This is a genomic window from Mycobacterium sp. (assembly GCF_052144515.1).
GTDB lineage: Bacteria > Actinomycetota > Actinomycetes > Mycobacteriales > Mycobacteriaceae > Mycobacterium.
The window spans coordinates 1-48,760 of record NZ_JBKQQD010000550.1; the positions used below are offsets into that span (position 1 = coordinate 1).

At 66.3% G+C, this 48,760-nt stretch carries 41 protein-coding genes, 1 other RNA gene and 4 pseudogenes; 18 read left to right on the top strand and 28 right to left on the bottom strand.

Annotated elements, in window-relative coordinates:
* Positions 1-1,014: sensor domain-containing diguanylate cyclase (locus tag ACLP9N_RS36975; protein ID WP_442412041.1), on the top strand; the 1,014-nt coding region annotated here is incomplete at its 5' end.
* Positions 1,015-1,191: 177 nt separating this feature from the next.
* Here ACLP9N_RS36975 and ACLP9N_RS36980 read toward each other — a convergent pair.
* Positions 1,192-1,422: pseudogene (locus tag ACLP9N_RS36980) on the bottom strand (LLM class F420-dependent oxidoreductase); the annotation flags it as partial.
* 512 nt (positions 1,423-1,934) lie between these two features.
* On the opposite strand from ACLP9N_RS36980, the gene ACLP9N_RS36985 reads away from it, so the two are divergent.
* The gene (locus tag ACLP9N_RS36985) at positions 1,935-3,383 is read left to right on the top strand and encodes a multicopper oxidase family protein (protein WP_442412042.1); all 1,449 of its coding nucleotides are present in this window, start codon (positions 1,935-1,937) and stop codon (positions 3,381-3,383) included.
* A 32-nt stretch (positions 3,384-3,415) separates the two neighbouring features.
* Here ACLP9N_RS36985 and ACLP9N_RS36990 read toward each other — a convergent pair whose 3' ends face one another.
* From ACLP9N_RS36990 to ACLP9N_RS37015, 6 genes are all read right to left on the bottom strand, one after another.
* A complete protein-coding gene (locus ACLP9N_RS36990; protein WP_442412043.1) occupies positions 3,416-4,276 on the bottom strand; it encodes a TIGR03619 family F420-dependent LLM class oxidoreductase in 861 nt (286 codons plus the stop codon).
* Positions 4,273-4,917 (bottom strand): PaaI family thioesterase, encoded by a 645-nt coding sequence (locus tag ACLP9N_RS36995; protein WP_442412044.1) that lies wholly within the window; start codon positions 4,915-4,917, stop codon positions 4,273-4,275. Before ACLP9N_RS36995 ends, ACLP9N_RS36990 begins: the two co-directional genes overlap by 4 nt.
* Positions 4,914-7,934, bottom strand: a complete 3,021-nt coding sequence (locus ACLP9N_RS37000; RefSeq protein WP_442412045.1) for a bifunctional [glutamine synthetase] adenylyltransferase/[glutamine synthetase]-adenylyl-L-tyrosine phosphorylase — start codon at positions 7,932-7,934, stop codon at positions 4,914-4,916. Before ACLP9N_RS37000 ends, ACLP9N_RS36995 begins: the two co-directional genes overlap by 4 nt.
* A gap of 49 nt (positions 7,935-7,983) precedes the next feature.
* Positions 7,984-9,324, bottom strand: a complete 1,341-nt coding sequence (locus tag ACLP9N_RS37005) for a glutamine synthetase family protein (protein WP_442412046.1) — start codon at positions 9,322-9,324, stop codon at positions 7,984-7,986.
* Between the two features lie 79 nt (positions 9,325-9,403).
* Positions 9,404-10,957, bottom strand: a complete 1,554-nt coding sequence (locus ACLP9N_RS37010) for an alpha/beta hydrolase (RefSeq protein WP_442412047.1) — start codon at positions 10,955-10,957, stop codon at positions 9,404-9,406.
* A gap of 72 nt (positions 10,958-11,029) precedes the next feature.
* The gene (locus ACLP9N_RS37015; RefSeq protein ID WP_442412048.1) at positions 11,030-12,601 is read right to left on the bottom strand and encodes an alpha/beta hydrolase; all 1,572 of its coding nucleotides are present in this window, start codon (positions 12,599-12,601) and stop codon (positions 11,030-11,032) included.
* A 376-nt stretch (positions 12,602-12,977) separates the two neighbouring features.
* Here ACLP9N_RS37015 and panB point away from each other — a divergent pair, with 376 nt between their 5' ends.
* A complete protein-coding gene (gene panB / locus ACLP9N_RS37020; RefSeq protein ID WP_442412049.1) occupies positions 12,978-13,823 on the top strand; it encodes a 3-methyl-2-oxobutanoate hydroxymethyltransferase in 846 nt (281 codons plus the stop codon).
* Positions 13,824-13,826: 3 nt separating this feature from the next.
* Here panB and ACLP9N_RS37025 read toward each other — a convergent pair whose 3' ends face one another.
* On the bottom strand, positions 13,827-14,138 hold the full coding sequence (locus ACLP9N_RS37025) for a heme-binding protein (protein ID WP_442412079.1): 312 nt from the start codon (positions 14,136-14,138) through the stop codon (positions 13,827-13,829).
* Positions 14,139-14,417: 279 nt separating this feature from the next.
* Between ACLP9N_RS37025 and ACLP9N_RS37030 the strand changes: the two genes are divergently transcribed.
* Positions 14,418-15,971, top strand: a complete 1,554-nt coding sequence (locus ACLP9N_RS37030) for a CYTH and CHAD domain-containing protein (protein WP_442412050.1) — start codon at positions 14,418-14,420, stop codon at positions 15,969-15,971.
* Between the two features lie 78 nt (positions 15,972-16,049).
* Here the strand turns inward: ACLP9N_RS37030 and rnpB are convergent.
* From rnpB to ACLP9N_RS37060, 6 genes and pseudogenes are all read right to left on the bottom strand, one after another.
* Positions 16,050-16,448: RNase P RNA component class A (gene rnpB / locus ACLP9N_RS37035), an RNA gene on the bottom strand.
* 72 nt (positions 16,449-16,520) lie between these two features.
* Positions 16,521-17,786, bottom strand: a complete 1,266-nt coding sequence (locus ACLP9N_RS37040) for a hypothetical protein (protein WP_442412051.1) — start codon at positions 17,784-17,786, stop codon at positions 16,521-16,523.
* The gene (locus ACLP9N_RS37045) at positions 17,783-20,533 is read right to left on the bottom strand and encodes a lanthionine synthetase LanC family protein (protein WP_442412080.1); all 2,751 of its coding nucleotides are present in this window, start codon (positions 20,531-20,533) and stop codon (positions 17,783-17,785) included. Before ACLP9N_RS37045 ends, ACLP9N_RS37040 begins: the two co-directional genes overlap by 4 nt.
* Positions 20,534-20,553: 20 nt before the next feature.
* A complete protein-coding gene (locus tag ACLP9N_RS37050) occupies positions 20,554-20,877 on the bottom strand; it encodes a hypothetical protein (protein ID WP_442412052.1) in 324 nt (107 codons plus the stop codon).
* Positions 20,878-21,017: 140 nt separating this feature from the next.
* Positions 21,018-22,244 (bottom strand): annotated as a pseudogene (locus ACLP9N_RS37055) (IS30 family transposase).
* Between the two features lie 116 nt (positions 22,245-22,360).
* Positions 22,361-23,476, bottom strand: a complete 1,116-nt coding sequence (locus tag ACLP9N_RS37060; protein ID WP_442412053.1) for a Zn-dependent alcohol dehydrogenase — start codon at positions 23,474-23,476, stop codon at positions 22,361-22,363.
* Positions 23,477-23,530: 54 nt separating this feature from the next.
* Here ACLP9N_RS37060 and ACLP9N_RS37065 point away from each other — a divergent pair, with 54 nt between their 5' ends.
* A complete protein-coding gene (locus ACLP9N_RS37065; RefSeq protein ID WP_442412054.1) occupies positions 23,531-25,030 on the top strand; it encodes an aldehyde dehydrogenase family protein in 1,500 nt (499 codons plus the stop codon).
* Here the strand turns inward: ACLP9N_RS37065 and ACLP9N_RS37070 are convergent.
* On the bottom strand, positions 24,987-25,361 hold the full coding sequence (locus ACLP9N_RS37070; protein ID WP_442412055.1) for a WhiB family transcriptional regulator: 375 nt from the start codon (positions 25,359-25,361) through the stop codon (positions 24,987-24,989). The genes ACLP9N_RS37065 and ACLP9N_RS37070 overlap by 44 nt on opposite strands.
* Positions 25,362-25,516: 155 nt before the next feature.
* Here ACLP9N_RS37070 and ACLP9N_RS37075 point away from each other — a divergent pair, with 155 nt between their 5' ends.
* From ACLP9N_RS37075 to ACLP9N_RS37105, 7 genes are read left to right on the top strand one after another with little or no spacing between them, the layout of a single operon-like run.
* Positions 25,517-26,170, top strand: coding sequence for a response regulator (locus ACLP9N_RS37075; protein WP_442412056.1), 654 nt, complete (start codon positions 25,517-25,519; stop codon positions 26,168-26,170).
* Position 26,171: 1 nt separating this feature from the next.
* Positions 26,172-27,359 carry a sensor histidine kinase gene (locus ACLP9N_RS37080; protein WP_442412057.1) on the top strand — a complete coding sequence of 396 codons (1,188 nt, stop codon included), beginning with the start codon at positions 26,172-26,174 and terminating at the stop codon, positions 27,357-27,359.
* A 60-nt stretch (positions 27,360-27,419) separates the two neighbouring features.
* Entirely contained in the window at positions 27,420-27,683 is a 264-nt protein-coding gene (locus tag ACLP9N_RS37085; RefSeq protein ID WP_442412058.1) for an antitoxin, read from the top strand.
* A complete protein-coding gene (locus ACLP9N_RS37090; RefSeq protein ID WP_442412059.1) occupies positions 27,680-28,075 on the top strand; it encodes a type II toxin-antitoxin system VapC family toxin in 396 nt (131 codons plus the stop codon). Before ACLP9N_RS37085 ends, ACLP9N_RS37090 begins: the two co-directional genes overlap by 4 nt.
* Positions 28,076-28,133: 58 nt before the next feature.
* The gene (locus ACLP9N_RS37095) at positions 28,134-29,327 is read left to right on the top strand and encodes an amidohydrolase family protein (RefSeq protein ID WP_442412060.1); all 1,194 of its coding nucleotides are present in this window, start codon (positions 28,134-28,136) and stop codon (positions 29,325-29,327) included.
* A 10-nt stretch (positions 29,328-29,337) separates the two neighbouring features.
* A complete protein-coding gene (locus ACLP9N_RS37100) occupies positions 29,338-31,062 on the top strand; it encodes an N-acyl-D-amino-acid deacylase family protein (protein WP_442412061.1) in 1,725 nt (574 codons plus the stop codon).
* Positions 31,055-32,287 (top strand): cytochrome P450, encoded by a 1,233-nt coding sequence (locus ACLP9N_RS37105; protein WP_442412062.1) that lies wholly within the window; start codon positions 31,055-31,057, stop codon positions 32,285-32,287. The genes ACLP9N_RS37100 and ACLP9N_RS37105 overlap by 8 nt, the downstream gene beginning before the upstream one ends.
* Here the strand turns inward: ACLP9N_RS37105 and ACLP9N_RS37110 are convergent.
* Genes ACLP9N_RS37110 through cobC form a run of 5 tightly spaced genes read right to left on the bottom strand, consistent with a single transcriptional unit; the run spans position 32,268 to position 36,887 of the window.
* On the bottom strand, positions 32,268-32,864 hold the full coding sequence (locus ACLP9N_RS37110; RefSeq protein ID WP_442412063.1) for a TetR-like C-terminal domain-containing protein: 597 nt from the start codon (positions 32,862-32,864) through the stop codon (positions 32,268-32,270). The genes ACLP9N_RS37105 and ACLP9N_RS37110 overlap by 20 nt on opposite strands.
* An 18-nt stretch (positions 32,865-32,882) precedes the next feature.
* On the bottom strand, positions 32,883-33,992 hold the full coding sequence (locus ACLP9N_RS37115; RefSeq protein WP_442412064.1) for a bifunctional RNase H/acid phosphatase: 1,110 nt from the start codon (positions 33,990-33,992) through the stop codon (positions 32,883-32,885).
* Positions 33,992-34,726, bottom strand: coding sequence for a zinc ribbon domain-containing protein (locus tag ACLP9N_RS37120; protein WP_442412065.1), 735 nt, complete (start codon positions 34,724-34,726; stop codon positions 33,992-33,994). Before ACLP9N_RS37120 ends, ACLP9N_RS37115 begins: the two co-directional genes overlap by 1 nt.
* Positions 34,726-35,850, bottom strand: a complete 1,125-nt coding sequence (locus ACLP9N_RS37125; RefSeq protein WP_442412066.1) for a Nif3-like dinuclear metal center hexameric protein — start codon at positions 35,848-35,850, stop codon at positions 34,726-34,728. The genes ACLP9N_RS37120 and ACLP9N_RS37125 overlap by 1 nt, the downstream gene beginning before the upstream one ends.
* Positions 35,847-36,887 carry an Rv2231c family pyridoxal phosphate-dependent protein CobC gene (gene cobC / locus ACLP9N_RS37130; RefSeq protein ID WP_442412067.1) on the bottom strand — a complete coding sequence of 347 codons (1,041 nt, stop codon included), beginning with the start codon at positions 36,885-36,887 and terminating at the stop codon, positions 35,847-35,849. The genes ACLP9N_RS37125 and cobC overlap by 4 nt, the downstream gene beginning before the upstream one ends.
* 73 nt (positions 36,888-36,960) lie before the next feature.
* On the opposite strand from cobC, the gene ACLP9N_RS37135 reads away from it, so the two are divergent.
* From ACLP9N_RS37135 to ACLP9N_RS37145, 3 genes are read left to right on the top strand one after another with little or no spacing between them, the layout of a single operon-like run.
* A complete protein-coding gene (locus tag ACLP9N_RS37135; protein WP_442412068.1) occupies positions 36,961-37,641 on the top strand; it encodes an HAD-IA family hydrolase in 681 nt (226 codons plus the stop codon).
* Positions 37,642-37,643: 2 nt separating this feature from the next.
* Complete coding sequence (locus tag ACLP9N_RS37140; protein ID WP_442412069.1) at positions 37,644-38,135, top strand: low molecular weight protein-tyrosine-phosphatase; 492 nt, start codon at positions 37,644-37,646, stop codon at positions 38,133-38,135.
* Positions 38,136-38,146: 11 nt separating this feature from the next.
* The gene (locus ACLP9N_RS37145) at positions 38,147-38,965 is read left to right on the top strand and encodes an SURF1 family cytochrome oxidase biogenesis protein (RefSeq protein WP_442412081.1); all 819 of its coding nucleotides are present in this window, start codon (positions 38,147-38,149) and stop codon (positions 38,963-38,965) included.
* Between the two features lie 116 nt (positions 38,966-39,081).
* Here the strand turns inward: ACLP9N_RS37145 and ACLP9N_RS37150 are convergent, their stop codons facing one another.
* Positions 39,082-40,047: a cobalamin biosynthesis protein gene (locus ACLP9N_RS37150; protein WP_442412070.1), complete on the bottom strand. Its 966-nt coding sequence runs from the start codon at positions 40,045-40,047 to the stop codon at positions 39,082-39,084.
* A 53-nt stretch (positions 40,048-40,100) separates the two neighbouring features.
* On the opposite strand from ACLP9N_RS37150, the gene ACLP9N_RS37155 reads away from it, so the two are divergent.
* Positions 40,101-40,925: an oxygenase MpaB family protein gene (locus ACLP9N_RS37155; protein ID WP_442412071.1), complete on the top strand. Its 825-nt coding sequence runs from the start codon at positions 40,101-40,103 to the stop codon at positions 40,923-40,925.
* Between the two features lie 53 nt (positions 40,926-40,978).
* Here ACLP9N_RS37155 and ACLP9N_RS37160 read toward each other — a convergent pair.
* The 4 genes and pseudogenes from ACLP9N_RS37160 to ACLP9N_RS37175 form a co-directional block, all read right to left on the bottom strand.
* Positions 40,979-41,221, bottom strand: a pseudogene (locus ACLP9N_RS37160) (zinc ribbon domain-containing protein); the annotation flags it as partial.
* Between the two features lie 94 nt (positions 41,222-41,315).
* Positions 41,316-42,434 (bottom strand): epoxide hydrolase family protein, encoded by a 1,119-nt coding sequence (locus ACLP9N_RS37165; protein WP_442412072.1) that lies wholly within the window; start codon positions 42,432-42,434, stop codon positions 41,316-41,318.
* A 203-nt stretch (positions 42,435-42,637) separates the two neighbouring features.
* Positions 42,638-43,828 (bottom strand): AI-2E family transporter, encoded by a 1,191-nt coding sequence (locus ACLP9N_RS37170; RefSeq protein ID WP_442412073.1) that lies wholly within the window; start codon positions 43,826-43,828, stop codon positions 42,638-42,640.
* A gap of 218 nt (positions 43,829-44,046) precedes the next feature.
* A complete protein-coding gene (locus ACLP9N_RS37175) occupies positions 44,047-44,343 on the bottom strand; it encodes a GlsB/YeaQ/YmgE family stress response membrane protein (protein ID WP_442412074.1) in 297 nt (98 codons plus the stop codon).
* 459 nt (positions 44,344-44,802) lie between these two features.
* On the opposite strand from ACLP9N_RS37175, the gene mbp1 reads away from it, so the two are divergent.
* Positions 44,803-45,042 carry a microaggregate-binding protein 1 gene (gene mbp1 / locus ACLP9N_RS37180; RefSeq protein WP_442412075.1) on the top strand — a complete coding sequence of 80 codons (240 nt, stop codon included), beginning with the start codon at positions 44,803-44,805 and terminating at the stop codon, positions 45,040-45,042.
* Between the two features lie 365 nt (positions 45,043-45,407).
* Here the strand turns inward: mbp1 and ACLP9N_RS37185 are convergent, their stop codons facing one another.
* The 3 genes from ACLP9N_RS37185 to ACLP9N_RS37195 form a co-directional block, all read right to left on the bottom strand.
* Entirely contained in the window at positions 45,408-46,457 is a 1,050-nt protein-coding gene (locus ACLP9N_RS37185) for a YhjD/YihY/BrkB family envelope integrity protein (protein ID WP_442412076.1), read from the bottom strand.
* Positions 46,458-46,545: 88 nt separating this feature from the next.
* Positions 46,546-46,833, bottom strand: a complete 288-nt coding sequence (locus ACLP9N_RS37190) for a GlsB/YeaQ/YmgE family stress response membrane protein (RefSeq protein WP_442412077.1) — start codon at positions 46,831-46,833, stop codon at positions 46,546-46,548.
* 206 nt (positions 46,834-47,039) lie between these two features.
* Positions 47,040-48,296 carry a phosphatidylserine decarboxylase family protein gene (locus ACLP9N_RS37195; protein ID WP_442412078.1) on the bottom strand — a complete coding sequence of 419 codons (1,257 nt, stop codon included), beginning with the start codon at positions 48,294-48,296 and terminating at the stop codon, positions 47,040-47,042.
* Between the two features lie 283 nt (positions 48,297-48,579).
* Here ACLP9N_RS37195 and ACLP9N_RS37200 point away from each other — a divergent pair.
* Positions 48,580-48,760 (top strand): annotated as a pseudogene (locus ACLP9N_RS37200) (biotin carboxylase); the annotation flags it as partial.

Genomic DNA, 48,760 nt, shown 5'->3' on the forward strand with positions numbered 1-48,760 from the left:
CCGACTAATGCTGAGGGACTCACGTCGGCTTCCGGTGACCTGCTGGAGCTCAGCCAGACAGACGGCGCAGCTGCATATGCGGACGGGCGATACCGGTCAATTGGCGCAGCGCCATCCGAGGATGCCGTGCGAAGACTCGCGGGCGAAATCCGCGCCGGCCGGTCGCCGGGCGCGGCCTGGGCCACCGACCGCTTGCAGCAATCGACAGCTGACTCTCTCGGTGCAGCGGGCTGCTTGTTCGTCGCGCTCGGCGCGCCGGACGACTTCGTGATCTGGTTCCGGCGAGACCGTCCGCAGCAGCTCCGCTGGCTGGGGGATCCGCACGCTCACTCCACCGGATTGATCAATCCGAGGAAGTCGTTCGATACCTGGCTGGAGCAAGTCAGCGGCTCAAGCGCGCCCTGGACATACACCGACGTCCAGGCGGCGCAACTGCTGGCATATGACGTCGAATCGGCCCAGCTGGCCCGAGCCCAGGCCAAACTTGCGCACCTCGGCCTGCACGACCCGCTGACTGAGCTACCAAATCGCCGCCATCTGAGCAACGTAATGGCCGCCATGCTGGCAGGAGCAACACCCACTGATCCGGTGGCCGCCATCTTCATTGATCTCGACCGCTTCAAGGAAGTCAACGACGAGTACGGGCACGAAGCAGGCGACTGCGTGCTACGCGAGGTTGCACGGCGCATTGCCGAGGTAACCCGCATCCGGCATGACGTCGTGGGGCAGGGCGATGCCTGGGACCCGCCCGCGGCCAGGCTCGGCGGTGACGAGTTCGTCGTGCTGCTGCCCGGGACAGCTGCCGAGGGCGCCGCACTGGTGGCTGACCGGATCCGTCAGTCGCTGCTCGAGCCGATTGCAATCAGCCCAGACCTCCAGCTGACCATAAGCGCGGCAATAGGAGTGGCGCAGGCGACAGAGCCCGAAGAACCGCACCATTTGCTGAAACGGGCCGACGCTGCCATGTATGAAGACAAGCGGAGGCGCGCACAGCCCCCCACTGAATTCGGATGACCAACTAGCTCCTCAACGTGCCGTCAGGGCTTCGAGAGACTTAGTGTTGTCTTTCATTTCGCATCCCGTCGTCATGCACCTTTACCAAATGGGCTCGGGCCCTACTCGCGCGAAACTTAAGCCAGGGCGAGCCTCCGCCGGCGTGTCTTCGCCCTTGGTTAAGTGTCGGGACTTCGCTTAGCCGTCGAGCCTGAGGTCGTTGCGGAAGCGCTGCATGCCGTCGATCTTGTCGGCCAATATGGCGTCCGGTCCGGCGTAGAACATCCACGGCACGCTGATGATCCCGGTGATCCCGGCATCGGCGGCGCGCTGACAATCGGCGGCAGTAAAGGCGTCGGTCAGCGGTGTCAGGACGGTGAAATCGTCTAGCGCGAAAACATTTTCGATCCGCAGTTTCCGCAGCCGCCCTGTTCCTCACCGCTCACCCCCGGACCAACGTCTGCGAAGTCCGCGCCAGCTCAGTCTCGTTTGCTTACGCCAGCCGCTTGGCCCATTCGCCCGCAGGCCGCCTTCAGGAAGTCGAATCATGCACACACCCACCAACTCGGCATGACGATCTTTTCGCAGGTCAAACCACTCGGTGCAACACCGCAATGCCCGCAAAAGCGCTGGACGGAATTCGCGCTCGACTACGACGTGTAAAGGCGTCGAGTCCGTTAGATCAGCGACCGACAACCCGCTTGGCGTCCGCCAGGCGGGTTGTCGCTTTCGTCCGCAGTCCGTAGTGTGGCCGCCGTGACGTCGACCGGTGGTGCGCCGGTTTTCCTGCTGATGCCGATGGCATCTCATCTGCTGCGCCGCCGAGTGCGGTAAGTATGTCCGACCGCATCAATGCACCCGGCCGTCAGTCGTCACGGCCATACCGAGACCAATACCGTCTTGATCGACGGGATTTGCTCAAATGGGGCGGGCTGGCGGCAATGGCCGCCGCCGGGGGCATCGGCGTCGAAGCAACCGCGGGCTGCTCGCAGCCCGCAACGGTTCCGCCGCCGTCCCCGCCCAACGGCAAGCCTGACTACACGCTGCGGATCGGCACTGCCACAGTCGAATTAGCCCCAGACCACATCGAGTCCACCACCGTCTACAACGGTCAGTTCCCCGGCCCACTGGTACGGTTGACAGAGGGCCAACGGACCTGGGTGGACATCTACAACGACACCGACACCCCCGAACAATTGCACTGGCACGGCCAACACGTCGGCGTCGACGTCGACGGTTCCGCCGAAGAGGGCACGCCCTACATTCCGGCACACGGCATGCGGCGCATCACTTTTGTGCCCGGACCGGCCGGCTTCCGCTTCTATCACACCCACGTCGTTGCACGAGGCGATCTGTCCCGCGGCCAGTACAGCGGCCAGGTTGGCCCGGTCTATATCGAACCCAAACAAAACCCCGGCGCCTACGACCAAGAAATCTTCTTGACGCTCAAAGAATTTCAGCCCACCTTCAGTCGCGGTGGCGACATGGCCAGCGATTTTCTCGCTGGCGCGCAGGACCCCGACCTCAAGGCGAAAGGCGACTCGGCGATGACGGCCTCACTTGGGCGCGGCGACCCGCGTGGCTACGAGGTCAGCTACGGGGCGTTTGCCGTCAACGGGCGGATGCTGGGCCACGGCGATCCCATCCGGGTGCAGACGGGTCAGCGCGTGCTGCTGCACGTCCTCAACGGCAGCGCCACAGAATCGCGCAGTTTGGCGCTGCCTGGGCACATGTTTACCGTCATCGCGCTGGACGGCAACCCGGTGTCCAACCCGGCGCCCGTGCCGGTGCTGTGGCTCGGTGCCGCGGAACGAATTTCGGCGCTAGTCACCATGACCAACCCAGGAGTGTGGGTGCTGGGCGATCTCTCCGATGACGACCGTGGCCACGGAATGGGCGTGGTCGTGGAATATGCCGGGCGCGGCGGGGACCCGCAATGGACGGCGCCGCCGCCGTTCACATGGGATTACCGGCTGTTCGCACCACCCAATCCCACAGCCGCTGCGCCACCCGATCACACCATCGAGATGTTGATCGAGAAACGCAACGCCGCCGACGGCGGTTTCAACGTCTGGACGATCAACGGCACACCGTTTTCCATGGACACCGACAAACCTGTACTCGACCTGCAACGCGATAGGCGCTACCGGCTGCGTTTCCGCAATGCCAGCGACGACCTGCACCCGATGCATATGCACCGGCACACCTTCGAAATCACCCAAATCGCCGGCACACCGACCGCGGGCGTGCGCAAGGACGTCGCGATGCTCGGCGGCTACCAGAGCATCGACATCGACTTCGTCGCCGATCAACCCGGCCTCTCGCTGCTGCATTGCCACCAGCAGATTCACATGGACTTCGGACTGATGTTGCTGCTCAACACCACGTGAACGCCCGAGAATCGGCGATCGTGTCGCGGCGTCTAGACGTCGAGCGCGAGGTCCTTGCGGAAGCGCTGCATGCCGTCGATCTTGTCGTCTAGGGAGGCCTCGGGCCCGGCGTAGAACATCCACGGCATGGTGATGATGCCGGTGATACCGGCATCTGCGGCGCGTTGATAATCGGCGATGGTGAAGGCGTCGGTCAGTGGCGTTAGGATTGTGAAATCCTCCATAGAAAGCCCGTTTTCGGCCCGCATCTCCAGCAGCCGGCCCACCGCCTCGATGGCGCGATCGGTCTTGATCAGGTCACCGATCCAGCCGTCGTGCCGGGCGGCCCGCCGCAACGCAAAGTCGCTGAGCCCGCCGACATAGATCGGTATGTGCGGCGGGGTCGGCTGCATCTCCAGGCGCGGCGCCGTGTAGAACTGGCCGTCGAATTCCGTCCAGCCCGGCTCCCACAGCGCTCTCATCAGGTCGAGCAACTCGTCGGTGCGTTTGCCGCGGGCGGCGAACTGCTCACCCATCAATGCGAATTCCTCTTTGCACCAGCCGACGCCGACGCCGAGCTCCACCCGCCCGGACGCCAAAACTGCCGCGGTGCCAATGGCTTTGGCCGCCGAGTAAGGGTTGCGCATCGCGGGAATGTAGACGGTGTTGACGAATCGGACGCGGGTCGTGACCTGCGCAAGGGCGCCGACGAGAACCCACGGATCGGGCCAGTCGGTGAACGGCTGCCACCGTCGCTGCCCGTCCTTGGTGTACGGGTAGGGGGTGTCCAGGGTCTCCAGGTTGACGACGTGGTCCGGGATCCCGATGCCGTCGTAGCCAAGTTCGTCGGCGGCCTTGGCGATCTCGATGATCTCGCGGGTGTTCAAAAAGGCACTGCTGATATAGAACTTCATTCGGCCTCCCGTGCCCACGACGGCTGGATGAAGACACCTTCGGCCTCCACGGTGATCCCCGCGGCATCCGAAATAAAGCCGCGCGCATAGGTTTTGACACCCTCGGTGCGGTCGACGAAGGCCTCGGCGCGAAGCGGTCCCAACGGAGTGCCGCGCAGATACTTCACCGTGATGGTGCCGGTAAAACGCGGCCTGGTCATCCCCTCGCTCGCGGCCTCCCCGAGGATATGGTCGAGAACCAGGGCGCTGACCCCGCCGTGCACCAGGGTGGGCGGACCCTCGTAGGCCGACCCGAGGACGAACTCGCTCCAGCACCGTCCGTCGTCCTCGTGGTGGACGACCATCGGCGGGGCGATGGGGTTGCACAGGCCAATCGCCGCGTTAGCCAACGGAACCGGATGGCCGTCGATGACATAGCTCATGCCGGTGGGCCGGGTCTTTTCGCGCAACGACCGGGTCACCGCCTCGATCGCCGCCCGGGCGTCTTCGACGACATCGTCGTCGGCCTGGGTCCAGATGGTGGCGTGGATGAGATCCCGAACGGCCTCGGTCAGCGGCGCGTACAGGGCCTTCACCCGATCAAGCTCGGCGGCGCTCAACACCTCGAAAGTGGCCCCAAACCCGGCCGCGTCTTGACTCAACTTCCGAACACCTTGCGCACCACAGCTTTTGCGCGCCGCGTCACGCGCAGATAGTTGTCCAAAAATTCGCTGCCGTCGTCGTTTGGCCAGCCCGCGGCAACCGCCACCGCATTGAGCTGACGTCCGGGTCCCGGCAGCTGGTCGGTGGGCTTACCGCGAACCAGGACAAGCGCGTTGCGGGCCCGGGTGGCCGTCAACCACGCCTCTCGCAGCAGGTCGACCTCCTCGGCGACAACCAGGCCGGCCGCGGCGATCGCGTCCAGGGATTCCAGCGTCGACGTGTTGTGCAGGGCCGGGATTTCGTGCGCATGGCGCAGCTGCATCAGCTGCACGGTCCATTCGATGTCGGCCAGTCCCCCGCGGCCCAGCTTGGTGTGCGTGTTCGGGTCTGCGCCGCGCGGCAGCCGCTCGGATTCGACGCGGGCTTTCATGCGGCGAATCCCCTGCACCGCCTCGGCGGACACGCCGTCGGGCGGATAACGCGTCGCGTCGGCCCTCAGCAGGAACCGCTGGCCCAGCTCCGCGTCGCCGGCGACCGCGTGCGCGCGCAGCAGCGCCTGAATCTCCCACGGCTGCGCCCACTGCGCGTAATAGGCGGTGTAGGCGGCCAGCGTGCGGACCAGCGGCCCGGCCCGGCCCTCGGGCCGCAGATTGGCGTCGACCTCCAGCGGCGGGTCGACGCTGGGGGTCCCCAGCAGCGACCGAACCTGCTCGGCGATCGACGTCGACCACCGGATCGCCAGCGAATCCTCGACGCCGGGGACCGGCTCGCAGACGAAGATGACGTCGGCGTCCGAGCCGTAGCCCAGCTCGGCGCCGCCCAGTCGGCCCATCCCGATCACGGCGATGGCTGCCGGTGCCCGACCATCTTCGGGCAGGTTTGCCCGGATCAGCGCGTCCAAAGCGGCCTGCAGCACGGCCACCCACACCGACGTGAGCGCCTGACACACCTCGGTGACCTCGAGCAAGCCCAGCAGGTCCGCCGATCCGACCCGGGCCAGCTCACGACGGCGCAGGCTACGTGCCGCGGCGATCGCCCGCACCGGGTCGGAATGGCGGCTTGCCGAGGTGATCAGCGCGCGGGCCACCCCGGCGGGCTCGGTCTCGAGCAGCTTCGGGCCGGCCGGCCCGTCGCTGTACCGCTGAATGACGTCGGGTGCGCGCATCAACAGATCCGGCACATAGGCAGATGTCCCCAGCACGTGCATGAGCCGCTTGGCCACCGCCGGCTTGTCCCGCAGGGTGGCCAGGTACCAGGTTTGGGTCGCCACCGCCTCACTGAGTCGCCGGTAGGCCAACAACCCGCTGTCGGGGTCGGGGGCATACGACATCCAGTCCAGCAACTTGGGCAGCAGCACCGCCTGCACTCGTCCGCGCCGTCCACTCTGGTTGACCAGCGCCGACATGTGCTTCAACGCGGTCTGCGGGCCCTCGTAGCCCAGCGCGGCCAGCTGCCGCTCCGCTGCCTCCGACGTCATGCCGTGCACGATTTCCAGCCCGGCCGGCCCGACCGACTCCAACAGCGGCTGATAGAAGAGCTTGGCGTGCAGCCGAGACACCCGGTGGTTTTGGTGTTTGAGTTGCTCGCGCAGCACGCCCGCCGCGTCGTGCCGGCCGTCTGGGCGGATATGGGCCGCGCGCGCCAGCCACCGCACGGCCTCGTCATCGGATTCCTCGGGCAGCAGATGGGTGCGCTTGAGCCGCTGCAGCTGCAGCCGGTGCTCGAGCAGCCGGAGGAACTCGTAGGAGGCGGTCATGTTGGCGGCATCCTCACGCCCGACGTAGCCGCCCTCGCTCAGCGCGGCCAGCGCATCCACCGTGGAAGCCACGCGCAGCGACTCGTCGCGGCGGCCGTGCACCAACTGCAGCAGCTGCACCGCGAACTCGACGTCGCGCAGTCCGCCGCTGCCGAGTTTGAGCTCGCGGCCGCGGACATCGGCGGGCACCAGCTGCTCCACCCGCCGCCGCATGGCCTGCACCTCGGTCACGAAATCCTCACGCTCGCAGGCGATCCAGACCATGGGCGTCACCGCGGCCAGGTAGCGCTCGCCGAGCTCGGCGTCGCCCACCGCCGCTCGGGCTTTCATCAGCGCCTGGAACTCCCAGGTCTTGGCCCAGCGCTGGTAGTAGGCGACATGCGACTCGACCGTACGCACCAGCTCACCGCTGCGGCCCTCCGGCCGCAGCCCGGCATCCACCTGGAAGAACGCGTCCGAGGCAATCCGCATCATCTCGCTGGCCACCCGGGCCGACAGCGCATCGGCCTGTTCGGCGACGAAAATGACGTCGACGTCGCTGACGTAGTTCAATTCGCGGGCACCGCATTTGCCCATCGCGATGACCGCCAGCCGCGGTGGTTTGCGGTCAGCACCGCACACGGTTGCCTCGGCCACCCGCAGCGCGGCCGCCAGCGCGGCATCCGCGGTGTCGGCGAGCTGGGCGCCGACCACGGTGAACGGCAGCACCGGCTCGTCCTCGACCGTCGGGGCCAGGTCGAGTCCGGCCAGCACCAGCAGCTGGTCGCGATACACGCTGCGCAATCGGGATACGGCCGAGCCCAACACCACCGACGTCTCGTCCAGAGACTCGTCCTCAAAATTCAGGCACGCGTTGAACGTCGCGCGCAACTGGTCGCGGGTGGGCAATGTGACTTTGCCCCGCAACAGCTTCCAGGACTGCGGATGGGCGACCAGGTGATCGCCCAGGGCGAGCGACGAGCCCAGCACGGCGAACAGCCGCCCGCGCAGGCCGCGATCGGTGAGCAGAGCGGCGCTGAGCTCGTCCCATCCAGTGTCGGGGTTCTCGTACAGCCGGACCAGCGCACGCAGCGCGGCGTCGGCGTCCGGCGCGCGCGACAGCGCCCACAACAGGTCGACGTGGGCCCGGTCCTCTTCCTGGTTGTCACGGTCGTACCAACCAAGCTGTGCCAGACGCTCGCTCGCGGGAGGATCGACCAGCCCGAGCCGGCCCACGCTGGGCAGCTTGGGGCGCTGCGTCGCGGGTTTGCTCACGACCACGACGGTAGCGCAAGCCGCACCCCGGTCGAACCGACCGGCGGCTGTTTGCCTAAAGCGACAGGTACGTCTTCAGCTCGTACGGCGTGACATGGCTGCGGTAGTTCGACCACTCCGTGCGCTTGTTGCGCAAGAAGAAGTCAAACACGTGCTCCCCCAACGCTTCCGCGACGAGCTCGGAGGCCTCCATGGCGTGCAGTGCGCTGTCGAGGCTGGTCGGCAGCTCCCGGTAGCCCATCGTGCGGCGTTCCTCGGGCGTGAGATCCCACACGTTGTCCTCGGCCTGCGGCCCCAGCACGTAGCCCTTCTCCACCCCGCGCAATCCGGCGGCCAGCAGCACGGCGAACGCCAGGTAGGGGTTGCAGGCCGAATCCGGGCTGCGCACCTCGACCCGTCGCGACGACGTCTTGTGCGGCGTGTACATCGGGACCCGGACCAAAGCGGAGCGGTTGGCCGCCCCCCACGATGCGGCGGTGGGGGCCTCGCCGCCGACCACCAGCCGCTTGTAGGAGTTGACCCATTGATTGGTGACCGCGCTGATCTCGGAGGCATGCTCCAGGATCCCGGCGATGAACGACTTGCCCACGTCCGACAGTTGCAGCGGATCGTCGTCGCTGTGGAAGGCGTTGACGTCCCCCTCAAACAGGCTCATGTGGGTGTGCATCGCCGATCCGGGGTGTTGCGCGAACGGCTTGGGCATGAACGACGCCCGCGCGCCGTTCTCGATCGCGACCTCTTTGATGACGTAGCGGAACGTCATCACGTTGTCGGCCATCGATAGCGCGTCGGCGAAGCGCAGGTCGATCTCCTGCTGGCCGGGTGCGCCTTCGTGGTGGCTGAACTCCACCGAGATGCCCATGAATTCCAGGGCGTCGATCGCCTGCCGGCGAAAGTTCGAAGCGGAGTCGTGCACCGCCTGGTCGAAATAGCCGGCGTTGTCGACCGGGATGGGCGACGTCCCATCCTCGGAACCGGGCTTGAGCAGAAAGAATTCGATCTCCGGGTGAACATAGCAGGAGAAACCAAGGTCGTTGGCCTTCTGCAGCTGACGGCGCAGCACGTGCCGCGGGTCCGCCCACGACGGCGAGCCGTCCGGCATGGTGATATCACAGAACATCCGCGCCGAATGGTGGTGGCCCGACGCGGTCGCCCAGGGCAGCACCTGGAAGGTCGACGGGTCCGGGTGCGCGACTGTATCGGATTCCGAGACCCGCGCAAAGCCCTCGATCGAGGAGCCGTCGAACCCGATTCCCTCCTCGAAGGCGCCCTCCAGCTCGGCGGGCGCGATCGCGACCGACTTGAGGTAACCGAGCACGTCGGTGAACCAGAGCCGGACGAAGCGAATGTCCCGTTCCTCTAACGTGCGGAGGACAAATTCCTTCTGTCGATCCATAACCCGAACAGTAGGCAATGCCTGTTAATTCTGTGTTACCGATGCCAGCCCAGAAGCATTGCCGGGCGTTAGCGCTGGCTTACTGCGCACACCGCAACAACGGCGGCGGCACCGTCAGGTCGACGAAGTAGGCGATCACAGCGTTGTCCACGCACTGATTGCCGTCGAAGACCACGGTGTGCTGGGTGCCGTCGTAGGTGATCAGCGGCGCGCCCAGCTGGTGGGCGAGGTTCACCCCGGCCTGATACGGCGTGGCCGGGTCGCGCGTCGTGGAGACGACGACGACCTTGCCCGACGGGACCGCCGGTGCGGGGTGCGGCGCCATCGTCGCCGGCACCGGCCACATGCCGCAGATGTCGCGCGGCGCATTCCCGGTGAACTGCCCGTAGGACAGGAACGGCGCCGCCTGGCGAATCTGTTGATCGCCGGCCACCCAGCTCGCCGAATCCGTGGGCGCGGGCGCGTCGACGCACCGGACGGCGTTGAACGCGTCCTGGTCGTTGGTGTAGTGCCCGTTCTTGTCGCGGCCGTCGTAGTCGTCGGCGAGCATCAGCAGGTCGCCGGCGTCGGTGCCCTTTTGCAGCCCGAGCAGGCCACTGGTCAGGTACTTCCAGTGCTGCGGGGTGTAGAGCGCGTTGATGGTCCCGGTGGTGGCGTCGGCGTAGCCAAGCCCCCTCGGATCCGACGTCTTACCCGGCTTGGTGGCCAGCGGATCGACCAGGGCGTGGTAGCGGTTGACCCATTGGGCCGGGTCGGTGCCCAGCGGGCAGGCTGTCGAGCGGGCGCAGTCCGCCGCGTAGGCATTGAAGGCGGTCTGGAATCCCGCCATCTGGTCGATGTTCTCCTGGATCGGTCCCTCGGTCGGGTCGATGGCGCCGTCGAGCACCATCGCCCGCACGCGGTCGCTGAAGCCCTCGAGGTAAGCGGTGCCGATCGCGGGGCCGTAGCTGTAGCCGAGGTAGTTGATCTGATCGTCGCCGAGCGCTTGTCGAACCATGTCCATGTCGCGCGCGACGGACGTGGTGCCGGCGTTGGCCAGGAAGCCTTTACTCATCTTGTCAACGCACTCCTGGGCCAGGTTCTGGTAGATCTGCTCGATATGCGTTACACCGGCCGGGCTGTAGTCGACCATCGGTTCGCGCCGGTAGGCGTCGAACTCGGCGTCGGTGCGGCACCGCAGCGCAGGTGTCGAGTGGCCGACCCCTCTCGGGTCGAAGCCCACCAGATCGAAATGTCGGCTGATATCGGTGTTTTGCAGGTCTCCTGCCATCCCGGCGACCATCTCCACCGCCGACGCCCCCGGGCCGCCCGGATTGACCAGCAACGATCCGATTCGCTGGCCCGTCGCCGGAATGCGGATCACCGCCAGCTTGGCTTGCGCCCCACCGGGATTGGCGTAGTCGACCGGAACCGACACCGTGGTGCACTTGGCGGTGGGGATGTCACTGGTGTCGTCAACGAACTGACTGCAGCTGCCCCAGTTCTGCTGGGTCGCCGCGGCGGGCTGCGGCGCCTGGGTCTGTCCGGCACCGGGTTCCGGTGTGGCACCGGCCATTGCCGGTTGTCCCCCGAGCAGCAGCCCAAACGAAAGCAGCGTCGAGCTCAACGATCTCAGGCGCGACATGGCTGCCATCGTTGCATCTTCGGATAGGCGCGGGCAGCGCGAAAAGGTCACGCCTTGATCTCGTATCGGTGGCGAGGGGTGTCAGCACTTCGCGCCGCTCGGCGGTGTGGTACCGCCGATCAGGTAGTCCGTCGCGTAGTCGTCGATGCAGCTGTCGCCCTGGAAGACCACCGTGTGCTGGGTTCCGTCGAAGGTAAGCAGCGAGCCGCGGAGCTGGTTCGCCAGATCGACCCCGGCCTTGTACGGCGTCGCCGGATCGTGGGTGGTGGACACGACCACGGTCGGCGCCAATCCGGGCGCCGAGACGGTGTGCGGCTTGCTGGTCGGTGGCACCGGCCAGAACGCGCAGGTGCCCAGCGGCGCGTTGCCGGTGAACTGCCCCCAGCTCATGAACGGTGCGATCTCCCGAGAGCGGCGGTCTTCGTCGACGACCTTGGCCCGGTCCGTAATAGCTGGCTGGTCAACACAATTGATCGCCACCCGCGCGTCGGTGGCATTGCTGTAATGGCCGTGCGAGTCGCGACGCATATACATGTCGGCCAGCGCGAGAAGCGTGTCGCCGTGGTGGTCGACGAGCTCGGACAGGCCGTCGGTCAGGTGGTGCCACAGCGTCGGTGAGTACAGCGCCATGATGGTGCCCACGATCGCGTCGCTGTAGCCCAATCCGCGTTTGTCGTTGGTGGGCACCGGCTTGCCGAGCATCGGGTTGTTCGGGTCTACCAGCGGGTCGACCAGGCTGTGGTAGACGTCGTTGGCTTTGTTCGGGTCGGTGCCCAACGGGCAGGTCGGTTTCTTGGCGCAGTCGGCGGCGTAGTCGTTGAACGCGTCCTGAAATCCCTTGGCCTGCCGCAAGTCGGCCTCGATCGGATCGGCATTGGGGTCGACGGCGCCGTCGAGGATCATCGCCCGCACGTGCTGTGGGTAGGCCTCGGCGTAGGCGGAGCCGATTCGGGTGCCGTACGAGTAGCCGAGATAGGTCAGCTTGTCCTCGCCCAACGCAGCGCGGATGGCATCCAGATCCCTGGCGACGGCAACGGTCCCGATATTGCGCAGGAAGTTCTTGCCCATCTTGGCGACACAGCGGGCGACGAACTGCTTGGTTTCGTCCTCGATGTGCGCCACACCCGCCGGGCTGTAGTCGACATTCGGCTCGGTCCGCAGTCGGTCGTTGTCGGCATCGGAGTTGCACCAGACCGCGGGCCGCGACGCGCCCACCCCGCGCGGGTCGAACCCGACCAGATCGAACCGTTCCCGGACCCGCTTCGGCAACGTCTGAACCACGCCCAGGGCGGCCTCGATACCGGACTCACCGGGTCCTCCCGGGTTGATGACCAGCGAACCGATTTTGTCGCCCGTCGCGGGAAAGCGAATCATCGCCAGCGCCGCCACCGGTGTCGCCCCGCCGCCGGTGTGGCCGTAGTCGACCGGCACGGCGAGCTTGCCGCACAATGCGCCGCCGGGGATTTTCACCGAGCCGCTGCTGGAACGGCATGGTGTCCATTGCACCGGCTGGCCCAGCTTCGGCCCGGCCATGAGCGCGCGCCCGCCGACCACCCGGACGCAGCCCGCCAGCACCAGCGCCACCGCAGCGATCGCCGTCCAGATCAGCAACGTGTGCGCGATCTTGTCGCGGCGAGGCAGGCCCATGCCCACCTATGCTGCCAGAGGCAACCTGAGATTCTGATGAGCGGCTGCCACGACCGCTACCTGGCAGCGGCGAGCAGTTCTTCCAGCGACAACGCGTCGCGCAGCCGCTCGAACGTTAGCCGCCCAGCATCGTCGATGTGTCCAATCCCATAATCGAGCAGACGTGCGGGAGCTGTCGGGAGTTTCCAGGTAGAGGAAGCTGGCCCACTGAGTTCACTGAGCCCGCTGCGCTCGCTGAGCCGCTGCATCCGACGATGGTAAGTGTCACACCGGCGCGACGGTGCTTTTGCACGCCCGAGATGGCAGACTGTCAAGGTCAGACGAACCCGGGGACCCCGAAGGGGCCACGAGGATCGACCCGAACACACCATTGGGGACATTGATGTCTGAGCAGAATGTCTATGGGGCCGGCAGCTCCGCGCCGTCCGCGCCACGGACCAAGATCCGCACCCACCACCTGCAGAAGATGAAGGCCGAAGGCCACAAGTGGGCGATGCTCACGGCCTACGACTATTCGACCGCCCGGGTTTTCGACGACGCCGGCATCCCGGTGCTGCTGGTGGGCGATTCGGCGGCCAATGTCGTCTACGGCTACGACACCACCGTGCCGGTCTCGATCGATGAGCTGATCCCGCTGGTTCGCGGGGTGGTGCGAGGCGCCCCGCACGCCCTGGTGGTCGCGGACCTGCCGTTCGGCAGCTACGAGGCGGGACCAGCCGCCGCGTTGGCCGCCGCCACCCGGTTCATGAAGGAGGGTGGCGCGCACGCCGTCAAGCTCGAGGGCGGTGAGCGGGTTGCCGAGCAGATCGCCTGCCTGACCGCGGCGGGCATCCCGGTGATGGCGCACATCGGCTTTACGCCGCAAAGCGTGAACACCCTCGGCGGCTTCCGGGTGCAGGGTCGCGGCGACACCGCTGAACAGACCGTCCACGACGCGATCGCCGTCGCCGAAGCCGGAGCGTTTTCCGTCGTGATGGAGATGGTGCCGGCCGAATTGGCCACCCAGATCACCGGCAAGCTCACGATCCCGACCGTCGGGATCGGGGCCGGCCCCAACTGTGACGGCCAGGTGCTGGTCTGGCAGGACATGGCCGGCCTGAGCGATGGCAAGGCTGCCCGTTTTGTCAAGCGATTCGCCGACATCGGGAGCGAATTACGCCGTGCCGCAATGCAATACGCAGAAGAAGTGGCCAGCGGGGTTTTCCCGGCCGACGAGCACTGCTTCTGATAATCAGTCGTTTTCGCCGCTTTCGCCTATTTGGCACCGACTGCGAAAATCGGTCATCGGCTGGCGGATGCCCATCAGATCAGCGTGAACCTGCGGGTTGGCATCCATGTACTGCTGAAGCTTGGCACGCATTTCGCTGCGCGGTGTGCCCTTCAAGCTGGTGAAGTAGTCGTTGACGTCCGGGTGGGCGAACATATATGCCGAGGTCGCCGCCGCGACGCCGGCAGCCACTCCGGCCAGGTCGGCCGCTGTGCAGTTGGGCGGCGGCGCCGGTTCCGGATCCGCTCCGGCCAGGCCCGCGGCACCGAAAAGCATTGCGCCAGTTATCACACCCGCGGCAGCGACCGTACGCCCGAAAGACATCATGAACAGCTCCTTACACCAGGTACCCGAAAAGCCGTAACCGCAGCGGTTGCCCGCACCGCAAACATAGGCCGTCATCGTGCGACGCATGGACCAAACGCGGCGATAGGACGCCTCGCCCACGCCCGTCGTGGGTTAGCGCGTAACCCAGATATGGCACGCTAGGGTGCCTACCCACGACCATCGACAACCATCTTCGATGGCGCCGACACGCCCTCACCGGAGGCGAGAATGCCTGGAAACGCGCCCAAAACCTCACGTCATCTGGAGGTGGAGCGCAAGTTCGACGTCGGCGAGTCGACCGTGTCGCCGTCGTTCGAGGGCATCGCCGCGGTGGCCCGCGTCGAGAAGTCACCGATCCAGTCGCTGGACGCGATGTACTTCGACACGCCGGCCCACGACCTGGCACGTAACAAGATCACCCTGCGACGCCGCACCGGTGGCACCGACGCCGGGTGGCACCTGAAGTTGCCGGCCGGACCCGATGCGCGCACCGAGGTCCGCGCGCCGCTGGACGCGTCGGACGAGGCCACCGTGCCAAGCCAGTTGCTGGATGTGGTGCTGGCGATTGTTCGCGACCGTCCGCTGGAGCCGGTCGCGCGGATCACCACCCAACGGGAAAACCAGGTGCTTTACGGCGTCGACGGCGCCGCGCTGGCCGAGTTCAGCAACGACCACGTCACCGCGTGGTCGGCGGGCGCTCCCGGGGACGGCGATTCGGGCCCGGCCGAACAACAGTGGCGCGAATGGGAACTGGAGCTGGTCGCCGACGCCGCCGACAAAGGGACCGCCGACACCGAGCTGTTGAACCGGCTGAGCAATCGACTCCTTGATGCCGATGCGGCACCCGCCGGCCACGGTTCCAAGCTCGCGCGGGTGCTCGGCGAGACGTCACAGTCCAACGGAACGCCGCCGCCCGCGGACCCTCTGCACCGCGCGGTGGCCGAGCAGATCGACCAGCTGCTGGTCTGGGATCGCGCCGTGCGCGCCGACGCCCCCGATGCCGTGCACCAGATGCGGGTGACCACCCGCAAGATCCGCAGCCTGCTGCGGGACTCCCAGGACTCATTCGGATCAAGCGATAGCGAGTGGATCCAAGACGAACTGCGCGAGCTCGCCGCTGTCCTGGGTGTGGCGCGCGATGCCGAAGTGCTCGGCGAACGCTACCAGCGCCAACTGGACCTGATGGCGCCGGAGCTGGTGCGTGGACCGGTACGGGAACGTCTGGTCAGGGGCGCTGCGCGCAGGTACCAGACCGGGCTGCGGCGGTCGCTGATCGCGATGCGCTCGCAGCGATACTTCCGTCTGCTCGACACCCTCGACGCGTTGGTGGCCGAAATTCCAGTCCCCCCTTCCGGTGAGCAACCGGCGGCGGTGACCATTGACACGGCCTATAAACGGGTCCGCAAGGCCGCAAAAGCCGCCGCGGAAGTTGACCAGGAAGGCGCCCCGGCAGAAGAGGGCGGCGAGCACGACAGCGACGAGGCGCTACACCGCGTCCGCAAGCGCGCCAAGCGATTGCGTTACACGGCGGCGGCTACCGGCGCGGACAAGGTGGCCGAGCAGGCCAAGATCATTCAGACGTTGCTCGGTGATCACCAGGACAGCGTCGTCAGCCGCGAACACCTGATAAAGCAGACCGAAGCCGCGCACGTTGCCGGCGAGGACACCTTCACTTACGGTCTGTTGTTCCAGCGCGAGGCCGACTTGGCCGAAAGCTGCCGCCAGCAGCTGGACACCGCGCTGCGCAACCTCGCCAAGGCGGTGCGCAAGACACGGCACTGAGTGCGCGAGCGTGCGCAGAATGCCGGCCCGCGTGGCGCGTCGTCGTACAGACGCGCACACTCGCGCTCAGGCTGGAGGCGGACGAGCTGGCCTGTAAGCCGGATTCTGTTCCCCGCCGCCGCGGCGTAAGCAACGGCGGCGCGGCGGCGACCATCCATCTGGACACACCGTTGCCGGGTGCCTCGAGCGGTCTACCCGCAGGCTCGGGCGAGCAGCCCTCGAACGCCTGCGCGGCCGCACCTTCGGTGCGGCCTTCTTGACCTTGCTTCGGGTGGGGTTTGCCAAGCCATTCCGGTCACCCGGGATGCTGGTGCGCTCTTACCGCACCGTTTCACCCTTACCACCGCGAGGGTGGCGGTCTGTTTTCTGTGGCACTTTCCCGCGAGTCACCTCGGATTGCTGTTAGCAATCACCCTGCTCTGTGAAGTCCGGACTTTCCTCGACTCGGGCACGAGCCGCGGCCGCCCGGCCAACTCGTCCGCGTCGAATCACGGTACTCGTTGCTTAATGCTGAGGCCAGCGCCGTCACCCGCGGATCGCCCGCCCACACTATTGCGGGACAGGCGTGCCCTGCACTTCGGTGCGGACATCGATGACGACCGGGACGCCGTTGCGGGTCACCGTCAGAGTGCTGGGGAGGTCGGAGACATTCTCGCGCGAGGTATAGACGACGACCACGCTTTGTCCGAATTCCGGGGCCACCGCGTCCGCGATTCCCAGCCCTGACACTCCGTCGATCTGTAGCAAGGCAATCCCGTTCTCGTCGAGCGCGCGTTGACAGTCTGTCGCCGTTGCTGGGGGTGACGGAGGCGCACCGCCCAGCGAGATGTTGAGCAGCGCCAATACATTTGACATCTGACAGAAGGTGCTGGTGATGTCTGAGCCGCAGTAGTGCAGTCCGAGTGCCACCCCGTTCATGTCGCATACGACGGAGCCGGAGTCGCCTGGAATGGCGTATCGCTCGCACAGGACCTGGTCCCTGAAATAAGCCAGGGCCGAGCCCCCATCCGCCGTCGGGTAGGAGAGCTTGCTCATATAATTCAAGTCCTTGATCTTGCCCGTCGAAGCGCCGCTGCTCCTGCCGACAATCCGGACCTGGTCGCCGACGTTGGCAGGGAATGCGGTCGGCGGAGTAGTGGGTGCGCCGATGCCGGGTATCGCGGCGGTGACCAGGCCCGGATCGGTGATCAGCGCGACAGCAGCATCGACTTGATTGTTAAACCCAGGTGTGAAGTCCAGAGATACGAAAGCCGCCAGCGTCGCAATCGCTTGACTGGCCGATCCGCCATCCCCCGGTCCGGGCTGAATGACCGTCGAGCCGATGGCGGCGTTTCCCGAGTCAGCGATGACGTGGCTGTTGCTCAGCAGCAGCAGGCGGCCGGTGGCATCGCGGACCAGGCAGCCCAGCGTGCCGTTGCCTTCGCCGCCCAGCAGGCCGATGCTGTATCCCGGCGGGCATGGACGCACAGGTCCGATGTTGGACTGCGGATATTGTGTGCCGATTTCCTCGACGTCGATGTCGACCACCGCGCCCGTTGCGGGCAGGGTGATCTGAGCCGGAATCCGTTGACCGGGCGGAATGTCGCCGTCGGGCAGCTTCCGTTCCACGTACAACTTGAGCGCCGACGTGCCGGTAGCTTGGCCGCCAACGACTTTCGCAGACGCGCCCCACCCGGTGACCGCTTGGCCGAACATCCAGCTCTGCGCTTGTTCCACCAGATCGGCGGTCGGCGGGTCGACGCTTTCCGGAACCGTCGCACCTGGAGGTACCGCCAGCGTGTTGAGCGCCTGCAGTGCGTCATGAATGTCCGTCATTGCGCAGCGACCTCCGGGATGGCGGTCGCCAGAGTCCGGGAACAACCGCATAACGTAGCCAGCCACTCAGTCGAGATGAGTGGTGGCCGTCGGGCTGCGGCCATCATGGCCAGTGCCACTGCCGGCCCTAGGACGTTGCCGTCTAGCAGATCCGCGGTGGAGTGCATATCCTCGTCGGCTGGGACCGCCCACCGCAGTGCGCCTTGCCCACGGATAGTCAAAAGCCGCAACATACGCAGCGACTCCGTGAGGCGGGCCTCGAGCAAAGCATTGCCCGCCCCGCGCGCAATCACCGCGCGCAGCGCGTCTATGAGACCCGAAAGACCGTGGCACAAAGTAGGTCCGAGCGTGGCTGATGGCCGAGGGTTCCATCGCGCCACCAGAGAGTCAAGCAGATCTGCGAGCTCAGGACAGACATCGACGGCCTGCACAAGCGCCCAGACCAGCCCGGCAGTCCCGTGGCACCACCCCGTCTGCGCAGCGGGCGCCGCGTCCGGTGATGGACGAAGAGAAGCCCGGTCCTCACCCAGACCCGATCGGCAGACCGATTCGAAAGTCCGAGCCGCCAGCGTGCGGGCCGCGGCCTGTTCGCACGAAACTTGGCCGCCGACACTGCTTAACGCCTGCGACCAAGTGATCAGCGCCAATGCGATGCCGGTGGATCCGTGCGCCGCTCCGTAAAACGGGTGACGCGTGGGCTCATAATGTGGCGACGACGGCCAGCACACGACGCCGCCGCGCGCGTCGGCTGCGCTGAGCAGCCGCTGACCGAGCGGCTCTACGAGGTGAATCGGCCACTGGTCACCGAGCACGGCCGCGAGCGCGCATCCGGCCCACAGCACTCCCGCTGACCCGGAGAACAGGTCGAAGTGGTCCCGCTCGACACCGCGGCTCGCCGCACGGAGGCGGTTTTCGGCCGCAGCGATCAGTGCTGAATCACCCTCGCGCACGCCCGCCAGCGCGAGGGCGACGGCGATACCGGCATTGCCGGTGAACAACCCGTGCGCATTCGGATCGATGCGATGCGACGCGAGCCAGCGCGCGGCATTGCGGGCCGGCGCGGAAAACCTTTCAGTCCCCAGTGTTTCATCGATCGTGGCGAGCCCGATGATGGCGCCCGCGGCCCCATATGCGAGTGACTCCGCGAAACGCGGCAAGTCAGGCTGAAAGCCTTCCCACGCATGATGCTCCCCGTCGACGGCGACCTGTGCTTGGGCAACGGTGTCTGCAGCCTGGGCACTGTCGCGGCGAACCTTGTTCAACTGCCGCGCGCTCAGAGGTCGCCGTGACGGCGGCCCACTGTCGGTGACATCGGCGGCGAGGCGGTCAAGACGAAGGCCTGCTTCTGCAGCCGATATTCGCTGCTCAGGATCGCAAGTCAACGCCGCGACCAGCTCGACGGTCTGGTGCCGCTGGGTCATGCGGAGCTCTCCGAGCATGCGCCCTCTGAAGTTTGCGGACGGTATCTGCTGGACGTCACCGGGAGAAAGGCAGCGAAACAGCGTGACTCCTAGACCGAAGAGGTCGACTGCGGGTCTGGCGAGTGAATTGCCTTCTGGTGGAATATATCTAGGCGTTCCGGACGGCGTGTTAAGGGTCGAATTGATCGGCGCACTGATGTCGAAGTCAATAAGTGCGACGCCGTCTTGGTCCACCAAGATGTTCTCTGGCTTGATGTCACGGTGGACATAACCCGCAGCGTGCAAGCCATCGATCTGGCGCGCCAATACTGGCAGGGCCGCCAGTCTTGCCGGCATCGGGATCGCTTTTAACACAGTTCCTGACCGGAATTGTTCAACGAGCGCAACGGTGTTGGGACCGCCTTCGAATCCGAGGGGCGCAGGTGGCCAGGCAAGCCCACGCCGCACCATGCGGGTGAGCACTTCGAACTCGCGACGCAGTCGTGTGGCGGTATCTACACCGTCGCCATAGGAAAGGGCCCCCGGATTTGCCCGTTTGACGATGACCGGATCTACCGTTTCGACATCGATCGCGAGGCAAACCGATAACCCGGGTTTGGTCACGTAGCGCGCGACTGGCAGGTACCGCCTGCCGGCGATCACGATCTCGTCGTAGTCGGAGACAGCGGGCGGCGGTCGTACCGGCACCGGTGGTACGGGCGCCCATTCTGCTTGGCTACCGTCGGTTGATCGATTATCCGGAACCCGTTTTCCCGAAGGATCGGTGATCGTCGGGATGAACCGGCCACAGGGGTCCAACTCGTCGCCTGCAGTGAATGCGCCGTAGCGGTAATACATGCCCGGGCAGCGCTCGTCGGCGAGATCCGAGGGAACTGTCGGCCCCGAGTTATCCGCCCATACGGAGGCGATGCCGTCGCGGACGGCGCGTAGCTCCTGGTCGTCGTTGCAGTAAATGGTGACGATTTTCCCAACCTGAGTGGACCCGGCATTGCCCGCGTTGATCGTGGCGACCTCGGCACCGCTCTCGGGGATCTTGAATCCGGTGGCGTGCCTGAATAGCACGGGGCCGACGGTCCGCAAAGTGTGGGCAGCCGTCTCCTCAGAACACGACAGGTGAATCTTCCAGCCTTGTTGTGGTAGCGGCCGATCCGAACGCAGGTAAGAGGTCCATCGATTGCATTTGGTGGCGCGCCACGTCTTCGACGACCACTCCCGCGGGCAGGCGGCCAGCAAGCTGCGCGCCGCCTGATCGTATTCCTCTCGGGCCGACCTGCTACCGCAGGCGGGGGCTGGCGTCGCGGCTTGATTGTCGTGCCGCAGAAGCATGATGTGGCAGACCGGGCGTGTCACATGACGACGATATTGATGGTTCGTCCGCAAATCGTTTGTTGGCAGGTCACGAAACAGCTCTCCGGCACGGAGGTGCCTTGTGCGCTGAGCACTTCGTTCTGCAAATCTTGGTTGTATCCACGTTCGGCCATGACTGCGGCAGGGTTTTGCTTCCAGCGGTCGGCGAGCTGCGGGTTGGAATTAATGTCGGCTTGCAGGGCCGCAAACATCGCTTTTATGACGTTGGCGCCAGGGAAGAGAACACCGTGCACGACACCGGCGCTATCCGGGTCGACGTAAACGGCGGGTACGTTGCCGGCGGGAGGGGTCGGATTGGACATGACTGGGTCCACCTTTCATCAGGGCATAGCCGTACGGATTCAAACCGGAGATGAGAAGCGGTAGAACGTTAGCCCGCAGCCGGCCTGGCTAGCATCAGGGATTTCCCTACTCAAAGTCAAGTGGTTAGTGCAACTGAGGTTCAGGCTGCGTTTTCCAGGAGGGAGGCTAGTCGTTGTGCGGGGTGTCCAGGTTCAGGGTCGGTCGGGGTCGGCGGTTGAGGGTGTCCTGGATGCGTTTGAGGTCGGCGGGGGTGTAACCGCTGAGCTCGCTGCCTTTTTCGAACCAGAACCGCAGTAGCCGGTTGGTGTTCTCGTTGGTGCCGCGTTGCCAGGGTGAATGCGGATCGCAGAAGTAGACCGGGGTCTTGAGCTGGAGGTGGATTGCTTTCCAGCCGGCCATTTCGCTGCCGCGGTCCCAGGTGATCGAGCGGCGTAGGTGTTCGGGTAGCTGGCTCATCGCGGCGATCATTGCGGTGGCCACGGTCTGGGCGGTGTGATCACCGGGTAGATGCAGCAGCAGGGTGAACCGGGTCGTGCGTTCGACCAGGGTGCCGATGGCGCTGTTGTTGGGGCCGACGATCAGATCGCCTTCCCAATGGCCAGGGACGGCTCGGTCGGTGGCTTCGGCGGGCCGTTGGGCGATGGTGAATTCCTCACCGCTGCTGTAGGCCCCGTGCCGGCTATCGACGTGACCACGAGACTTGCGGGTGGCCCGTTTGGTGGACAGGCAGCGGTGCAGGTCAGCGCGCAGACTGCCCCGGGTCTGCACGTACAGGCACTGGTAGATCGTCTCGTGGCTCACCGTTAACAGCCTGTCATCGGGATGATCGCGGGCCAACACATCGGCGATTAGTTTGGGGCTCCATCCCTGGTCCATCCAGGCTTCGATCGCCGCACACAACGGGTTGTCTTTGAGCTTGAATTCCTTGGGGCGACGGGCCTTCTCAGCGGCGCGCGCATGGGCCATCAGGGCGTGGTAGTCCCCGTCGACATTGCAGTTGCGCCGAATCTCGCGGTAAATCGTTGTGCGGTCGCGGCCGAGTCGTTCGGCGATCTCGGCGTTGCTCAGGCCGGTGTCGCGGCCGCGCATGATTTCCACTCGTTCGGCGTGACTGAGCCGATGACCCAGGCCGCCCGGTAAGGAGACCCAGGCCGCCCGGTAAGGACATGCTTCCTGGTTCGACCAGACCCCGTTGGCCCCGTCCGCCCACTTTGAGTTTCATTGCCCCAGCTTTGCGTCACCACGCGGTGCCGACGTTGCGTGACACACCCAGTTGGCGCTCGCCCTCATACATCGATGTGCCCGCGCAGACCAGATCAAACAACTGCCAACGCAGCGCCCGCGGCGCCGGATATCCAGTCGGCATTGCAACCTCCAAAATCAGGGATGTTGCATTGACCGTATGAATCCGCCCTACACTTTCGCGGACCGCCGGTTCGTCGTGGTAGTTGTCTTCACGAGGCCGCCTGACGGAAAAGCGACTTAGCCGAAGCAAACCACGCTGCGCGCTCCCCGTCCGGCGGACATGTCGGTGAACGCCGCCTCGACGTCGTCGATGCCGATGCGTCGCGTCACCAGCGCCTCGAGGTCGAGCTGGCCGCAGCGGGCAAGCTCGGCGAGCACCGGGATGTCGCGCGGCGGGTCGCTTGCGCCGTAGACGCTGCCCTGGATGGTCTTGCCGTCGGTCATCAGCGACAGCGCGGGAAACGTCGCCTCTTCGGTGAAGCCGGCGGCTCCGACCAGGGTGACCCTGCCGCCGCGGCGGGTGGCGTCATAAGCCGCCCGAATGGTGGCGGGCTTGCCCACCACCTCTATTCCGTGATCGACACCCGCGCCGCCGGTGAGGTCGCGCACCGCGGCGGTGAGGTCGACTTCGCTCGCGTCGATGGTGTGGGTCGCGCCGTTGGCCATCGCGGCGGGAAGCTGGGCCGCCACTCGATCGGCGGCGATGATCCGCACCGCGCCAGACAGCCGAGCCGCTTGGATCGCCGCCAAACCCACACCGCCGCAGCCGATCACCAGCACGCTGTCGCCCGGGCGGACGGCTGCCGTGCGGATCACCGCGCCGACCCCGGTGGTGACACCGCAGCCCAGCAGCGCGGCGAGATCCAGCGGCAGTGACTCATCGACCGGCACCACCGCCGCGGCCGGTAGCAGCGTCTCCTCGGCCAACGACCCGACACCCATTCCCGGCCACACCGGGCCGGTCGCGCTTTCGGCGTAGGGAGCGCCGTAGGCGTGATCGTAGGCGTGCAGGCACAGCTGGGTCTCGCCGCGCAGGCAATGCGGGCAGGTCCGGCACGACACGATCCACGTCAGCACGACGTGCTGACCCGGCTTAACTGTGGTGACGTCGTCGCCCACTTCGGTGACGATCCCGGCGCCCTCGTGACCCATCGCGCTCGGCAGCAGCGCCGGTATGGACCCGTCGCGCAGCGACAGGTCGCTGTGGCAGACGCCGCTGGCGCGAAGTTGCACCCGCACCTCGTGACTGGCCAGTGGCCGCAGCGCGAGCTCCTCCACCACCGTGGGCTGCCCGACCTCGCGCAGCACCACCGCTTTCATGAAGCCCTCATGGGACTCGGACCTGTGAGCCATGTCATAGCGACTTACGATGGCGGGACAACCGCACCAGGTCAAGGGAGACGGGTCATGACTGGATCAACGACGATCACGCGGGAAAGCCAAACCGCTGGCGAGGATGCGGTTTTGACGATCGGCGGCGAGGTGCAGGTAGGCGCCGCCGGCAGCTACCCCGTACACAATCCGGCCCGGCCGGCCGAGATCGTCGGCCACGCGCCCGCCGCCGACCACGCCCAGCTGGACGCTGCGGTGGCGGCGGCGCGTCGGGCCGCGCCCGGGTGGCGCGCGCTCAGCGTCGCCGAGCGGGTCGCCGCCATAGCGGCCGCAGCCACCACCGCCGCCGAACAGCTCGCCGCCAGCGATGGCGCGCGGCTGTACACCCGCGAGCACGGCAAGGTGCTCAGCGAGGCGACTTTCGAGATCAGCACCGGGCCGGGCCTCGCCGCGCTGCTGGGCTCCATGGCCGAGGCGGCGCTCGCGCCCGAGCAGGTCGATCCGCACTCGGCCTACCCACGGCTGCACCGCGAGCCGTTCGGTGTTGCGGCGCTGGTGTTGCCGTTCAACTGGCCACTCGCGCTGACGATGACGAAGCTGACGTCGGCGCTGACCGCCGGCAACACCACCGTCGTCAAGGTGCCGCCGACCTGTCCGCTAGCGGCGCTGCAGCTGGCCGGGGCGCTGGCCGCCGCGCTGCCGCCCGGCGTGGTCAACGTGCTAGCAGGGCCGGGCAGCGCGCTCGCCCAGGCGCTGGTCACACACCCGGGCATCGACCTCATCTCGCTGACCGGCGGCGTCGCCACCGGGCGTGCGGTGATGGCGGCGGCCGCGCCGCGGCTCACCCCGGTATTGCTCGAGCTCGGCGGCAACGACGCCGCGATCATCGCCTCCGACATCACTGTCAGCGACGAGTTGGTCGAGCGGCTGGTGACGGCGACCTACACCACCGGCGGCCAGGTCTGCATGGCGATCAAACGGCTGTACGCCCCGAAGGATCGGGTCGGCGAACTGGCCGAGGCGGTGCTCGCGCGCTGCGAGCGGGAAGTGGTCGGCGACGGCCTCGCCGAGGACACGACGCTGGGGCCGCTGCACAACGCCGCCGGGCGCGACCGGGTGGCAACGCTAGTCGCCGACGCCGAGGCACACGGTGCGTCGGTAAAGACCGCGGGACGGATCCGCGACACGGACGCCGACGCGGGGGGATACTTCGCGCTGCCGACCGTCGTCACCGATCTGGCTCCCGACTCGGCGCTGGCCACCGAAGAACAGTTCGGCCCGGTGCTGCCGATCTTCGACTACGACAGCATCGATGACGCCGTAACCGCGGCGAACGCAACCGATTTCGGTCTCACCGCGTCGGTATGGACGGGTGACGACGGGCTCGCGGACCGCATCGCCGGGCAGCTGGTGGCAGGTACGGTCAGCGTCAATTGCCACGGCCTGGCCGCCCAGGACCCTCGCCTGCCGTTCGGCGGTTGCGGCCAGTCCGGCATCGGCCGCGAACTCGGCGTCGAGGGGATCCGCGCCTTCACCCAGCCGCGGACTTTCGTCCGGCAACCCGCGCCCCGCTAGCGGGACCCCGCGCCCCGCTAGCGGCCTTGCGCCGGGCGGCGAAGAACTCGGACCAGGAGACCACCTCAGGGTGTAGCCTGAGCAACGCCCGCCGCTGCCGTTCGGTCATTCCCCCCCAAACACCGAACTCGACTTGGTTGTCGAGCGCGTCGGCGAGGCACTCGGCGATGACGGGACAGTCGCGGCACATCGCGGCCGCTTCCCTCTGCGCCGCTCCGCGGACGAAGAGTTTGTCGGGATCGGTGGACAGACACAGCCCCTGCAACACCCACGCGGTGCGGGCGTCGGCCACCGTGGTGATCTCGGGGGTGTTTGTATCCGTGTTGGACACTGTCGGACACTCCTGTGCGGATGGTGTCCCCCCTGGCAATGACTATTCCGGCGCGGTCCAGCCCTGTCAGTACGCCGACCAGTCGGTGCGCGGGATGAATCGCACGTCCCCCGATTGGGGGAAACGGCGCCAACCGCTATGGGACACTAAGCAGCGTGATCGACGCGGCGACCGAGAAAGTGCGCGTGGTCGTGGGCGAAGATCACCCATTGTTTCGCGACGGGCTCGTACGCGCGCTGACGTCGAGCGGTTCAGTGGACGTGGTCGCTGAAGCCGATAACGGCGTCACTGCCTTGGCACTGATTAAAACCCATCTCCCCCACGTCGCGCTGCTGGATTACCGAATGCCGGGAATGGATGGTGCCAAGGTCGCCGCCGCGGTACGGCGTGATGACCTGCCGACCAGGGTTTTGCTGCTGTCGGCACACGACGAGTCGGCGATCGTCTTCCACGCCCTGGCGGAGGGCGCGGCGGGATTCTTGCCCAAAGAATCGACGAAAACAGAGATCGTAAAGGGCGTGCTCGACTGCGCCAAGGGCCGAGATGTCGTGTCGCCGGCCCTGGCCGCCGGCCTAGCCAGGGAGATCCGCCGCCGCGGGGAAGAAGCCCAGACGCCGGTGCTCACCCCCCGCGAGAGCGAGGTGCTGAACTTCATCGCCCAGGGTTGCAGCATCCCCACGATCGCCGCGGAACTCTATCTGGCGCCGTCCACGGTCAAAACCCACGTGCAACGGTTGTACGAGAAACTCGGCGTCGGTGACCGCGCCGCGGCGGTCGCGGCGGCGATGCGGCGCGGGCTGATCGAATAACATGGGCCGCACGCTGGCTCGACTGGTCGACTTCGTTGCGGCCGAACCCGTCCGCTTGTCGGCGTTTCTGCGCTTGCCGCTGATCGGTTTGATCGTCTTGTTGGTCTCCGTGTGGGAGGTTGAGCACTGGTTGCCGTTGGCCTATGCGGCGATACTCGGCACCTATAGCGTCGCCGCGCTGGTGTGGGTCGTGGTGGTGCTGCGCGGCCCGGTGCCGGGATGGGCCGCCTGGGCCTCGACGGGTATCGACGTGCTCACCGTGCTGGCACTGTGTGTGGTGTCAGGCGGCGCCACCGTCGCGTTGCTGCCGGTCTTCTTCCTGCTGCCAATCTCGGTGGCGTTCCAGGACCGCCCGACGCTAGCGGCCACCGTTGGAATCTGCACCGCCGTCGGGTACCTCGGTGTGTGGATCGTCTACTCCAAGCGCGACGACACCGTTGAGCTGCCGACCGTGGTGTACACCCATTTCGGATTGCTGCTGTGGTTGGCGGCCGCGATGACCGCCCTGTGTTATTTCCTGACTCGCGCCGCGGCGCGCGTGGCGGCATTGCTCGAAATGCGCCGCAGCCTTGTCGCGGAGGCGATGCGCGCCGACGAGCGCCAGTCCCGAGCGCTGGCCGAGCAACTGCACGACGGACCGCTGCAGGATCTGTTAGCGGCGCGACTTGAACTCGACGAAGTCCGCGAACGGCATACCGATCCGGGGCTGGATGCCGCCTACCAGGCGGTACAGGACACGGCAACCCGGCTGCGCAGCACCGTCACCGCACTACATCCCCAGGTGCTCACCGAAGTGGGTCTCACCGCCGCGCTGGGTGAGCTGATTCGCGGCTACGAACACCGCGGGAACTTCGCCATCGAGGCCGATCTCGAAGACGTCGGCCGGCCACGGTCGCAGTCGCTCTTATACCGGGCGGCCCGCGAGTTGCTCGCTAACGTACACAAGCATGCGCGCGCGAGCACCGTAAAGATCTGCCTCGCCCGAGCAGGCGACGCCATCAAGCTGAGCGTCGTCGACGACGGAATCGGGTTCGATCCGGCCATCCTGGATCGATGCGTCGCCAAAGGGCACATCGGACTCGCGTCGCTGGCGGCCCGCATTGACGCAATGGGCGGGTCGATGAAGATCACCTCGACGATCGGCGGTGGTACGCGGGCATCGGTGACCACGCCCGCCGGCGCCGACTGAACAGCTCGTGGGGCACGAATAACTGCAGGACAGCGGACCTGAGTCATCTATACTCATTTTATGAGTAAGCGCCTGCAAGTCCTGCTTGACGCAGACGAGTGGGAAGAGTTGCAAAAGATTGCACGACGGCATCGCACAACCGTCTCAGAGTGGGTTCGCCGCACGCTACGCGAAGCGCGGGAGCGGGAACCGGGTGGCGATGTTGACGCTAAGTTGCGCGCCGTCCGCACCGCCGTCCGATATGAGTTTCCGGCCCCCGACATCGAGCAGATGCTCGAAGAGACCGAGCGCGGATACTTCGAGCCTCCCGAACCTGCACGGTGATATTCGTTGACACAAACATCCCGATGTACTTGGTGGGCGCCTCACTGCCGCACAAGCGGGACGCCCGGCGCCTGCTGGAATTTGCCCTCTCTGCCGGCGAGCGTCTTGTCACCGACGCCGAAGTATTGCAGGAAATCTGTCACCGCTACGTGGCGATCAACAGACGTGACGCAATCCAGCCCGCCTTCGACGCGATCCTGCGAGTAGTGGATGACGTGCTGCCGATCGGGCGAATCGACGTCGAACACGCGAAGGACAACCTGTCGCGCTATCCAGGTTTGTCGGCCAGAGATGCGCTGCACGTCGCCGTTATGGCTCGACACCACATTTCTCAACTCATGAGCTTCGACCGCGGATTCGACAGCTTGCCAGGAATAAACCGACTGGCCTGACTGTCGCATGTCCCAAAACCCATTGACACCGCTTGAAATCCGACGATAGTCGTCAGGTATGGCGCTGCTGCCGGACCCCGATCCCCGGCAGCGACAGCACGTCCTGATCTCTGTCGACGACCACGTCATCGAGCCGCCCGATATGTTCGTCGGCCGCGTTCCCGCCGCGTTGGCCGAACGCGCGCCGAAGATCGTCGAGACCGAGGACGGACGCCAGGTGTGGCGCTATGAGGGCCGGGAGTATCCGAATATTGGGCTCAACGCTGTGATCGGACGGCCGCACGAGGAATGGAGCATGGAAGCCGCCCGGTTCGACGAGATGCGCCGCGGCTGTTGGGATATCGATGCCCGGATCGCCGACATGGACCTGGCCGGCATCTGGGCCTCGCTGAACTTCCCGTCGCTGATCGCCGGTTTCGCGGGCACGGTGTTCTGGAAGAGCGACGACCTCGAGTTAGGGCTGGCCACATTGCGGGCCTGGAACGACTGGCATCTCGAGGTGTGGGCCGGCAGCTACCCGGAGCGAATCATCCCGTTGCAGCTGCCGTGGCTCGCCGACCCGCAGCTGGCGCCCGAGGAGATACGCCGCAATGCCGCGCGCGGCTTCAAGGCGGTCAGCTTCCCCGAGTTGCCCGCGCAATGCGGTATCGGCAGCCTGCACACCGGCGTGTGGGATCCGTTCTTCGCCGCCTGCGAGGAGACCCACACCATCGTGTGCCTGCACACCGGTTCGGCACAATGGGCGCCAATCCCCGCCCCGGACACGCCTTTCGAGACGATCACCACCCTCTTCCCGGTCAACGGCCTGGTCGCCTGCGCGGACATGCTGTGGTCGGGTATCCCGCTGCGTTTCCCCCGGCTGAACATCGCGCTGGCCGAGGGCGGGCTCGGCTGGGCGGCAATGCTCGCCGACCGCGCCGACTACGTCCTGGCCCACTCCGCGTGCGGGCGCGAGGGCGGGTCATGGAAGGGCGACCTACTGCCCAGTGAGGTACTCAAGCGCAACTTCTGGTTCTGCTCGATCGATGACCCGTCGGCGTTCGGTGCGCTGGACGCCATCGGGGCCGACCGCATCCTCGTCGAGAGCGACTACCCGCACGCCGACTCCACCTGGCCCGACACCCAACAGGTCGTGGCGCGCAATGTCGCCGGCCTGTCGGCAGACGACGCCGCCCGGATCACCCACCGCAACGCCGCACAGCTGTTTCGCCACCCGCTGCCGGACGAAGGGTGGCTGGCGGCCACAGTGTAGGGAGGCTCCCGTGCTCGACCTGTTGATCCGCGATGCCGAAATCGTCGACGGCACCGGCGCGCCCGCCCGCCACGGCGACGTCGGCGTCAGAGACGGACGCATTGTCGCGGTGGGTGACATCGATGACCTGGCCGCGAAAACCGTTGACGCCCAGGGGCAGACGCTGACCCCGGGCTTCGTCGACCTGCACACTCACTACGACGCGCAGTTGTTCTGGGATCCCACCGCCAGCCCGTCGGTGCAGCACGGAGTCACCACGGTCTTCGGCGGCAACTGCGGCTTCACGTTGGCACCCGCGACACCCGACCAACACGACTACCTCACCCGAATGCTGGCGCGGGTCGAAGGGATGCCGCTGGACGCGCTGCGGGCCGGACTCGACTGGGGATGGTCGTCTTTCGGTGACTGGCTGGGCCGCCTCGACGGCCGCATCGCCGTCAACGCGGGCTTCCTGGTTGGTCATTCGGCCCTTCGGCTGGCCGCGATGGGAGCCGACGCCGTCGGCAACGAGGCCACCCCGGAGCAGATCGAGCGGATGGTCGCGTTGCTGCACGACGCGCTGGACGCCGGCGCGCTCGGGCTGTCGACCTCCCAGTCGCCGACCCACAACGACGGCGCCGGCCAGCCGGTGCCGTCGCGCGGCGCATCGCGCGAGGAACTGGTTGCACTGGCGGGCGGCCTGCGCGAGCACCCGGGCACCACGCTCGAGGCGATCATCGCCGGGTGCCTGTCGGGCTTCACCGACGACGACATCTCGCTGCTCACCGACATGTCGGTTGCCGCCGACCGCCCGCTGAACTGGAATCTGCTGGGCGTGTCCGCGGCGAATCGCGATGGGCACCAACGGCAGCTACGCGCGTTCGACGCCTCCGCGCAACGCGGCGGGCGGGTGGTGGCGCTGACCTTGCCGCAACCCATGAAGATCCGGCTCTCGTTTTTGTCCGGCTTCGTCCTCGATGGGCTGCCCGGTTGGCGGGACACGATGCACCTGCCGGTGCCCGAGCGGCTGGCCGCACTCGCCGACCCCGAGGTGCGCCGGCGCCTCGCCGAGGGTGCCTCCTCGAAGGAGGCGGGCATGCTGCGTGGCCTGGCGCAATGGGACCGGTTGATCATCGCCGAGACATTCGCCGCCCAGAACGCCGACGCGACCGGCCGCAGCGTCGGCGAGGTCGCCGCCGCCCGGGGTAGCGAGTCGTTCGACACGCTGCTGGACATCGTGATCGCCGACGAGCTGCGCACCGGGCTCACTCCACGGCTGGCCGGCGATGATGCGGCCGACTGGCGGCTGCGCGCGCAGGTGTGGCGCCACCCCGGCGCGGTGATCGGGGGCTCGGACGCCGGTGCCCACCTCGACATGATGTGCGGCGCGATCTACACGACGTCGCTGCTCGGCAAGGGCGTCCGCGAGCACCAGGTGGTGACGCTGGAGGAGGCCGTCCGGTTGGTGACCGACGTGCCCGCCCGGTTCTACGGGTTGACCGAACGCGGCCGGATCGCGCCCGGCTGGCACGCCGATCTGGTGCTGTTCGACCCGGCGACCATCGGCCACGGGCCCGAGCGCACGCGCTACGACCTGCCCGCCGGCGCCCCGCGGTTGGTCGCCGACGCCCAGGGCATCACCTCGGTGCTGGTCGGCGGTGTCGAGGTATGCCGCGACGGCACCGCCACCGGTGCCCTGCCCGGCACCGTGTTGCGGTCCGGGCGCGACACCGAGACCGTGTCGGCGCATGGCTGACCCGGCGTACCCGATCACCGCCGAGTTCCAGCCAGCCGAATTGCAGGGCGGGCTGCTCATGCAGGTCGAGAACGTGCACGAGCGGCTGCGAGAGGCACGCGAGCGTCACCGGGTGATGCGGGGAAATCCCTTCGCCGAGGTCAGGTCCGGACAGGTCCGCGATCTCGGGGTGACGGTGCTCGGGTACGACGAGTGCCAGACGGTGCTCACGCACCCGGACACCTTCTCCTCGTCGATCTACGACCAGATCATGGGCCCGGTCATGGGCCGCACCCTGCTCGAACTCGAGGGAGCCGAGCATCGGGCCAGCCGGGCCCTGGTGTCGCCGTCGTTCCGGTCGGCGCTGCTTCAGCGGTGGCGCAGTGAGCTGGTGGAGGTGGTCGTCCATGAGCTCATCGACCGGTTCGCGCCGCGCGGACGGGCCGAGCTGGCCCGCGAGTTCACCTTCGCCTTCCCGGTACAGGTCATCGCTCGGATCATGGGCCTGCCGCGCCAGGACTACCTGCGGTTCCAGCGGCTGTCGATCGAGTTGCTCAACGTGGTCTACGACTGGGAGCGCGGGATCACCGCCTCCGCCTTGCTGAAGACCTACTTCACCGAGATCCTCGCCGAGCGGCGGCGTAATCCACAGGACGACTTAATCAGCATGCTGGCGGAGTCGGAGCTCGACGGCGCGCGGCTCACCGACGACGAGATCTTCGCGTTCCTGCTGCTCATCCTGCCCGCCGGCGTCGAGACGACCTACCGCGCCTCGGGCAACCTGCTGGTCGCGATGCTCACCCAGCCGGCACTGCTGGACGGGCTGCGGGCGGATCGCAGCATGTTCCCCGTTGCCTTCGAGGAGGCGTTGCGCTGGGAGCCGCCGATCACCACGGTGGTGCGGGTGGCGGTCGGCGACTGCGAGCTCGGCGGTGTCGCGATTCCGGCGGGAACGAACGTCAGCGTCAGCGTCGCGGCCGCCAACCGCGATCCGGCGCGTTACCCCGACCCGGACCGCTTCGATCCCACCCGCAAGCACATCGCGCACCTGACGTTCGGCGGCGGCCCACACCTGTGCCTGGGCATGCATTTGGCGCGCATGGAGGCGACGGTGGCCATCAACGCGCTGGTCGACCGGCTGCCGGATTTGCGGCTGGACCCGAGCGCACCGCCGCCGCGCGTCGTGGGGATGGCATTCCGCTCGCCGGCGGGCTTGCCGGTCGAGTTCACTGCGGCTCCCGCCTGAGCGCATGCCACGCCAGGTCGGCGATGGCCACACAGTAGTCGTCGTCGACGGCAGCGTCAGAGTAGAGGGCGCGAATGTTCAACGGCGCCATCACGATCTGCACGGCGGCCAGTGCGTTAACGCCCTCGCGCAGTTCGCCACGCTCCCGAGCCCGATCCACGACCGCGCGCACAACGGCGAAACGCGCCGCCCAGAACTTCATTCGGGTGTCTTCGTCGTGATAACAACGGCGGTCCATGGCCAACGCCCGCAGTAGGGTGCGGCCGACGTCGGTATTGATTCGATCAGCCACACTGCGAGCCAAAGCCTCCAGGTCTCCGCGCAACGAGCCGGTGTCCGTGGCCGAGCTCAAGCCTTCGATATCAGCGAGAGCCGCATCGACGATCAGCCGTTGGCGATCGCCCCAGTGGCCGTAGATCATCGCCGCATCGAAGTGGTGGCGCTCCGCCATCGCCTCGACGCTGAACCGCTCGACGCCCCAGCGAGCCAATTCATCGAGGACTGCCGTCATGACCCGCGCCCGAATATCCGCGGGAGCTGCCTCCACGGATTTATCGGTTGATTGAGACGGCGGCATCGATGTCTCCTTACCGCACTAAAGATAGCCGGTTTGGTTCACCAGCCGCACCGAAGTCGCCCCGTCGGAATAGAACTCGGCGATGCTCAACGACGCCAGATCAAGGTGCAGCCGGTACAGGATGCCCGGCCCGGCGTCCAAGGCGAGCCGCAGCAAAGTCTTGATCGGCGTGACGTGTGACACCACCAGGACCGTCGCGCCTTGGTATCGCTCGATGATCCGCTCGCGTGTGCGGCATACGCGCGCCATCACGTCGTCAAAGCTTTCACCGTCGGGCGGCTCGATACTGGTGTCGCGCAACCAACGACGATGCAGCTCGGGATCGCGTTCGGCGGCCTCGGTGAACGTCAAGCCCTCCCAGGCGCCGAAGTCGGTCTCGATCAGGTCGTCGTCGGCGGTCACGTCCAGGCCGAGCGCCTGGGCGGCCGTGGCCGCGGTGTCGTAGGCACGCTGCAGCGGCGACGAGATCACGGCGGCGATCCCACCGCGCTGCGCCAGATACCGCGCCGCCGCCTCAGCCTGCCGCCGCCCGAGTTCAGTAAGTGCCGGGTCGCCGCGCCCCGAATAGCGGCGTTGCACCGACAACTCGGTCTGACCGTGCCGCAACAACAGCAGCCTGGTCACCGTGCCGCGCGCACCGGTCCAGCCCGGCGGGGACTGCGATGCACCGGTTTTGACGGGCTCGGCAGCGGGTTTCTCGGGTTTCTCGACCTCACCATTCATTCCGGCCGCGGCGTCCATCGCCTCGTTGGCCAGTCGGTCGGCGTGCGTGTTGCGCTCCCGCGGCACCCACGCGTAGCTGATCCGCGCGAACTGCGCCGCCAGCGTCCGGGCCTGGGCGTGCAGCTGCGCCAGGTCGGGGTGCTTGACCTTCCACCGCCCGGACATCTGTTCCACCACGAGCTTGGAGTCCATGTACACCGCGGCCTCGGTGGCGCCCAGTTTCGCCGCATCGTCCAAACCGGCTATCAGGGCTCGGTATTCGGCGACGTTGTTGGTGGCATGACCGATGGCTTGCTTGGTCTCCGCCAGGACGGTGGAGCGGTCCGCATCCCACACCACCGCGCCGTATCCGGCCGGTCCGGGGTTGCCGCGGGAACCGCCGTCGGCTTCGATGACAACCTTCACTATTCGAAAGCCTTGACCCGCAACAGGATCGCGCCGCACTCCGGGCAGCGCACCACCTCGTCTTCGGCGGCCGCCGAGATGCGGGCCAACTCGCCGCGGCCGATCTCGATCCGGCAGGCACCGCACCGATGTCCCTGCAATTGCCCGGCGCCCGGCCCTCCCCCGGCACGCTGTCGTTCGTAGAGGGCAGAAAGGGCGGGGTCCAGTGTCGCGGTCAGCGCGTCGCGTTGCGACGAATGTTGCTGGCGGGTCTGCTCGATTTCGGCGACTACAGTGTCGAGAGCCTGCTGAGCAGCAGCGAGGTCGGCCTCCAGCGCCTCGATCGCGCCCAACTCGACGGCCAACTGAGCCTCCAGCTCCTCGCGGCGCTCCATCACCTCCAGCAGGGAATCCTCCAGACTGGTCTGACGGCGCATCAGCGTCTCCAGCTCGTGCTGCAGATCCGACAATTGCTTGGCATCCGTCGCACCCGACTTGAGGAACGACCGGTCCCTGTCCTCGCGCTGGCGCACCGCCTCGATCTCGGACTCGAAGCGCGACACCTGGGCATCCAAGTCCTCCACTGCAATTCGAACCGCAGCCACTCGGTCACTGGCGGCGCCGTGTTCGGCCTTGATCCGCTCATAGGCCTCCCGCTGCGGCAGATGTGTGGCCCGGTGCGCGATCCGCGACAGCTCGGCGTCCAACTTCGACAACTCCAGTAACGAGCGTTGCTGTGTCACTTCGGCTTTCATCACTGATTTCTCCCCATGGTCCAAGGGTCCGTGCGCAAGGTGCACACGCGCACCGGCAGCTCCGTACCGAAACGGGCCCGCAGCACGTCGGCGGCTTGTTCGCACCAAGGGAATTCGCTTGCCCAGTGCGCGACGTCGATCAGGGCCACATTCGAGGCCCGGCCATGCTCATCAGCGGGATGATGCCGCAGATCAGCGGTGACGTACGCCTGCACATCGGAGGCGGCGGCGATGCCCAGCAGCGAGTCCCCGGCGCCACCGCACACCGCCACCCTCGACACCGGCATGTCGGGGTCCCCCGCGGCGCGCACCCCCCACGACGTCTGCGGCAATGCGGCACCGACCCGGGATACGAAGGCGGACAGCGGTTCGGGTTGCGCCAGCGTGCCGATGCGGCCCAGCCCCGCCTCGCTGGGCGGCGGCACCATCGCGAAGATGTCGAATGCCGGTTCTTCGTATGGGTGGGCGGCGCGCATGGCCGCCAACACGGCGGCCCGTGCTCGCGCCGGCGCGACAACCTCGAACCGGTCTTCGGGCACCCGCTCGACGGTGCCGACGCTGCCGATCGCGGGCGACGCGCCCTCATGCGGCAGGAACTGTCCGATACCGGTGACGCGCCAGCTGCAGTGCGAATAGTCGCCGATGTGGCCGGCGCCGGCCTCAAACACCGCCGCCTGCACGGCTTCTGCACTCTCGCGAGGCACGTAGACGACCCACTTGTCCAGATTCCCCGCGCCCGATAGCGGCTCGAGCACGGCTTCGACGGTGAGGCCAAGCGCGTGGGCCAGCGCATCCGACACGCCCGGTGAGGCGGAGTCGGCGTTGGTGTGTGCGGTGAACAGTGAACGCCCGGTCCGGATCAAGCGGTGCACCAACGCACCCTTCGGTGTGCTGGCCGCGACGGTGTCGACCCCGCGCAGTAGCAACGGATGGTGTGCCAGCAGCAGGCCGTTGTCGGGAACTTCGTCGACGACGGCAGCCGTGGCGTCGACCGCGACGGTCACCGAGTCCAGCACATCCTCGGGGTCACCGCATACCAGGCCGACGGAATCCCACGACTGGGCAAGCCGCGGCGGATAGGCCTCATCCAGCACCTCGATGACGTCGGTCAGCCGCACACTCACCCGCGCTTCCCCCTGTTCTCGGCGATCGCTTCCGCCAGCAGCGGCCACTCCGGGCGCACCGCGGCCCGCAGATACCGCTCGTCCAGGCCGACGAACGTGTCACAGCGACGAACGGCGATCCCCTTGTTCTGCAGGTTCTTTCGTATCAGGTCGGCCCCGGGCATGCTGAACAACACGAACGGCGCCCAGCCGTCGACCACGCTGGCGCCCACTGTTTGCAGACCGGCCGCCATCTGCGCTCGCAAGGCCACCAGCCGAGCCGCGTCGGCGGCCGCCTCGACAACGGCTTGCGGTGCGCAGCAGGCCGCGATGGCCGTCAGTTGCAACGTACCCAGCGGCCAGTGCGCACGCCGAGTGGTCAACCGCGCCAGCAAATCTGGCGAACCGAGGGCGTAGCCCACCCGCAGTCCGGCCAACGACCAGGTCTTGGTGAGGCTGCGCAACACCAGCACATCGGGCAGCGACGCACCGGCCAGTGACTCGGGCTCACCGGGAACCGAATCGGCGAACGCCTCGTCGATCACCAGAATCCGTCCGGGCCGGCGCAACGCGAGCAGCTGCCCGCGGGTGTGGAGCACCGCGGTGGGGTTGGTCGGATTTCCGACGATGACAAGGTCGGCGTTTTCGGGCACGTGCGCACCTTCCAGGCCGAACGGCGGCTCGAGCACAACGTGGTGCACCGGCACACCGGCCGCGGTCAGCACGGCGGCGGGTTCGGTGAACGAGGGCGCGATGACCGCCGCGAGCTCCGGACGCAGGTTGGGTAACAACGCGAACCCCTCGGCCGCCCCGGCCAGCGCCAGCACCTCGTGGCGGGCCCGGGCGTGCCGTTCGGCGACCGCGTCTTGCGCCCGGTGCACGTCGTCGATGCTCGGGTAGGACGCCAGATCCGGCAGCCGCGCGGTCAGCCGCTGCACCAGCCAGTCCGGCGGTTGCCTGTGCCGGATGTTGACCGCGAAGTCCAGCACGCCGGGCGTCACGGCCTGATCACCGTGGTAGCGCGCCGCAGCAAGCGGGCTAGCGTCCAGACTCGCCATCCGTGAAACACTAGTGCGCCGCCGCGTGGCCCCGGTATCGGGAGCATGCCGCCGTATCACCGACAATAGGAGCGTGACAGACACGATGTCGGCCGGGGCCGATTGCTCGGCACCGCAGCTGGTGATCTTCGACCTCGACGGCACCCTCACCGACTCCGCCGAGGGGATCGTTGCCAGCTTCCTGCACGCGCTCAGCCACATCGGTGCCCCGGTACCCGAGGGTGACCTGGCCGCTCGGATCGTCGGGCCGCCGATGGACGACACCTTTCGCGCGATGCAGCTCGGCGAGGGCGTGAACGCGGCGATCGCGGCCTTCCGGGCCGAGTACGGCGCCCGGGGCTGGGCGATGAACACCCTGTTCGACGGGATCGCTCCGCTGCTGGCCGATCTACGTGCCGCCGGCGTCCGGCTGGCCGTGGCCACCTCCAAATTGGAACCGACCGCGCAGCGCATCCTCGCCCATTTCGGGCTCGAGCAGCATTTCGAGGTCATCGCCGGCGCAAGCCCGGATGGCGCGCGCAAAACCAAGGTCGAGGTGCTGGCGCACGCGCTGGACCAGCTACAGCCGCTGCCCGAGCGGGTGCTGATGGTCGGCGACCGCAGCCACGACGTCGACGGTGCGGCCGCGCACGGCATCGACACCGTGGTGGTCGGCTGGGGCTACGGGCAGGCGGACTTCCCTGACGGGTTCACCGCCACCAGCGTCACGCATGCCGCGACCGTCGATGAGCTGCGGAGGGCGTTAGGTGTCTAAGGGTGTCTGATCCGCTGCACGTGACGTTCGTCTGTACCGGCAATATCTGCCGTTCGCCGATGGCCGAGAAGATGTTCGCCGACCAGCTCCGGCGGCGCGGCCTCGCCGACGCGGTGCGGGTGACCAGCGCGGGCACCGGCGACTGGCACGTGGGCAGCGGCGCCGACGTGCGGGCGGCCCGGGTGCTGCATGCTCACGGCTATCCCACCGACCACCGCGCCGAACAGGTCAACGACCATCACCTGGCGGCCGATCTGCTGGTGGCGCTGGGCCGCAACCATGCTCGACTGTTGCGCCAGCTCGGGGTCGAGGACGACCGGATCCGGATGTTGCGATCATTCGACCCACGGTCGAACGCGTACGCCCTCGACGTCGAGGATCCCTACTACGGCGACCACGATGACTTCGAGGATGTTTTAGCCGTCATCGAGGCCGCGCTGCCCGGCCTGCACGACTGGGTCGACGAGCAACTCGCGCAGAACGGACGGGGTTGATGCCTAGATTCCTGCCACGCCTGTTGTTCCTTTTGCGGCCCGGCTGGATAGCGTTGGCCTTGGTGGTGATCGCGTTCACCTACTTGTGCTTCATGGTGCTCGCGCCGTGGCAACTGGGAAAGAACACCCGGACATCGCGGGAAAACCACCAAATCGAGTATTCCCTCAATATCGAGCCAGTGTCGTTGAAAACTCTGCTGCCACAGCAGGATTCGTCTGCGCCGAGTGCGCAGTGGCGCCGGGTGACGGCAACCGGACATTACCTGGCCGACGTGCAGGTGCTGGCCCGGCTGCGGGTGGTCGAGGGCGAGCAGGCGTTCGAGGTCCTGGCGCCCTTCGTCGTCGACGACGGACCGACCGTACTCGTCGACCGGGGCTACGTGCGGCCCGAGCCCGGCGCTCATGTGCCGGCGATCCCTCGCCCGCCGAATGCGACGGTCACCATCACAGCGCGGCTGCGCGACTCCGAGCCGACCGCGCAAGGCAAGGATCCGTTCACCAGAGACGGTGTCCAGCAGGTGAATTCGATCAATACCGAACAGGTTTCAGCGTTGACCAAAGTTCCGCTGGCCGGGTCCTACCTGCAGTTGGTCGAAAACCAGCCCGGCGGTCTCGGCCTGATCGGCATCCCGCATCTGGACGCCGGGCCGTTTCTGTCCTACGGCATCCAGTGGATTACCTTCGGCGTCCTGGCCCCGATCGGATTGGGCTATTTCGTCTACTCCGAGATCCGGGTACGCCGCCAGGAGAAGCGGGCGGCGCCGCCCGGCCCGGAAGCTTCGATGAGCGTCGAGGAAAAGCTCGCCGACCGCTACGGCCGCCGGCGGTAGCCAACTTCCTCGCATTGGTCATGTCACAAGAGTCTCTGAGCCGGCGCACACACAATGTGTCCACCTCCGCGCGGCAACCCATCCTGTCGCTCACTGGTGGACAAAAAGCAACATCCTTACCGGCAGAGGCCTATCTGGCAAATGTGGCGGACGTGACAACATGACGCAATCAGCACGGCGGCGGCCGCCTGCACCACCCGCGATAACTCCACCGCGCGGCGCAGATCGCCCACCGTGGGCTGCCCGCCGTCACCGAGGGTGGGCCGGATCTGCAGTTCGTGGTGGTAGTGGGTAGGCCCGCCGAGTCGCACGCCGAGCGCTCCGGCGAAGGCCGCCTCGACCACCCCGGCGTTGGGGCTGGGATGCCGTGCGGCGTCGCGGCGCCAGGCCCGCACCGCCTCCGACGGCGATCCCCCCACCACCCCCGCACACAGCACCACCAGCGCAGCCGTCACCCGTGCGGCGACGAAGTTGGCCGCATCATCCAATCGTGCTGCGGTCCAGCCGAATCGGAGATACCGCGGCGAGCGGTGGCCGATCATCGCATCCAAAGTGTTGATGCCGCGGTAGCCAAGCACCGCAGGCACACCGCCGGCCGCCGCCCACAGCAGCGGCGCGACTTGAGCGTCGGAGGTATTCTCCGCGACCGATTCCAGCGCCGCGCGCGTCAGCCCCGCACCGTCCAGCCGGGCAGGATCGCGCCCGCACAGGGAGGGCAACAGCCGTCGGGCAGCCTCGACGTCGCCGCGCTCCAGCAGCTCGGCCATCGAAACGCCGGTACGCGCCAATGAGGTTCCGCCCAGCGATATCCAGGTGCCGGCGGCGGTGGCCACGATCGACCAGAACCCGCGTCCGGCAGCCCGCTGCAGGGCCGTACCCAGCACGCCCAGCGCACCGACCAGCAGGCCGACGTGCGCCACGCCGGCGATCCTGCTGTCGCGGTAGGTGAACCGCTCCAACCTCGCCGCCGCTTGGCCGAACACCGCGACGGGATGCCCGCGTTTCGGGTCGCCGAGCACCAGGTCTGCCAGGTAGCCGGCCAGCACGCCGACGATCCGGGTCTGCCGCGTCGACGCAAACACCTCGGCAGCGTCTCACAACGTGGTCTACTCGATCCCATGGGGCACGATCCGCGATGAAGCGGCCCGCAGCTCGGGTCGCCGACCTGTTGAACCCGGCCGCGACGTTGTTGCCGGCCGCGAACGTGATCATGCAGCTGTCGTTGCCCGGCGTCGGCTACGGCGTACTGGAAAGTCCGGTGGACAGCGGCAATGTCTACAAGCATCCGTTCAAGCGCGCCCGCACCACCGGCACCTACCTGGCGGTCGCGACCATCGGGACCGAAACCGACCGCCTTCTGATCCGCGCCGCGGTGGACGGCGCACACCGGCAGGTTCGATCGACATCGTCGAGCCCGGTGTCCTACAACGCCTTCGATCCCAAGCTGCAGCTGTGGGTGGCGGCGTGCCTATACCGCTACTTCGTCGACCAACGCGAGTTCCTGCACGGCCCGCTCGACGCCGATGACCCGGCCGCAGCCGACGCCGTCTATCACGACGCCAAGCGATTGGGAACCACGCTGCAGGTACCCGAGTGCATGTGGCCGCCCGACCGGGTGGCGTTCGACGAATACTGGAAGCGCTCGCTCGACGAGCTGCGCATCGATCCGCCAGTGCGAGAGCATCTGCGCGGGGTGGCGTCGTTGGTCTTCCTGCCGTGGCCGTTGCGAGCGGTGGCGGGACCGTTCAACCTGTTCGCGACGACGGGGTTTTTGGCCCCGGAATTCCGGGCGTTGATGCAGCTGGACTGGTCAGAGGGCCAGCAGCGCCGCTTCGAGTGGCTGCTGGCCGCCCTGCGGCTCGCCGACCGGCTGATCCCGCACCGGGCCTGGATTCTGGGCTATCAGCTGTACTTGTGGGACATGCGGTCTCGCGCGCGACGGGGCAAGCGGATCGTCTAGTTGACGTCCTCCATCGACTTAAGCCGGTGGATTCCAACACTTCCCCATCGCGCCTAGGCAACAGGAGAACAGCGTTGAGGTTCACGGTTCACAGACCGGCTAACGCCGAGGTCTCCCCGTGCTGTCACCGCCCGTCCGGCGGCGATGTTGCGTGCGGCGTTCACGTCAGCATTGCACGGCGTTGCACCGCAGGCGACGCACTGAAAAACCGCTTGGCTCTTACGGTTTTCCGGCGCGATATGCCCGCAGCTAGAGCATCGTTGCGATGTATATGCTGCCGGGACGAATTCCAGTCGCCCACCGGCGCTGCGCTGGCCGTCGACGGTGGCTACTCGGCCAGCGGCCCGCTGCTCGCCCGTTCTTCTCGGCGCCGAGTCGTTGACTAGGGCCTCACCGGACGGTGGCGAAAAACGCGCGCACGTCGTCGACGAACAACTCCGGTTGCTCGAACGCGGCGAAGTGGCCTCCGCGCGGCATGTCTGTCCAGTGAGTGATGTTGTAGACCGGCTCGCACCACGTCCGCGGCGCGCCCAAAACCTCGCCGGGGAAAGCGGCGATGCCGGTGGGCAATTGGACACGGTCCATCTGCCCCCAGACCCGGAAGCTCTGCCAATACAGGCGGGCCGAGGAGGCCCCGGTAGCGGTCACCCAGTACACCATCACGTTGTCGAGCAGCTCGTCGCGGCTGAGCACGTTCTCCGGATGACCGTCGCAGTCCATCCATGCCCAGAACTTCTCGACGATCCATGCCAGCTGCCCCGAAGGCGAGTCGACCAGCCCGTAGCCCAGCGTCTGCGGCCGGGTGGACTGCTGCTTGGAATAGCCGGTGCCCCACTTGCGGTGATCGGCCAGCGCGGCCAGTGCCCGCCGCTCCTCCTCGGTCGGGTTGGCCATCGCTTCGGGTGTGGGCCTGCCGATCGGCATGTTCAAGTGGATGGCCGCGCAGTGGCCTTGATTGCGGCCGATCTGGGTGGTCACGGCCGCGCCCCAGTCGCCGCCCTGGGCACCGTAACGCTGGTAGCCAAGGCGCAGCATGAGCGTCTCCCAGGCCTCGGCGATTTTCTCCACGCCCCACCCGGTGCGGCTGGGCTTGCCCGAGAAGCCGTACCCGGGCAGCGACGGGCAGACGACGTGGAAGGCGTCCTCGGCGCGTCCCGACGGAGGATTCGTCAGCGGCTCAATCACCTTGTGAAACTCCACAATTGAGCCCGGCCAGCCATGGGTGATGACCAACGGGAAGGCATCCTCCTGCGGAGACCGCTGGTGGATGAAATGAATGTCCAGCCCGTCGATTTCGGTGGTGAACTGGTCGAACCGATTGAGCGCGGCTTCACGCGACCGCCAGTCGTAGTCGTTGGCCCAATAGGCGGCCAGCTCGCGCGTGTAGTTCAGCGGGATACCCTGGCTCCAGTCGTTCACACATTCGGCCTCCGGCCATCGGGTGCGCGCCAACCGCGATCGCAAGTCATCGAGAACATCATCAGCAACGTCGATCCGAAACGGCTTCACCCGTTCATAGTGCCGCCGGGGTGCACTCAGCGACGCGCTGGCCCCTAGAACCGGATTGCGTCATTCGCGAAGATGCTCGGTCGGCGCAGATAAATGCCGGTCACCAGTCGTCCGCGTCGTTGCGGCCGGCCTCGCGGCTGGCCCGCTTGAGATCTCTCGTCTCCGAGATCAAGTTCACCTCGGTGCAGGCTTGAGTGGTGTTATCAGACCTCGTCGAGGCGGGGATAGAGAACTTCCTGGGTGAGCAATAGCAGCGCGGCGGCGATCGGAATGGCTACCAGCGCACCGACAATCCCGAGCAGAGCGCCGCCGATGAGGACCGCGACAACGGTGATCATGGCGGGCACCTTCACCGCACCGCCGATGATTCTCGGCACCAGCAGGTAGTCCTCCAGGAGGCGAAAGACGACAAAGAACACGATCGTCGCGATGCAGATCGGAAGCGAGACCGTCAGTGAGACAGCGGCGACGACGACACCAGCAATAGTCGATCCAACGACAGGCACCAGATCGAGCAGAGCGACGAAAATACCTAGTAACAGCGGGTACGGGACATCGAACGCCATCAGCCAGAGGAAGGTGGCGGCCGCGGCGATCACCGAGATCAACACATTGCCCAGCACGTAGGCGCCGACTTTGGCAAACACTTCGTCTCCGATGAGGATGGCGCGAGGCCGACGAGTGTGGGGCACCAGCCGGTACAGGTTGGTGCGGATGCGGGGCATGTCGACCAAGAAGTACACGGTCAACACAACGACGATCAAGGAGTCGGCTACCGCGCCGAAGACCGCGCTTCCCGCGCTGACCACATCGTTGACTACCGACCCTCCCGAGCCGTTGATCGTGTCGGTGATCCGCTGTTGCAGATGGAGGCGATCGTTGAGCCGACCGATAGCCGAGGAGTGGTCCTGGGCCTGTTGAATGTAGTGCGGTGCCTGCTTGACGAGCTCACTGGCTTGCTGCACCAACGGAGGGATGGCTGCGGCGAGGAAGGCCCCCATCATTGCGAGGAAGATGACGAAGACAAGCGTGGTGGCTGCCCACCGCGGTAGTTTGCGGTTGACGAACCACGAAATTGCGGGTTCGAGCCCAAGCGCGAGGAAGAACGCGACACCGATCAGCACCAGCACCGATGACAGCGAGCCGAGTATCCGGACAGCGCCGTAAGTCACCGCCACTCCGGCAGATGCGGTCAACCCGATGTAAAACGGGGATCGACGGTTGAATCGACGGCCGGGCGACCCAAGGGGTTGCTCGTCAGAACTCATCTTCGCCGCGAGTATCTCCGCTTCGGCCACCGAACCTTCCTCATCAGAGTGGGGTTGGCCGACCAGATCGTGATGCCCCTCGGCAGCTCTGTCTTCCTTGATCGCACGCTTCTCGTCTTCAGCCATCTCGCACTTCCTGAGGTTCGGTGGCGGTGAAGCCGGTGACCGCATCCGTCGAGATAATCGTCAGTCGAGCCACGTTAAGGGACAGCGGATTCCAGGCCACGTCTTTCGACGGACGCTGCTTCGCAACCTGTCCATCCGCCGATGCGAGCGGTCTTCACGCCTTGAGCCCTGCCAAACTCAAGCGAGATCGGCAGCGGGGCAGGTACTTTCGTCGGCGGCTAAGCGCGGCGGACCATCCGCAGCAGTCCGAGCAGAATGACAGCTCCCAGAACCGCAGTGAAGAGGGTAAACCACCAACCCCCGCTCGCGGTATCCACGACAAAGCTGAGTAGGAATCCGCCAATCAGCGCGCCGGCAACTCCGATCACGATGTCTAGGACCAAGCCTTCTTTGGTTTTCATGATCATGCCAGCGATCCAGCCTGCCAGCGCGCCGATGATTATGTAGCCGACCCAGCCGACACTGGTTAGCGTGGTAGATCGCGCAAGAATTTCGGTAGCTTCCACGACGTACATCAACTTCTCCTCTCGGCCCCCCGAGATACTCGGCGTGCTCGCCGAACCGTGGGAGAGTAACCGTTCTGGCCACACTTAACCGTGCCAGTCCCTCGCCTTTTCAGGCCACGCCGTCCTCTCGCCAGATCACATCACAGGCCCGGGAAACCCAACCTCAAAGAACACCACAACTGATTTCTCCCTGAAGGACGGCACAGTGCTGGTCATCGCGCGTGCCGCAGTCAGCGATCACGACGGCGCCATCGACGCCGGCCGCCAGCACTGTTCACCAATCTTTATGTCGCCGAATGGAGTTAGATCGTGAGTCCGACGGTTGCGGACGCCGAGCCATCAAGAATCCGCGTTGGGCCGTTTCCTGGTGTCGCCCGGAGTTTGATGGCGGCAGCAGCGGGTAACCAAGACCCCGGTGCGCATGATGCGTGACCGGCTAATACACAAACCGTAGAGAAGGATAGTCACGTGGGAGAGCACAACAGCGGACCGGCAGAAGCCGTCAAGGGCACCGTCGAGGGCGTTAAGGGCAAGGCCAAGGAAGTTGTGGGTGCCGTCACGGGCCGCGACGACCTCCAGCGCGAAGGGCAAGCGCAGCAGGACAAGGCTGATTCGCAGCGCGAGGCCGCGAAGAAAGAAGCCGAAGCCGAGAGCGCCCGCGCCGCAGCCAAGACCAACGAGGCCCGCGAGAAGTCTGAGCAGAACTAGACATTCACTGAAAAGGCCCAGTCCCTGCACCAGGGACTGGGCCTTCGTCTATCTGGGCTCTAATCTGTGCGCTACCTCAACGGAACTTCATAAAGTGCGCCGCGTCGACGCAGCACTACGAACTGTCCTGGGTCTCTAACCGCCATCGATATCTAGATCCTTCAGAAAACCCTTGGGACGCAAGGGACCCACCGAATTTGGTCCCCTGATGAAACGGCGCCCCTTCCCGAAGGCGTTGGGGAAACCGCACCCGAACGCGTGGGAATGCCCGCTGCACGGTTCACGGTTCGCACCGGATGGCACGTTGTTAGAAGGACCGGCCACCCGCGATCTAACCGCCTCGTCCTGACGTTGAGCAGGAACGCTCAACCGCTCAATTCGTTGCTTCGGTGTTCGGGCTCCGTGCGATGAGCCTTTGGTGTGGACGGGTCGCTTGATTCTGTCTCGGCGCGATGCGGCGGTGTGCCGAAGGTGACGTCGACCTTTTCAAATCCTTTGGTCCGCTCGGCCTCGGCTTTGGCCGCGTAGGTGCTGCGGTCACCGTCGGTCAGGTCCACGTTGTCGGTGAACGGGGTAAGGAGCGCCCGCGGGTACAACCGCTCGACGCGCACCACGTCGATCTCCGCGCACAACACCACCAGGGTCGCCGCGATGTACAAGAACGCCAACATCCCTAACACCAGTGCGAACACCGCATTGGTGGCGCTCGCGCTTTTTACCACATGCCCGATGTAGACCGCACCGAAGGACTGCAACACCTGCCAACCCACCGCGGCGGCCACTGCACCCAGAGCTACTTGCCGCACGGTCAAGTTCCGTGCAGTGCTGATCCGGAACGCCAAAATGAACACCCCGGCGTTTACCGCGACCGATGCCACCAGCGCGACGACTTTGACACCCAAGCCAAACGCACCCGCACCCCCACCCAGCGCCGACAGCACCGTAGTGCCCAGCAATGCCAAGCCACCGGTAGCCAGCAACAATAAGCTGCGGCCCCGGGCTCGAATGGGATCCGGCCGCTCATTGCGCGACACCGTCCAGGCGGTGTTCATCGCATTCTGCAACGCTTGCGCACCGCCGAGCCCGCCGTAGAGCGCGCCCAAAACCCCCACCAGGATCCCGACCAGGCCACCGCTGAGCTGTTTAGGCCTATCCAGCTGCGGCCCGATGACCGGGAACTCGCTTAACGCCGAATGCTCCACGTGCGCGCGCAAATCAGGGTGACCCGCCAGCACCCAGCCCAGCACAGTGGATAGCAACAACAGCAACGGAAACAGCGATACGAACGCGTAATAAGCGATCAACGCCGCCAGATAGTTGCCCTGATCGTCGCCGTACTTGTAAATCACCGCCAGCGGAAACCCCAACGCTGGGTAGCGTTGCTGCAGCGAATCGAGACGATCAGTCAACCCCACCGCGTTGTCCTAGCCAATTGTGTTATGCCAGAGGCCTTTTCGGCCGCTCGCTGCTCGACGCAGCAGCAAGGTTCGCCGCATTGATGCGCTACCGTCGTCCCACCCGATTGGTGATGCGACGCCCGGTGACGCCGAGGTAGATGCCGATGAGGATGCACGCGAAGACGATGCCAACCAGGAAGGGAATGATCTTGAATCCGCCATTCTGGTTGGAGTATCCCAGTTTGTACGACACCCAGGTTCCAAGGAAGGCGCCGATCGCACCCAGTATCACGGTCATCACGACGCCGATGTTCTGCTTGCCGGGCATGATGAGCCTGGCCAGTCCACCCACGACGAGTCCGACAGCGATGGCGCCAATAATTGTCCCGATCATTTGAACTCCTCAGGTGGTTGCTTGATGTGGAGATACCCGTTTCTTGACTCATTGACCCTGCTAATTCGCACTGAAGAGACACAGCGCGGCGCGCGTCGGCGGATGCTGCCGAACGGTGCCCACCTAGCTGGCCGACCACACAGTCCTCGATGTCGGTGAGGTAGCGAGGTGTACTCCGATGTGGTGCAGTGCTCGGCCGACCGCAACTAGACCACGGTGGCGGCGAGCTTCGAGTTGACCAGCATCAGCGGCGCGTGCGGGTCGTGCGGTTGCGGAATGGCCGCGAGAGCGAAATCGGCAACCACGCCGGGGCGAAAGACGAGGCAGTGCGTGGAACCGCCGAACTGGAAGTACCCGAGTTCCTCGCCCTTGGCGACGTGATAACCCGATGTGATGCTCGGGCCGATGATGCAGGACGACACCTCCGACATACCGACCGGCACGAAGGCCACCAGGCCGATGACGGGGTTGTCGGCCTCGATGACGATGATCGCGCGCGCCGCCGTATGCGCCATGTAGGACTGCGAGTTCGTCGGGTCGACCGCGTCGCTGCCTTCGGAGTCAGCTTCGGAGTAGTAGGTGCCTTCCTGGATGAAAGCCCGCACGATCGTCCCGGCGACCGGGCTGTGCCACCGGTGGTAATTGGTCGCGCTCAGAAAGGCCTGATAGACGGTTCCGCCGACAAACTGATCAACCGACTCGTCCTGGGCGAGCAAGTCCTGCAACGAATAGGGCTGACTCTTGATCCAGAACCGGTCCTGGCGCGCGACGTCAGTGGCGATGCCGTACGGGGTCGACTCGCAGGCGTAGACGATCACCCTGTCGTCGTCGGGTGCGGCGACCGGGCGTTGGCCGTCCTTGAAGCGTCGGGTGAAAAAGTCGTTCCAGGAGGTGAAACCCCAGTGCTCGTCGGCGGGGTCGTGCTCGAATTGCTCGATACCGACGGCCCGTTGGGCCGCAGCACATTTCCAGCCCGACGGCGAATCGTTAAGTACGTAAAGCGAATCAGAGCTGTCGAGAAAGTCGCACCAGGCGGTCAGGATCTTTTTCAGCATCGCGTTGATCCGGGGGTCGCGGAATGCGGCGAACCCGGCCGGCGTGCCCATCGTCCAGTCCAGGATCGCTCCGAGCGGCGTGGCCACCATGTTCTCGCCGAACTCCGGTGCCATCGTGAGCACCTCATTGATCAAGCGCAGCAGCTGCGGCACGTTTTCCAGGTGCCGCTTGCGGTAGTGCTTGGTGGTGGGCACCTGGGAAATCATCTGGTCCAGGTACATCCGCACTACCGGATCGGTGTCGATTAACTCCTGAAACTCGACGAGCACCGGATGAAGCACGACATGCTCGCCCCGGGCCTGCACCCGCTCCCGGTGCCCGTTGAGCCAGGATTCCAAATCGTCTTGATCGTCGGGCAACCAGCCGGCCCGGCGGCGGACATCCACGGGGTCTCGGGTCACGATCATGCTGGTTCCGTCCGTTCGGAGAACGTATTGCAGCTCGGCGGCGCCGATGAGGTAGGGGTACCCGCAACGCGAAAAAGGACGCTAGTGCCTAAGCAGGTTGCTTCTGACGTCACGGGGGTTTGGCCCTCAGGCTTTCGGTCGCATGTGCGTGGCGAACTTGCCCTTTCGCTGCCAGGGCGCATGGGCGGGTGCACACTTGTGGCATGGACGTATGTGAGCTCACCGCCGTCGCGCTGATCCCAGCGCCCCTGCCCCCGCCGATGCGCCGACGCCAGGCCCACGCATTGACGCCACCGCGGCCGGCGTGACCGTGCACGCCGGCGGCCCTGAGCCCCAGCCTCGCCGCCCGCTGAACGGCCTCTCGGACGTACGCGCGTTCTTTCACACCAACGCCGTGCCGCTGTACTTCATCTCGCCGACCCCGTTCAATCTGCTAGGCATCGACCGCTGGGTACGGAACTTCT

What these genes read in the sequence shown, in the direction of transcription:
- ACLP9N_RS37030 (WP_442412050.1), top strand. Translation starts at nt 14,418, where the DNA reads ATGCCTGGAAACGCGCCCAAAACCTCACGTCATCTGGAGGTGGAGCGC.
- ACLP9N_RS36990 (WP_442412043.1), bottom strand. Translation starts at nt 4,276, where the DNA reads ATGAAGTTCTATATCAGCAGTGCCTTTTTGAACACCCGCGAGATCATC.
- ACLP9N_RS37120 (WP_442412065.1), bottom strand. Translation starts at nt 34,726, where the DNA reads ATGAAAGCCGAAGTGACACAGCAACGCTCGTTACTGGAGTTGTCGAAG.
- ACLP9N_RS37175 (WP_442412074.1), bottom strand. Translation starts at nt 44,343, where the DNA reads ATGTACGTCGTGGAAGCTACCGAAATTCTTGCGCGATCTACCACGCTA.
- ACLP9N_RS37065 (WP_442412054.1), top strand. Translation starts at nt 23,531, where the DNA reads ATGACTGGATCAACGACGATCACGCGGGAAAGCCAAACCGCTGGCGAG.
- ACLP9N_RS37095 (WP_442412060.1), top strand. Translation starts at nt 28,134, where the DNA reads ATGGCGCTGCTGCCGGACCCCGATCCCCGGCAGCGACAGCACGTCCTG.
- ACLP9N_RS37005 (WP_442412046.1), bottom strand. Translation starts at nt 9,324, where the DNA reads ATGGATCGACAGAAGGAATTTGTCCTCCGCACGTTAGAGGAACGGGAC.
- ACLP9N_RS36985 (WP_442412042.1), top strand. Translation starts at nt 1,935, where the DNA reads ATGGCCGCCGCCGGGGGCATCGGCGTCGAAGCAACCGCGGGCTGCTCG.
- ACLP9N_RS37010 (WP_442412047.1), bottom strand. Translation starts at nt 10,957, where the DNA reads ATGGCAGCCATGTCGCGCCTGAGATCGTTGAGCTCGACGCTGCTTTCG.
- cobC (WP_442412067.1), bottom strand. Translation starts at nt 36,887, where the DNA reads ATGGCGAGTCTGGACGCTAGCCCGCTTGCTGCGGCGCGCTACCACGGT.
- ACLP9N_RS37060 (WP_442412053.1), bottom strand. Translation starts at nt 23,476, where the DNA reads ATGGCTCACAGGTCCGAGTCCCATGAGGGCTTCATGAAAGCGGTGGTG.
- ACLP9N_RS37050 (WP_442412052.1), bottom strand. Translation starts at nt 20,877, where the DNA reads ATGTCCAATCCGACCCCTCCCGCCGGCAACGTACCCGCCGTTTACGTC.
- ACLP9N_RS37025 (WP_442412079.1), bottom strand. Translation starts at nt 14,138, where the DNA reads ATGCTTTTCGGTGCCGCGGGCCTGGCCGGAGCGGATCCGGAACCGGCG.
- ACLP9N_RS37085 (WP_442412058.1), top strand. Translation starts at nt 27,420, where the DNA reads ATGAGTAAGCGCCTGCAAGTCCTGCTTGACGCAGACGAGTGGGAAGAG.
- panB (WP_442412049.1), top strand. Translation starts at nt 12,978, where the DNA reads ATGTCTGAGCAGAATGTCTATGGGGCCGGCAGCTCCGCGCCGTCCGCG.
- ACLP9N_RS37040 (WP_442412051.1), bottom strand. Translation starts at nt 17,786, where the DNA reads ATGACGGACATTCATGACGCACTGCAGGCGCTCAACACGCTGGCGGTA.
- ACLP9N_RS37170 (WP_442412073.1), bottom strand. Translation starts at nt 43,828, where the DNA reads ATGGCTGAAGACGAGAAGCGTGCGATCAAGGAAGACAGAGCTGCCGAG.
- ACLP9N_RS37195 (WP_442412078.1), bottom strand. Translation starts at nt 48,296, where the DNA reads ATGATCGTGACCCGAGACCCCGTGGATGTCCGCCGCCGGGCCGGCTGG.
- ACLP9N_RS37110 (WP_442412063.1), bottom strand. Translation starts at nt 32,864, where the DNA reads ATGCCGCCGTCTCAATCAACCGATAAATCCGTGGAGGCAGCTCCCGCG.
- ACLP9N_RS37105 (WP_442412062.1), top strand. Translation starts at nt 31,055, where the DNA reads ATGGCTGACCCGGCGTACCCGATCACCGCCGAGTTCCAGCCAGCCGAA.
- ACLP9N_RS37190 (WP_442412077.1), bottom strand. Translation starts at nt 46,833, where the DNA reads ATGATCGGGACAATTATTGGCGCCATCGCTGTCGGACTCGTCGTGGGT.
- ACLP9N_RS37080 (WP_442412057.1), top strand. Translation starts at nt 26,172, where the DNA reads ATGGGCCGCACGCTGGCTCGACTGGTCGACTTCGTTGCGGCCGAACCC.
- ACLP9N_RS37045 (WP_442412080.1), bottom strand. Translation starts at nt 20,533, where the DNA reads ATGCTTCTGCGGCACGACAATCAAGCCGCGACGCCAGCCCCCGCCTGC.
- ACLP9N_RS37155 (WP_442412071.1), top strand. Translation starts at nt 40,101, where the DNA reads ATGAAGCGGCCCGCAGCTCGGGTCGCCGACCTGTTGAACCCGGCCGCG.